This is a genomic window from Flavobacterium sp. (genome assembly GCF_036782315.1).
Lineage (GTDB): Bacteria > Bacteroidota > Bacteroidia > Flavobacteriales > Flavobacteriaceae > Flavobacterium.
This window is the reverse complement of record NZ_DAIPZK010000001.1, coordinates 173,014-230,684: the sequence shown is the minus strand read 5'-3', so window position 1 is coordinate 230,684 and position 57,671 is coordinate 173,014. Positions and strand designations below refer to the sequence as shown.

Genomic DNA, 57,671 nt, shown 5'->3' with positions numbered 1-57,671 from the left:
TAACCAATCAGGAATCGCATTGTCGGTAAATAATTTTCGTTATAAAATATATAAAACAGAAATAGTACAAATACCTATTCCATACGATGAATATCTTAAAATACGGATAGATAAAAAATCAAAATAAGCCGAAATAGAACTTAATCCGTGAATTATTAAACTATTAAAGTTCATTTTGGAAACTCCTTTATATCGTTTTCCTCTATCGAGTAGTACTTTTTCAAAGGGTATTTTAGATTGGATAATTCCGCCCGAATAATGATTCCAAATATTGTTTTGATGCACTACTTTGGAAAGTAATTTTTTAGGAATAACACTAAAGTTTCCAAAACTTATCTTTTGTCCTGTTAAGAAATAAAATAGATACTTATAAAAAAAATACCCTATTTTAAAAAACGAAGATTCTTGACGTTTTTTCCGTTGAGCAAAGATGATTTTCTTTTCTTGTTCTAGCTCTGCTTTGCTTATTAAATCCTTAATGTCTTGGGGTTTGTCTTCTCCGTCACTATCCATTACCACAACAAAATCATAATCGGATACTTCATTGTAAATGTATTGTAACCCTACAGCAATGGCTCTTTGATGTCCAATGTTGATTTTTAAATTTAAAACCTTTGTAGGAATGCTTTTGTAATCAAAATCTTCTGGAATATCTTCTGTAGAACCATCGTTTACCGCAATTACAAAAAAATTGTAAATACTCAGATTTTGTTGTAATTGTTGAATCTCTTGAATCAAAACAGCAAAGCTTTCCCAATCGTTATAAATGGGTGTTAGGCAATATATTTTTTTAGGTTGACTCATAATCTAATAAATAACTCTTCCTCTAAATAACTCTTCAACATCTACTACTGGTGGTACATTTTTTAAAATAATATTTCCTGTTGCACTAATAGTTCCTTCTATTTTTTGGATAGGATAAACCATCATATCATTTGAACCCCTGTGATATACTCTTATATTTTCAACGTGTAAATCTTTACCATAGAAACGTCCGTTGCCAAAATAAAAATTTAACAACATTTCGTTACTGTGACCGTTGATATAAAAATTGGAAACATTATTACTTTCTACTACAAATTGACCATTATCCACATTAATGTAAAAATCTCCTGTTCCTGCACCATCTCCATCGTCTCCTAATGAAAATAAACGAACTATAGGGGAATGTAAAATTCCTTCAGATTGAATTTTTTGTTCACTTTTACAATGCAATTCTAACTCTTGAATTAATGGAAAAACGGTTCCATCTGGAATTGTTATAATAACTGTAGTTTGTCCATAATCTCGGGCTATATTACATGTTGAATTATCTTTTATAACCAACATGTTGTCTTGTAATTTAACTTCAATATTATCTATAATATTATCAGATGTTGCAATTTTTACTTCATAATTTGGGCCTTCTTTTACAACTAATCCAACACCATCATATACTTTTATTTTTGTAAAGCCTTCGAAAGCAAAAGTTTGTGTAATTTGATTTCCATTTCCTTTAAAACAATCTTCAGAAATGCCGCAGCTTCCCATTAGAATTAGTGATAAAAAATATAGTGCGAACTTTTTCATATTTTAATTTTTCGGCATTACTCGAATTAATAAATTTACAATCTTATTCCTAATGTGGCTTCTATAGCTTCAGCTCTTCCTCCATGCGTTTTTAATCCAACTCCTGTAAAAATGTTGTTGTAAAGATAATATTTTGCTCCTACTCTTTGATATATATCTATTTCATAGTCAAATGGCTTATATACATAATAGCCAAGTTGCGTTTCAATTGAAAGTTTATTGATAAATAATTCATGTCCCACAAACAATCCAATTCTTTTATAATCAGTATCAGGTGCTGTGTAAGATTCATGCTCTGGAGGAAAAGCCACGGACACAAATTCTATATAATCTTTTAAATAACGAGAAAAGAAAACATCTGTTCCTAATTGTAATGCGCTTTTTCTTCCAATACGTTTATCAGCATATAACCCGATGTGATAAAATTGACGTTGTCCTAAACTAGGAACCGGACCTTCAGAAATACCCGTTCTAAAAGCAATATTATACTTAATTCGTTCTTTATAAGTTGATGATGCGGGTAAAGAATCCTTTATATATTCTTGGTTTTCACCTAAATTATAATTCAAACCAACGTTTAATGCAATCGTATTGATTCCGCTATTAGGTGCTTTGAATCTTCCGTTAGAAAAATGGGTCAACATGAAACCTGCTTGAAAACCAATTCGATTAAAAAGATTTTCTTTTTTATATTGTAACATAAAGTAGGTGTTATCCATTACTTTAGTTCCAAAAGCATTGTTTTTGTTATTGGTTTCTTTATCGTAAGGATTAGAAGTTATTCCAATTCCTTGTGAAATTCGAAACATTAAATTTCGATTGAAAAAATAAAAATTATAGTGTAATCCTAAAGCAACATTATATCCTAGATATTGATTTTTAAAGTCTAAATAATGAAATGAAATACCATAATCAGGATAATTATAAACTTGCTCCCATTCTTTTTTACCAAAAGTTTTCCAGTTGTAACTTAGCAAAAATCCATCTGGATGGCCTGAAATTAAGTGCCCAACATCTTCTGTATGCTTTACAATATTTCCTCTGAAAAGTTGTGCATCAAAATAACCTGATGATTTTTCTTGAGAAAAAGACAATGAAACTGTAAAACAGATAAAAAGTAGGGCTCTTTTCATTAATTTAAATGATTTAAACTTACTATTAAACTTGCTTTCCAATCTTTAAGTTTAATACCAAAAACCTTTTTAATCTTAGTTTTATCTAAAACACTATAAGAAGGTCTTTTGGCTGGTGTTGGATAAGATGTTGTTGGAATAGACTTCAAATCTATCTCAATTCTTTTTTGATGAAATATTGCTGCCGCAAAATCATACCAAGAGCATTGACCTTCGTTACTGAAATTGTAAATCCCAAAAGATGACGGGTGATGGATGATGGATGATTGAACAATTTTCATTAAAACCTCAGCTAAATCAACAGCATAAGTTGGTGTTCCAATTTGATCATTTACTACCGACAAACTATCTCGTTCCGAAGCCAAACGTAACATAGTTTTCATGAAGTTATTAGCAAATTGGGAATACACCCAAGATGTACGAACTATAATATGTTTCTCCCAATTTTTTTGGATAGCCAATTCACCATCCAACTTCGTTTGTCCGTAAACACTTTGTGGATTTGGAATATCAGATTCTTTATAAGGTGTTGTTGAAGTACCATCAAAAATAAAATCGGTAGAAATATGAAGTAAAATAGTGTCAAATTCTTTACACACATTTGCTAAATTTTCAGGTCCAAGGGCATTGATTAAATGGGCTTTTTCTTGTTCACTTTCGGCTTTATCTACTGCTGTATAAGCTGCTGTATTAATACAAAATTGTGGTTTATGTGTTGCAAAAACGGTTTTACAATTTTCAAGATTGGTAATATCCATTTCTTGAAAATCGGTATAAACAAACTGAATATTTGGATATTTATCCGCAATAAATTGAATCGATTGTCCTAACTGACCGTTTGCACCTGTAACTAATACTACCATACTTTTTTTGCGTTTTCAAAATTTGGCAATATTTGATCTTTTTCGGAAATTATCAATTCGTTTAATGGAAAATTCCAATTGATATTCACAGTTTCATCATTATAAATAAGTCCGCCTTCGCTTACCTTATTGTAGAAATTATCGCATTTGTAAAAGAAAGTTGCTGTTTCGGATAGCACTAAAAATCCGTGTGCAAAACCTCTTGGTACGAAAAATTGTTTTTGGTTTTCAGCCGAGAGCAACACCGCTTCATATTGTCCGTAAGTTTCAGAATGTGGACGTAAATCAACCGCTACATCCAAAACTTCACCCTGAAAAACACGAACTAACTTTGCTTGTGCATGTTCGCCACATTGGTAATGCAATCCCCTCAAAACACCTCGAGTTGAAAACGATTGGTTATCCTGAACAAAAGTCACTTTTTGTCCAATTCCTTCTTGAAAAGTCTTTTCATTAAAACTTTCCATGAAGTAACCACGATCGTCTTTTATTATTTTTGGTTCAAGGATAAAACATCCCTTTAGTTTGGTTTCTGTAAATTTCAAAACAATATCAAAAATCAAATTCAAATCTCAATTTCAAATAACTTGAAACTTGAAACATTAAACAAAATATTAAATCAAACTCATTAAATGTTTTCCGTAACCACTTTTTAATAACGGTTCTGCTAACGCTTTTAATTGATTGGCATCAATGAAACCCATTTTATAGGCCGCTTCTTCAATAGCGCCTATTTTCAACCCTTGACGTTCTTCAATAACTTCAACAAATTGACCCGCTTGCATTAACGATTGAAACGTTCCCGTATCTAACCAAGCGGTTCCTCTATCTAAAATACTGACTTGTAATTTGCCTCGATTCAAATATTCTTTATTCACATCGGTAATTTCTAGTTCGCCTCGGTGACTTGGTTTGATATTCGCTGCAATTTCTAAAACATCATTATCATAGAAATAAATTCCGGGAACAGCATAATTCGATTTTGGATGAGTTGGTTTTTCTTCAATAGACAATACTTTTCCATCTTTATCAAAATCAACTACGCCATAACGTTCTGGATCATGAACATGATAGGCGTAAATGATTCCACCATCTGGATTGTTATTCGCTTGAAGTAATTCAGCTAAACCAGTTCCGTAGAAAATATTGTCACCTAAAATTAAGGCGACTTTATCGTTACCAACGAATTCTTTTCCAATGATAAAAGCTTCCGCTAATCCGTTTGGATGTTCTTGAACAGCATATTCAAAGCGACAACCTAATTTACTTCCATCGCCTAATAATTGACGAAATAAAGGTAAATCATGCGGTGTAGAAATGATTAATATTTCACTGATTCCCGCCCACATCAAAGTTGATAATGGATAATAAATCATCGGTTTATCATAAATAGGCATTAATTGCTTACTCACCGCTAATGTTAACGGATGCAAACGTGTACCTGAACCTCCAGCTAATATAATTCCTTTCATAGGTTTTGTTTGTTTTGTTTAAAGTTTAAAGTTTCAGGTTGGGTTAACTTGAAACAAAAATAACTTTAAACCTGAAACTTTTTTAAATACCATTCCACTGTTTTCACAATTCCTGATTCGAAATTCTCATCGGCTTTCCAACCTAATTCCGTTTCAATTTTTGTAGCATCGATAGCATATCTTAAATCGTGACCTGGTCTATCTTTAACAAAAGTAATTTGTTCTTTGTAACTTCCTGATGCTTTTGGCTTCATTTCGTCTAAAATAGAACAAACTTTATCTACAATATATAAATTGTTTCGCTCGTTTCTTCCTCCAATATTATAGGTTTCACCTGCTTTTCCTTTTTTGAAAGCTAGTTCAATTCCTTTGCAATGATCTAAAACATACAACCAATCACGAACATTTTTTCCATCTCCATATATAGGAATATTTTCTCCAGCAATCGCTTTACGAATGATGGTTGGGATTAACTTTTCGTTATGTTGTTTTGGACCATAATTATTAGAACAATTGGTAGTAACTACATTCATTCCATACGTATGAAAATAACTTCTTACAATCATATCGGAACCCGCTTTAGAAGCAGAATACGGACTATTTGGAGCATACGGAGTAGTTTCTTCAAACAAACCCGTTTCGCCTAAAGTTCCATAAACCTCATCTGTAGAAACGTGGTGAAAACGTGCATTTTCAAATCCAGCATTGTATTGATTTGGAGCTGACATCCAAAGTTTTCTTGCGGTATCTAACAAATTAAATGTTCCTAAAACATTGGTTTTTATAAAGGCTTCGGGACCTGAAATGGAATTATCCACATGACTTTCAGCTGCAAAATGAATTACATCGTGAAATTGGTATTTTTGGAATAATTCTTCAATGAAACTTCTATCACAAATATCGCCTTGTACAAAGGTATATCTTGAATGATTTTCAACTTCTTTTACATTATCAAGGTTCCCTGCATAAGTAAGTAAATCTAGGTTTACCAAATGATAATTAGGATTATTTTCTAAAAAAAACGGTACAAAATTAGCTCCAATAAATCCTGCGCCGCCAGTTACTAATATGTGTTTCATTATGATTTAATTCTTACCAATTGTTTTTTGTATAACTCCATAAACCAATATCCAAAGAAATATAAGAACACGAATAAAAATGGTAAAAATATTTTCATTTTATTGCTTAAACCTTGAGTACTGATATTGTTTAAAGATATATTTTGTGTCTTTATAATATCTTCATATTCATGCTTGTTTAATTTCAAATATTGAGTTTCTTTAATTAATTCATCTTTTTTATTAATAAGATTTGTGATGCTACTGTTCTCTGAGATGGTTACATTGCTAGCATTATTATTGTTAGATAATTTTACAATTAAAACATCAATTTGTTTTATTAAAGAATCATTAAAAGAGATTTTATTATTAATATTTTCTTTATAAATAATTTGTTGTTTTTCATAGAACTTGTTTTTTTGAAAATATTCTAAAAGTGGTTCAATAATATCTTCTTGAGTTACTTTTTCAGAAGTTGAAACGGTTATGTTATGTAAATAATAATTTTTGCTAGTAATATCATCTTTAATAATTTGATCAATATTACCATCCTCAGCCATTAATTTAATCAGCTCAAAATTTTGAGCATTATCTCTCATATTAACAAAACCAAAAATTCCATTAACTGCTTTAATTTCAATATTTGAAATTTTTTTAAAATCTTTTAAACCTATACTTTTGAAAAATTCTACATCATTTTCTTTTAATCTAGAATTTATAAAAGCAACTTTTGAATACAAATACTCATTACTTCCAAAATTAGGAATCACAAAAATCTCTTGCTTATATGAGGCTTTTTTATCCACAAAAAAACCTAATATTAATCCCACAACAAACAAACTTCCTATAATTACTATTTTTTTTCTTACAAAGAATATAAAATCAAAAATTGAATTGACTATTCCGTTGAAAAAGTTCTTAATTCCGGTTCCGATTTGTCCTAAATCGATTTCTTGATCTTGAGAATTTGTACTCATGTATGCTTATTTTACGTTAAAAATTTGCTCTAATATTTTAATAGTAATTAAATACGTTGGTTTTACTCCTGTGGTTCCTAATCCGCCAGAAGCTAATGTGCTTCCTGTTTCCAATGGATTATCTGAAGCATAATAAGCATATCTAACTTTTACATTTGGATTAATGCTTTTTCTAATTTTAGAAGCAGATTGAATTGCTTTTTGATAATATGCTCCTTCCATTTCTAAACCTATAGCTTGCCAAGTTGATTCATGGAAAAACTTCAACAAATCTCTGTTTTGAAGTGATGTTCCTAAAACCGTAATCATTGGTCCAGCAAAAACAGGAATTCCATTTCCTTCAAACATTTCTTTGGTTAACTCATTTTCAAAAGGATAATTGTCAGCTGTTCCTTCATTAACATGAGCATTTGGAATCATAATATCGCCTTTTCCCCCTTCTAAAATTCCAGCTTTACCCATAATGGAAACCGATTCTACATTTAAGAAAATTTTGTTTTTCTTTTCTACTTTATAAGGTTTCAATAATTCATCAATTGTTTCAAAAGCTTGTTCACCAAAAGCGTAATCCATTACAATAATAACTGGTTTTTCTTTCGCTAATTTAGCCTCAGCAAAAATAGTTTTCTTGAAATCAATTTTGGCTGTATCAAAAATTTGAACATCTATATTAGTTCCTGATGTATCGGGTAATGAAATCATTCCTTGTGTTAACGCAAATTCTTCTACTTTCTTGCGTAAGTCTTTATTTGCCGAACTACTTAAATCTTCAAATATCTGAAATTCAGGAGTGTTTTTATATTTTTTTCCTAAAACAGGTTCTGCAAAAAGAGAATTCATTACACTATGCATATTAGCGCTAATAATATGAATAGGTCTTTCAATTAAATCATTTTTTAATAAAACGTCTTTAATTGTGGTTGCCCAAATATCCCCATAAATATGATGACCTAATCGTTCTCTTAAAATTGGACTAAACGTGATGGTTCTTTTGTTGTTGTCAATTACTTCTTCGATAGCTAATTTACCTAACCAATACACAACGTGTAAAAATCGATCTGGAGCTTCAGTTGTGGCAAAATCATCGTAAATATCTTGTACTTCTGCAAAAGTTCTTCCTAAAACGTTAGCCGCATGAGAAATCGCTTTTTCGCGGTCAATTAAGCTTAATTTTTTTGTTTGTTTTACCGCTGATTCTAATTTTTGCCAATCGCGTGAAACTAAACCTTCATCATCAATTAAAACTCTATCTTTAATTTTATGAGATTCAATAAAAATGAAAGTCAAATGCGTTAAAATATCATAAATATCTGAACGTCCTCGCGTGATTTCCACATTCATTTGTTCATCATCGATACGGTAACAATTTCTTCTTCTTTTTGGTGGAACGATAGCTTTAAAGTGTGAATTCGAATAGCCTTCGTCTGAAGTTAAATTGATGTAACGGCATTCTTCAATTCCGATTGGTAATCGTTCAATTACGTATAAAAGTCCGTTTAGTTCTACTTTTTCTTCGGCAATAGAACCGTAAATTTCAGGTCGAAGCGATAATAAAGCTTCTCTTAAAGTATCTCCTGAAACACCCATTGGTTTATAAAAACCTCTGTTAAATAAATGTCTCATGGTAATGTACAGTCGTTCAATAGCTGCTGACGACTCTTGCGCTCTAGAGCGCGAAATGTTCTTAATGTCCTTCATTAATTTTATATTTTCTAACCTACAAATGTAGTGTTTTTATTTTAGTTGGATAAAATCAGATTTATGGAAGGTTCATAAACCCTAATTTTCTCCAAATTATTACCCGACTGTTTACTCCATTTTCCGTAAGCATACGTGTAAAAGAAATCTCTTTCTACATAATTGTACAAAACATATGGCTGATACTTGGTACCTGTTTTATTGCTTTCAATAAACAGTTTTTCATACGCTACAAACATTCCTTTTTCAGGGAAAACCAAATCGAAATCTGAAATAGTAAAACGGTGTTTAATTACTCCTTTTTTCAAAGTAACAACGTAATCTTTGGTTAACAATTCTTCACCTGGAAAGCCATTTTCATCTACGCTATAGAAATGAAGCTTTATGGTAGCATTATCAATACGACTATCTGTAAAAATGGTAACTTCTTTTATAAACTTGGTTTTACTGTATGAAACTTGATAAGGGAAAAACTTAGCTTCAATTTTTGGACCATTATCAAACGATTGAAAAATTGCGTTTTTGACATCGCCTATCTCGATTTGTTTGGTATGTTTTTTATTTAAAATCACCACATCTCTTAAATCATAAACCATAGGTTTCAAAAAAACTTCCGAAATTTCACTTCCTCTCAACGTTTTTCTTTCATATCCTAAAACCGAAATCACAATGTTTTTCTCTTTTGAAGCTTGTAAAAAGAATGTACCGTCGGCTTCAGAAGTAGTTCCAATCGTTTCATTCTCTACCCAAATATTCACAAAAGGAATGGGTTCGCCAGAAATACTGTCTTTGACCACACCGCGAATTTGTGAAAACGCAAATTGTGTAACGATAAGAAAAATCCAAATCACTCTATTTTCTTTCATCTTTATTCTTTTATCTCAAAAAATTGAGCAATTTTTCTATCGTTTGAAAGTCTTGGTAATTTATTTTGTCCGCCTAATTTGCCAATCGATTTCATGTATTCTTGGAAACCGTTTTTTGGAACTTTTGTAATAACTAAAGTTCTTAGCACATTACCTGCAATCAAATCGTCATAATAAACGTTTTGTTTGCGCATAGCAGCATCGATTTTTAATGCGAAATCTTCTAAATTGGTTGGTTCATTTTCAAATTCAATAAACCATTCATGATAAGGTAAACCTTCGGTTGGTGTAATTTGTGGTGCTACGGTGAATTCATTAACTCGAACATCTGTTTCTTCCATTGCTTCTTTTAGTGCCGATTCGACTTCTTTTCCAATAACGTGTTCGCCAAAAGCCGAGATATAATGTTTGATTCTTCCCGAAACAATGACACGATACGGTTTTAAACTCGTAAACTGAATGGTATCGCCAATATTGTATGCCCATAGTCCGGCGTTGGTAGAAATAATTAAAACATAATTTACGCCTAGTTCAACTTCTCCAATCGTGTAGCGTTTTGGATGTTCAGTGAAAAATTCATCCGCCTTAATGAATTCGTAGAAAATTCCAGAGTTCAATAACAGTAACATTCCTTTTTCTTTCTGTGAATCTTGGTAAGCGAAAAAGCCTTCCGAAGCGGGAAATAATTCAATAGAATCTACTTTTCTTCCTATTAAATTTTCGAACTTCGCTCTATAAGGTTCATAATTGACGCCACCGTAAATGAACAAATTGAAGTTTTTAAAGATTTCACCAACTGGTTTGTTTGCTTTTTCCTTCAATTTCTCAAAATACATTTGCACCCAAGACGGAATCCCCGAAATTACCGTCATGTTTTCTTTGATAGTTTCTTCTACAATCGCATTGACTTTGGTTTCCCAATCTTCGATACAATTGGTTTCCCAACTTGGCATGCGGTTTTTTTGTAAATATTTCGGAACAAAATGTGCAACGATTCCGGATAATCTTCCGAGTTTGATGCCGTTTTTTTCTTCTAAAATGGGACTTCCTTGCAAGAAAATCATTTTTCCTGATACAAAAGCAGCTTTTCCAGTTTCGTGAATGTAACTTAAAATCGCATTTCGAGCCGCTTGAATGTGAAACGGCATTGATTCTTTTGTCAACGGAATATATTTGGCACCCGATGTAGTTCCAGAAGTTTTAGCAAAATATAGTGGTTTTCCCTTCCAAAGTACATTTTCTTCGCCTTTTAAGACTTTATCTACATAGTGTTTCAACCCTTCATAATCTCGAACAGGAACTTTTTGAACAAAATTGGAATGATTTTTTATCGAACTAAAATTGTGGTCTTTTCCAAATTGTGTTTGAGCCGCTTCATTGATTAATTCTTGAAACACTTTTTGTTGGGTTTCAATTGGATTATGGACCCATTTTTGAGTTTTGGCGTGAATTCTTTTGGCAAATAACTTGGCCGCAAAAGCTTTTACTGACATGTTAATTGAAATTGATAAATTGGGTTGGATCAATTGGGAAACCATCTTTCCACAATTCAAAATGTAATGTTGCTCCTGAATTTTGCACATTATTTGCATTTCCTGCAAGGGCAATAACTTCGCCTGATCTTACAATATTTCCTTGCGATTTTGTAACCGAAGCGGCATTTTTGTAAACGGATAAAATATCATCTTTATGACGAATAATTACCACATATCCTGAACTTGGCGTCCAATCGGAAAAAATGATGGTTCCAGCTGCTACCGCTTTGATTGGTGTATTATTCGTAAGCGCAATGGTAACGGCTAAATGTTTATTACCCACATTATATTTTTGTAGAATAGTTCCTTGAGCAGGCGGAAAAAGTACAAAACTAACCTTTGGTTTTGAGGTTTCAAAAACGTTGTATTTATCTTCTTTTATTACTTGTTCGCGTAATTCTTTTTCTTTTTCAGTTGGAGAAAGAGTGGATAAATCAAATTCCGAAACATCTAATGCTTTGATTGAATCTTTATTCAATTTTGCGTATTCTAAATCGCCTGTAAGCACCTTTTTTATAGAAGCAATATAAGCATTGTTAATTTTTACCGATTTTTCAAGTGAATCTGATTTTATGGCCATTTCCATAGCATCTTGTTTCAATTTTGAAGAAGCATACCCTGGAATGTACTCTCTTAAAGGTGTAAAAGCAATTATATAAGTGGTAATAAAAATAATAGATATAGCTCCAACAGTTGCCACAACAAAAACATTCATTAAATTTAATTTTAATGAAAAAGTTTCTTCAAAAGTGTCTTCGTTAAGAATAACTAACCTTCTCTTGTTGAATAATTTTCTTAATAAAAGTTGTCTTTTTAGCCTTTTATTAGCCATTTTTAAAACATATTAATTACACAAATATACTAAATACAACGGGTTTGTAAATTGTAATAGCATAATAAATAGTTAAAAATTAATCATTTGTTAATTTCTTTATATCTTTGTACTTTAAATTTATGAAATCATGAATGCATTAGCTATATTTTTAGGAGTAATTGGAGCACCACAAGTTATTTTAATAATTGCAATTGTTTTATTGCTTTTTGGAGGTAAAAAAATTCCTGAATTAATGAAAGGTTTAGGTGGTGGTGTTAAAGAGTTTAAAAACGCAATGAAAGACGACCAACCTGCAAATTCTAAAAAAGAAGAAGAAACAAAAGAAAAAGAATAATTTTTCTTTTCAATATTTAAAATCCCAAACTTTTTGTCATTCTGTCCCGAAACTTCGGGGTTATTTCAGAATTAAAAGTTTGGGGTTTTTTTTAACATCCACTAAAAGGGTGGAATTACAATATCATCGTCAACTGAATTCTCTTTCTAGATTCGTCCACTTCAACGACTTTTACTTGTACATGTTGGTGCATTTTTACCACTTCGTTTACATCCGAAACATAACCTTCTTTTAATTGCGAAATGTGAACCAAACCACTTTCTTTGATTCCTAAATCTACAAAACAACCAAAGGCAGTAATGTTATTCACAATTCCGGGTAAAATCATGCCGGTTTTTAAATCGGAAATAGAGCGAACATTTGGATCGAATTCGAAAATTTTTGCCGCTTTTCTTGGGTCTAAACCTGGTTTTTCTAACTCTTTTAAAATGTCTTTTAACGTTAAAATTCCGATTTCAGATGTGATGTAATTTTCAGGTTTTATTTGCGCGATTTTTTCTTTATTGGCGATTAATTCATTGGTTTTTATGCCCAAATCTTTTGCCATTTTTTCTACAATGGGATAGGCTTCTGGGTGAACAGCCGAATTATCTAACGGATTTTTTCCATCGCGAATTCTGATGAAAGCTGCTGCTTGTTGGTACGCTTTTTCGCCTAAACGTGGTACTTTTTTCAGTTGCTTTCTATCTTCAAAAGGTCCATTTTCCGAACGATAGGTAACAATATTTTCCGCCATTTTTTCACCAATTCCTGATACATAGCTCAACAACGATTTACTAGCAGTATTGATGTTAATCCCAACAGAATTCACGCAACTCATTACGGTGCTGTCTAAAGCAGATTGCAGTTTGGTTTGATCCACATCGTGCTGATATTGTCCAACTCCGATGGATTTTGGATCAATTTTCACCAATTCTGCCAATGGGTCACTTAATCTTCTTCCAATGGAAACCGAACCACGAACGGTTACATCGTAATTTGGAAATTCTTCACGCGCAATTTTACTCGCAGAATACACCGATGCGCCTGCTTCCGAAACCACAAAGACCTGAACAGGTTTATCAAAAGCGATTTTTTTAATAAAAAATTCCGTTTCACGAGAAGCGGTTCCGTTTCCGATAGAAATGGCTTCAATGTTATACGCATTCACCATCGAACGAATTTTTTTCATTGCCATAGCAGTATCATTCTGTGGTGCGTGAGGATAAATGGTTTCATTATTCAATAAATCACCTTTTTCATCCAAACAAACCACTTTACAACCCGTTCTATAACCTGGGTCGATGGCCAAAATTCGTTTTTCACCTAATGGTGGCGCCAACAACAACTGACGTAAATTTTCGGAAAACACATCAATCGCTTTAATATCGGCTTTTGCTTTTGCTTCTTGTAAGGTTTCGTTTGAAATAGCGGGTTCTAACAAACGTTTGTAGCTGTCTTTTATCGCTAATTCTAAATGTTCGGTTGCGTCCGAATTTTTATTTTTGATGATATTCTCTTCGATAAAATCTAGCGCTTCTTCTTTTTCAACTTCAACATTTAACTTCACAAAACCTTCCGCTTCGGCACGCAACATGGCTAACAAACGATGCGATGGCGCTTTGGAAATCGGTTCTGCCCAATCGAAATATTGGGAAAATTTTTGAGCCGCTTCGTCATCCTTTTTAGTTTTAACGACTTTCGTTGAAATTTCAGCTTTTCGTTGGAATAAGCGACGTAAATTTTTACGAATAAAAATGTTTTCATTAATCCATTCGGCAATGATATCGCGAGCACCTTGTAAGGCTTCGTCTTCGTTTTTAACATTCGCATTCAAATATTTCGATGCTAAAAACTCAATATCATCATTTTTTTGACTCATGATGATTTTTGCCAACGGTTCTAATCCGTTTTCACGAGCGACATCGGCTTTGGTTTTTTTCTTCTTTTTATAGGGTAAATAGAAGTCTTCCAACTCCTGTAAATCGAAACTGTTTTCAATTTTGGATTTCAATTCTGGTGAAAGCGCATTTTGCTCTTCAATCGATTTTAGAATGCTTTCTTTGCGCTTAATGATTTCATCAAATTGCTTGTTTAATTTCGAAATAGCTTCGATTTGAACCTCATCTAAATTTCCAGTTTGGTCTTTTCGGTAACGCGAAATAAACGGAATGGTACAATCTTCAGAAAGTAATTTTATAGTAGCTTCAATGCTTTTTGGAGCAATGTTGGTTTGGTTTTGAATGAATTGAATGTTAGTCATTGTAAATAAAAATTGAACTGCTAAAATACTATCTTTGGACAAAATTCTTAGCTTTTGGAAGTACTATTTATTTATTTAATTGTGATAAACAGCCTTTATTTTTTAACTTATGGTTACGATAAATGGCAAGCTAAAAATAATAAAAGACGCATTTCGGAATTCAATTTACTATTATTAGCTGGTATTGGTGGAACTATTGGTGGGATTTTAAGCATGTATCTTTTCAAACACAAAACCAATAAGTTTTCTTTTATTTTGAGTTTCTACGCAATTGCGATATTTCAGGTTGTTTTATTGTATTTCGGAATTCAAAAGTTTAAAAGCTAAACCTATATTTTCAATAACATCTGTTATTAACATACTTTCTTCGCTTTGTGTTTGAAGTGTAATTTCAGCTGCTAATCCGTGAAGATAAACACCTAATTTAGTCGCCTCTAAAGTAGTATAACCTTGTGCTAAAAATGAAGTAATCATACCTGTTAACGCATCACCTGAACCACCTTTTGCTAAACCTGAATTTCCAGTAGTGTTTTCAAAAGTGTGAGTTCCATCTGTAATAAAGGTTTTATATCCTTTTAAAACAATCACACCATTTAGTTCTTTGGCTTTTTGGATGGCTGTATTTCTTCTTTCAGATTCTGAATTGTGTTCACCAAATAAACGGTCAAATTCTTTTGGATGTGGTGTTATAATAAATGGAAAATTAAAATTATTCCAATCGATTTTATATTTCGAAATTAAATTCAATGCATCGGCATCAAAAACAACAGGAAGTTTATTTTCGTACAATTCATAAATGTATTGCAGACTAATTTCATCAACTCCAATTCCAGGACCAATTCCGATAGCATTAAATGGTGACAAATCATTCATCACACAAGAATTGGCATACATTGCTTCGGGAATCGAATTGAAAAGAACATTTTTATTTTCAGGATAAAAAGCTACAGTTAATAACCCAACACTAGAACGCAAGCAAGCTTTCGAAGCAATAATAGCAGCTCCCATTTTATCTGAGCTTCCCGCAATTAATAAAGCATGACCATGGGTTCCTTTGTGAGAATCACATGGTCGCTTTTTATAAATGTTTTTAATACAATTCAAATCTAATTTTATGAGTTCCATTTGAATTGATTTTAAGATTATTGGTTATTTACAAGCGATTTTTTTTACGCGATTAGCGTGTCTACCGCCTTCAAATGGGGTATTTAAAAATGTGTCTACCATTTCAACAGCTTGCTGAATAGAAGTGTAACGAGCTGGAATACTAATAATATTAGCATCATTATGTTGGCGTGCTAAAGCAGCAATTTCTTTCGTCCAACATAAAGCCGCACGAATATCTTGATGTTTGTTAGCAGTCATAGCAATTCCGTTTCCTGAACCGCAAATTACGATTCCTAAATCGGCTTTTTTACTTTCTACATCGTAAGCTACTGGGTGACCAAAATCAGGGTAATCTACACTATCAAAAGTATCTGTTCCATGATTTAAAATAGTGTGTCCGTTTTCTTCTAAATAAGCAACAATTGCTTTTTTATAATCTGGACCAGCGTGGTCGTTTCCAATTGAAATTTTCATGTTGTTGTGTTGTTAAATATATTTTACAAAAGTAATCATTTGTTGTTTTATATTAAATTAGCTTTGTTTATAAAATAATGTGAAAATGAAATTTCAAGGAAAAATATACTCTTTTGGTGAAAATAGTTTAGGTCACGGACCTTATATAGAAATTCCTGAAGCTATTTATCAAGAATTACTAAAAATTACAACTGACAAAAGAGTAAAATGCACTCTAAACAATAAAATTACTGTCAGTAGAGCAATGGCTCCAAAAGGAGACTTTCATTACATTTTATTAAATAAAGAGGTTTTAAAAGAAGCTAAATTATCACTTGGTGACTCGGTTTTAGTGGAACTACAACCCGATGAATCAAAATATGGAATGCCTATTTCAGAAGAAATGGAAGAGGTTTTATATCATGATCCTGATGGAAGTGTTTTATTCCATAAATTAACTCCTGGAGCCCAACGAACTCTTATTCATATTATTAATAAAATAAAAAGTACTAATTTAAAAATTGAACGCAGTTTTGTGATTTTAGAACATCTAAAAAAAACAAAAGGAAAAATAGATTTTGAACTTTTAAAAGAAGATTTTAAAAACCAACGAAACAATATGAAATTTTAATGTATTTCATTAAAAATCAATAGAGTATTTATTTTTTCTATCTTATTTTTATTAAATGTTAACTACTTAGTGCAAATCATTGATAATCAGGTAATCTTAATTTAACAATTATTGTTAACAACTTTAGATAGAAATTTAGAAGTTTTTTTAGGTGGTATTAAAAAAATTTGTAATCAAAAATTGAAATGAAAAAATCAACTAGAGTTATTATTTTTTGTTTGAAAATTATCAATACTTTTTTATGATTTATTAACATTAATTAACAAGTAAACTTATTTACAATTTTATACTAAAACTTAATTTCAACAGTTGTTAATAAGTAGAAATTTAAAAATAAAATAACTAAGATTTTCAATTCATTAAAGAAAAATATCATTGTTAATTAGTTTGTATAACTTAGAATAACTTTTAAAAAAAGGTTTTATTAAAAAACTTATTCCACATATTAACACGCTATAATAACTATCATAAATTAAATTTTAATTAAAAATATTTTTTGTTGTTTTTAATATATGTTGAAAACTTTCAGCTTTTAAAAATTAAACAATTTTTAAATGATCATCTTCGTTTAGTTTTTTTAAAATTTCTTTTACCGTTGCTTCATCGTTTGGATGTACTTTTAATTTGATTCCGCCATAGGCAATTGTAGCAAAAGGATCTATTCCTACAATAGTTTCGTTTTCAAAAAAATAAGCAATGCCTTCTTGTTCTAATAAGTTTTTAATAATTAAAGTTTCGTGTTGGTAGTTAAAAATAGCAACGGTTATAAAGTTTTCCATAAAATGAAATAAAAAAGGATTCACTATGAGTAAATCCTAATGTTTTTATTGAATAATAAATTTTTCTTTTTTTAGATCAACTAGTATTTTTTTTACTAGTTCTGTATTTTGTTTTTCTACTTTCAAAGTAATGTTTCCAAAACCTATACTTTGTAATGGATCAACAGAGACTACGGTTTCATCTTGAATAATGTAGGGAATTTTTTTTCGTTCCAATACACTTCTTAATTTCATTGTTTCTTTTTGGTTGTTAAAAATAGCAACTACTACAAAATCATTCATATCCTTTTCATTTTTCGTTATTATACAAATATACGAAAAGTTATTTTTTCATTAAAAGTTAGAGCTTCTTACTATTTACTTGCAACAATTTCGTAACTTTCAACGATAATTTAGAAAAGATACAATGAGTAAGAAACAAAAAAAATTAGGAAAGAAACCAAAAGATTTTACTGCACAAATATTTAAAATACTTTCAAAAGAACCTTCTAAATCATTTAATTACAAACAAATAGCAGCTATTTTAGAATTAAATGATACCAAAAGTAGAAACGAAATTATTCGTGATTTAAAAATTTTAAAAGCACAAGATAAAATTCACGAAACAGAAATAGGAAAATATCAAATTATTTCTAAAGCTGAATATTATGAAGGTGTTGTTGATATGACGTCACGTAAAACAGGATATTTTGTTTGTGATGAATTAGAAGATGATGTTTTTATTCCGTTTATTAACTTAAATCATGCTTTAGATGGTGATAAGGTAAAAGCGTATATCTATAACAGAAGAAGTTCGCGCAGACCCGAAGCAGAAGTTTTAGAAATTTTAGAACGCGATAAAACAGAATTTGTTGGAGTAATTGATATTCAAAAGAACTTTGCTTTTGTAACTACTGCTAATGCTAAAATGTATACCGATATTTTTATTCCAAAAAATAAAATTGGTGATGCTGAACATGGTGATGTTGTTTTAGTTAAAATGGAAGATTGGCCTAAAAAAGCGGATTCTCCTTTTGGTTCTGTAATAAAAGTTTTAGGAAAACCAGGCGAACATAATACCGAAATTCACGCTATTTTAGCAGAATACGGTTTACCTTATGATTTTCCAATTGAAGTAGAAGCTTATGCAAATAAAATGGATACTTCAATTACAGAAGAAGAAATTAAAAAACGTCGCGATATGCGTGATGTTTTAACCTTTACAATTGATCCAAAAGATGCTAAAGATTTTGATGATGCGTTATCATTTCAAGTTTTAGAAAATGGAAATTACGAAATTGGAGTTCATATTGCTGATGTTTCACATTATGTGCAAGAAGGTACTATTTTAGATGAAGAGGCTTATAATAGAGCAACTTCGGTTTATTTAGTAGATAGAGTAGTTCCAATGCTTCCAGAAGTGTTATCTAATTTTGCTTGTTCGCTTCGACCTCATGAAGAAAAATATACGTTTTCAGCAGTTTTTCAATTAAATAATAAAGCAGAAGTTGTGGATGCATGGTTTGGACGTACAGTAATCTATTCTGACCAACGTTTTGCATATGAAGAAGCACAAGAAATTATAGAAACAAAATCGGATATTATTCCAGCTCATATTTCATTAACTGGTCAAGAATATCATGTTCCAAAACCAATTGTGGAAGCAACTCTTAAAATGGATGAATTAGCTAAAATTCTTCGAAGAAAAAGAATGGCAGCCGGAGCTATTTCGTTTGATAAAGTAGAAGTAAAATTTAATTTGAATGAGAATGCAGAACCTGTTGGTGTGTATTTCAAACAAAGTAAAGATGCGAATCATTTGATTGAAGAATTCATGTTATTAGCAAACAGAAAAGTAGCAGAATTCATTGGAAAACAAAAGAAAACCTTTGTATATCGTATTCATGATGAACCAAATGAAGATAAATTAATAGGATTACAATCGGTCATTTCTAAGTTTGGATATTCAATAAATTTCAAATCGAAAAAAGAAATTTCGAATTCTTTAAACAAATTATTAAATGAAGTTCAAGGTAAAAAAGAGCAAAATTTAGTAGATACGTTAGCTATTCGAAGTATGAGTAAAGCAGCGTATTCAACAGAAAATATTGGTCACTACGGATTAGCGTTTGATTATTACAGTCATTTTACATCACCTATTCGTCGTTATCCTGATGTTATGGCACATCGTTTGTTACAGCATTATTTAGATGGTGGAAAAAGTGTAGATGCTGATTTGTATGAAGAAAAGTGCCAGCATTCATCTAATATGGAAAGTTTAGCGGCTAATGCTGAAAGAGATTCTGTGAAATACATGCAAGTAAAATACATGCAAGATCACAAAGATCAAGAGTTTTTAGGTGTAGTTTCTGGTGTTACCGAATGGGGAATTTATGTAGAAATCATTGAAAATAAATGCGAAGGAATGGTTAGAATTCGTGAAATAAAAGATGATTATTACACGTTTGATGACAAACAATATGCTTTGGTAGGTGAAGTTTCAAAAAACATCATACAATTAGGCGATGAAGTTTACGTTAAAGTAAAAAATGCTGATTTAGTGAAAAAACAATTAGATTTTCATTATTTGAGAAAGAATGAATAGTTTATAATAATTTGTTATCCTGCAAGGTTTTTAAACCCTTGTAGGTATTTATAAAATATGAAAGTAGTTGAATATATAAATAGGAATATTTCAGTTTTTAGTGTTATTTATTTATTACTTTTTGTAATCACAATACATTTAGTTTGGCGAGAATTTAATTTTAATAAAATTTCTTTATATGAAATTTTAGAATTTAAGATTCAATTTTTAATTGTGATACTTATTTTACTTTTCCTTGATTATATTTTTAAAAAATTAATTAAAAATCGATTGATTATAAACCTTTTAGAAATAATTATTTTAATATCAATTTATACTTTTTATTACAATAAATAAATTAAAAATACCATGAAAAATAAATTTTTAACCTTTATAACCTGTTCCATCTTTTCCTTTGGAATAGCTCAAACTGAAAAACAAGTTGGTGATTTTACCAAAGTAACCGCTTTTGATAAAATTGATGTCAACTTGGTGGCTTCAACTGAAAATAAAGTCGTTTTAAGTGGTGCCAACTCTCAAGAAGTGGAATTGGTAAACAAAAATGGTGAATTAAAAATCAGAATGCCTTTAACTAAAATGTTAAGTGGTGATGATGTATCTGCAACCGTTTATTATAAAAAATTAGATGCTGTAGAAGCAAATGAAGGTAGTAGAATTGCATCCAAAGATGAAATTTCTGCAATTAATTTTAATATTATTTGTAAAGAAGGTTCTGAAATTAAACTAACTAATTTACAAGCCGATAGATTACAAGTTCGAGTTTCACAAGGAAGTGTTGTAACTACGAAAGGATCAGTTAAAAACCAAGATATTTTATCCAATTCTGGTGGAAAATATGATGGTCAAGATTGTAAAACCCAACAGACGGTTGTTACTGTAAATGCTGGTGGAATAGCTCAAGTATATGCAACAGATTTTGTAGATGCTAAAACAAGAGCTGGCGGTGAGATCAAAATTTATGGTAAACCAAAACAAATCAACGAAAAGAAAATAGCTGGTGGAACTATTGAGCAAGCTAAATAATAGTAATCAGTGTTCAGTTTTAAGTTGGCAGATTTTTTTCGTAAATTCGTTTTTTATTAAATGCACTGAACACTAATAAATGAATACTGAACACTTGATTTTACAAGATATACTTACCGCAATTCCTTGGGGCCTTTTGTTAGCTTTTTCAATTGGTCCTGGTTTTTTTGTATTATTAGAAACCAGTATTACTAAAGGTTTTAGAGCAGCATTTACTTTTGATTTAGGAATTGTATTTGGTGATATTATTTTCATCCTTATCGCATATTTAAGTACAAATCAACTTTTAGAACAACTTAAAGATAATCCAACTTTGTTTGTTATTGGAGGAATTATCATGTTGGCTTACGGATTGATCTCGTTTATTATGCTGAAACGAAATTTTCAAAAAAAACAAGAAATAGAACAAGACGATGATAACATTCCTAAAAAGAACTATTTCGCTTTATTTTTCAAAGGTTTTTTATTGAATTTCATCAACATTGGAGTATTAGGTTTTTGGATGATGATTATCATTACTTACGGACCACAAATGGAAATGAATACTTCTCGAATTTCTATCTTTTTTGCTGCTATTTTATTCTTTTATTTAGCTTTTGATGTAGCAAAAATTCTATTAGCAAAACAACTAAAACATAGATTAACACCAATTAACATTTACAAAATCAAACGTGTAATTAGTGTAGTAATTTTAATTTTCGGATTGTTTTTTATCCTTCAAGGTTTCTTCCCAAAAGAAAAAGAAATGATCACCAATAAGTTGTTGCCTGATACTGCAGTTTCTGAATAATATTTTCAATGTTTATTATCTTTCACTCGTTTTAGTAAATAATTATTTTTTTCTAATATTTAAAATAAAAAACCTCCTAGTTCCTTAGAAGGTTTTAAAAGAATATTCCGAAGCTTCAGAACGGAATATCTTTAATAATTTTCTTTAAAAAATTAAACAAAAAAAGAGCTACTATTTCTAGTAACTCTTTTGAGGCATTGCCTGGATTCGATATATCTTTTAATTATTTTTTCTAAAAATTATCCATAAAAAAAACCTCCAAGTTTCCTTGAAGGTTTTAGAGGCATCGCCCGGATTCGAACCGGGGTAGACGGTTTTGCAGACCGCTGCCTAGCCGCTCGGCCACGACGCCATTGTTTGAACGGACTGCAAATTTACATTTTATTTCCTCTTTTCCAAAAATATTAAGCATTTATTAAGTACAAATATTTACTTTTAAAGTTTAATTTTGCCCAAAACAAATAGTTGATTAATTATGAAGAATTTACGTTACTTAAAACCCATATTTAGTTTTTTCTTAATCGGTTTATGTATTACTACTATTAGTAGAATTCTTTTATTTTTTGTTTTTAAAGAACGCGTTGTAGCCAATCCAGAATATGGTCAATTATTCTTAATTGGTCTCCGTTTCGATTTAATTCTGTTGAGTTATATTGCTTTTTTACCAGCGGCTTTGCTTTCTTTACTTCCAGATTCGGTTTTAAAATACTTTAAAAAATTCTTCAATTTTTACTTTATTTTCTTTTTGTTCTTGTTTCTGTTAATGGAATTATCAACATTAGATTTTATTAATCAATATGATACACGTCCAAATCGCTTGTTTTTAGATTATTTAATTTATCCAAAAGAAGTGGTGGGAACTTTAATAAAAAGTTATTTACCTTCTTTAATTGTCACTACTATTCTACTTGGTATTGCTTTATTTTTTGCTTTCAAACATGGTAAAAAGATATTTTATCCGTTGGATAGTGCTTATAAAACCAAACTGTTTTTATTTCCTATAGTTGCTTTCTTTTTGTTTTTTGGTGCTAGAGGTAGTTTAACTTCTAAACGTCCAATAAATGCTAGTAATGCTATATTTTGTTCAGATCAAATGACAAATTCATTAGGATTAAATTCCCTTTATACTGTTGCTTTTGCTGCTTATTCAATTAAGAATGAAGGCGATGTTAAAAAATACGGTAAAATGGACGAATTAGAAGCTTATGCTCGTGTAAAAAAATATATGGATGTAACCGAATTTATTCCAGGTGAAGTTCCTTTTTTACATCTTCAAAAACCAGATGAACCACAACCAAAATACAATGTTGTAATCTTTTTACAAGAAAGTTTAGGAGCCGAATATGTAGGATGTTTAAATGGTTTACCTTTAACTCCTCAACTAGATAAATTGTCAAAAGAGGGTTTATTATTTACCAATTTATATTGTACTGGAACTCGAAGTGTAAGAGGAATTGAACAAGTAACAGCTGGTTTTTTACCTAATCCTTCTGAAAGTATTGTAAAATTAAGTGGTTCTCAACAAGGTTTTTTTACGTTAGCCGATGCTTTTGGGCGTCAAAATTACGACACTAGTTTTATTTATGGCGGAATGGCTAATTTTGATAATATGGCTTCTTTTTTCAACGGAAACGGATTTAAAAACATCATAGATGAAACTGATTTTGATAAAGATGGAAAGAAATATGCCTTGAAAGGAACATGGGGTTACAGCGATGAAGATTTAGCTGTTAAAGCAAATGAATATTACAAAAGCTTAGGGAACAAACCTTTCTTTTCTTTGATGTTTTCAACTTCTAATCACGAACCATTTGAATTTCCTGATGGTAGAATTGATTTATTTGAACAGCCAAAAAATACGGTTAATAATGCTATGAAATATGCTGATTTTTCTATTGGTAAATTCTTCGAATTAGCGAAAAAAGAAGCTTATTACAAAAACACAATTTTTGTTGTTATTGCCGATCACAACACTAGAACGTATGGCAAAAATTTAGTTCCAGTAAATAAATTTCATATTCCTGCTTTAATTATTGCACCTAATGTTGAAAAAGGAATTACCTATGATGATTTAGCAAGCCAAATGGATATTCCATCAACAGTTTTGGCTTTATCAGGAATCACTACTAAAACACCAATGCCTGGAAGAAACTTGATAAAATTACCAAAAGGAACAAAAGGAAGAACTATAATGTTGTTCCATGAAACTTATGCTTTCAGAGTTGAAGATGATATTGTTATCTTGAATCCAAATGCCAAACCGTTACAGTTTAAAGTTAAAAGTGATTCCGAATTAATTCCAGTGGCTTTAAACGAAGAATTAGCTAAAGATGCACTTGCGCATATTGTAGCATCGAGCAATTTGTACAAGAAAAGAGTTTATAAAATTGATTAAAAAAAGCTTTATTGTCATACTGAACTCGTTTCAGCATCTAAAAAAGAATCGGATGTTAATTCCGATTCTTTTTTTAATTTCTAAACTCTTCCATTTCAATAGTAACTGCTTCTACATCACCACCAATTGGAGGATTCAATTTTGAAACCGCTAATTTTATTCTTGAAATTGATGGAATTTCAGCAAAAATGCGAACAATTATGCGTTTGGCAACATGCTCTAATAACTTAGAACGAATAGCCATTTCTTCCACCACAATTTTGTTTAAATGTACATAATCCACAGTATCTGATAAATCATCAGTTTGAGCCGATTTTCTTAAATCTGTTTTTACTTCTAAATCTACGCGATAATCTGAACCAATTTTACCTTCCTCTATCAAACATCCATGATAAGAAAAAGTTCGAATATTATTTAATTTTATAGTTCCCATAAATTTTAACTTTCAGGTTTTATGTTCAAAGTTACTACCTTTTTATCTGTTTTTTTCATCAACTTTAAACTTTAAACTTTAAACATTTTCTATCTTTGCATAAAAGATAGAAAAAACAATGTCAACAGAAGAAAAATCATTGAATTTTATAGAACAAATCATTGAAGAAGATTTAAAAAATGGTTTGTCAGCAGATAAATTACGTTTTCGTTTTCCACCAGAACCAAATGGATATTTGCATGTAGGTCATGCTAGTGCAATTTGTTTAAATTTTGGTTTAGGAATAGATTACAACGCTCCAGTTAACCTTCGTTTTGATGATACCAATCCCTCAAAAGAGGAGCAAGAATATGTTGATGCTATCAAGCGTGATGTAGAATGGTTAGGCTTCAAATGGGATAAAGAATGTTATGCTTCTGACTATTTCCAGCAATTGTATGATTGGGCGGTAGTTTTAATCCAAAAAGGGAAAGCTTATGTGGATAATCAGTCGTCTGAAGAGATGGCAAAACAAAAAGGAACACCAACACAACCTGGAACTAATAGTCCAAATAGAAATCGTTCTGTAGAAGATAATTTAGATTTATTTGAAAGAATGAAAAACGGTGAATTTCCAAATGGAAGTTACGTTTTACGTGCTAAAATAGATATGGCATCTCCTAATATGTTAATGCGTGATCCAATTATGTATCGTATCATGCATGCACATCACCACAGAACAGGTAATGATTGGTGCATATATCCAATGTATGATTGGGCGCATGGTGAAAGCGATTATTTAGAGCAAATTTCACATTCGTTATGTACATTAGAGTTTTTACCACATCGTGAGTTATATGACTGGTTTTTAGATAATATTTACGACAGTTCAAAAGTGCGTCCAAAGCAAAGAGAATTTGCGCGTAGAAATTTATCTCATACGGTTGTTTCTAAACGTAAATTATTGCAATTAGTTGAAGAAAAGCATGTTACAGGTTGGGATGATCCAAGAATGTCAACGATTTCTGGAATGAGAAGACGTGGTTATACACCAGCTTCTATCCGAAATTTTGCTAAAACTATTGGAATTGCAAAACGTGATAATTTGATTGATGTTTCGCTTTTAGAATTCTGTGTTCGTGAAGATTTAAATAAAATTGCACCACGTGTAATGGCGGTTTTAGATCCTGTGAAATTAGTAATTACGAATTATCCTGAAGGTAATGAAGAATGGTTAGACGCAGAAAATAATCCTGAAGAAGAAGTAATGACGTACAGAAAAGTGCCATTTTCAAAAGAATTATATATCGAAAGAGAAGATTTTCAAGAAGAAGCACATAAGAAATTTTTCCGTTTGACATTAGGAACAGAAGTACGCTTGAAAAATGCGTATATTATTAAAGGAGAATCAGTTGTAAAAGATGAAAACGGAAATATTACCGAAATTCACGCTACTTACGATGTTGATTCTAAATCAGGAAGTGGAACAGAAGCAAGTCAAAGAAAAGTAAAAGGAACCATTCATTGGGTTTCGATTCCTCATGCAAAAGAAGCTGAAGTTCGAATTTATGACAGATTATTCACTAACGAAAGTCCAGATAAAGATAAAGAAGTTGATTTTAAAGAATATATCAATCCAAATTCATTAAAAGTAATTACAGGTTATGTAGAACCAAGTTTAGTTACTTCAAAAGAATTAGATCATTTTCAATTTCAACGTTTAGGCTATTTTTGTGTAGATAGAGATTCAGCACCAGAAAAATTAGTTTTCAATAAAACAGTTGGACTTAGAGATACTTGGGCAAAAATTTCAGAACAATAAAAATTTTAGAATTTTTGTCAAATCGAGCGAAGTCGAGATTTTTTAAATAATTTAAACCTGCAAAATTTCTTTGCAGGTTTTTTTATTACTAATTATTAAAAATAAAATTATATGATGTTAATTTGCTTCTACATCTATATTTTCTATTATTATTAAAAACTATTAAAATAAAATTTTCAATAAATAAAAACTTAAAAAAATGACTTTAATAAATTAATTTTAACGCAATAATTTTTTTCGCTAAAGTGTTTTTACATCCTTACTATTGAAAATGTCAGAAATAGCTTTATTTTAGTTTTTATTCAAAAATCACTTATTTCAATCCTGACAGGTTTCAAAAACCTGTCAGGATTTTATTTTTAACAATTATGCATAAAAAAACCACCAATTTAAAATTGATGGTTTTGAAATTAGTTCTGATAATTTTATTATGCTTCTTCTGAATCTTCAATTCCGAAATTTTCATTAGAAGTATTTTTCTTATTTACTTTTTTTGTTTTTTGAGCATTTTTCATCGCTTCGCCTACTTGGTTACTTGCCGTAAAACTTGCTACCATGTTGTTCAACATGTCACTTCCAGCTTGAGGTGAATTAGGTAATAAAATTAAATTACTATTCGCATCAGCACCAATTGCTTGTAAGGTATCATAATGTTGTGTCACAACGATTAAAGCCGAAGCTTCTTGAGAATTAATTCCCACTTTGTTTAATACATCAACCGATTCTACTAAACCACGAGCAATTTCTCTTCTTTGGTCGGCAATACCTTGACCTTGAAGTCTTTTACTTTCTGCTTCTGCTTTTGCTTTTGCTACAATTCTGATTCTTCCAGCTTCTGCTTCATATTCTGCAGCTGTTTTTTCACGGTCAGCCGCGTTAATTCGGTTCATCGCATTTTTAACTTGAATATCTGGATCAATATCTGTAATTAACGTATTGATAATGTCATATCCATAAGTTGTCATTGCTTCGTTTAACTCACGTTTTACTGCAATTGCAATGTCATCTTTTCTTTCGAAAACGTCGTCTAATTTTAATTTTGGAACTTCAGCACGCACTACGTCAAATACATAAGACGTGATTTGGTCGTGAGGATATTCTAATTTATAAAAGGCTTCGTATGCTTTTTCTTGTAATACTTTAAACTGTACCGAAACTTTCATTTTAACGAATACGTTATCTTTAGTTTTGGTTTCGATGATAACATCTAATTGTTGAATTCTCAGATTAACGCGTCCTGCAATTCTATCCACAATTGGAATTTTAAGCTGTAAACCCGAATTTCTTAAGCTTTGAAATTTTCCAAAACGTTCCACAACCACTACAGTTTGTTGTTTTACAGTAAAAAAAGAAGATAAAAGGACAATTAATCCAATGAAAATAAGAGGGAACATGATAAAATCCATAATTTATAGTTTTAGTTATAATGATTATACGCTTTTTAAAGTAAAAAGTTACAAAAACCAATTTTTAAGTTTACTTTTGGCGCATAAATTTTTATAGATGAAGAAATTAGCTTTTATCCTCCTTATGATTTCAACAGTTACAGTAGCGCAACGCGGTTATAAAGACAGTAACCGAATTGGTATTGGTGCTGGTTTAACACAATTAAATATTTATACTAATAATTTTACCGTAACTCCAGAAAATGGATGGATTGGTGGATTAAGTGTTAGAGGAAACTATTACAACAACTGGCAAATGAGTTATGGTATGTTTTTTACAGATAGTAATTTTTCAATTCCAACATTAAAAGGGTTGCAACAAACGCAAACGAATTTCAAATTGTCGGCAGTTCAAATTTATATTGTGCCGAGTTATGTTTTTATTGAAGATCATTTGAACTTAGAGTTTGGTCCAGTATTACAAGTTAATGGTAAATTAGGAGTTGATAAGGATGACGAAAATAATTCGTTGTTAGACCAGCCTGGTTTAATTGCCAAAGACATTGTTGATGTTTCAAAAATAAATGCCAATTTCTATATTGGAATTAATGGTGGTTTTAAAAATGTACGAGCAAGAATTGGCTATCAATATGGTTTAACCAACTTCTTCGGAAACTTAAAAAATAACGATAACGTTAAGTTACTGGGCGAAAAAATGAAAGGAAATATTGGTTTGATTAGTGGCCAGATTACGATATATCTTTAATAAAAAAGCCCTGAATTATCAGGGCTTTTCTTTTATAAACTAGCAATCGCTTTTTCTATTCTTTTCACCGTCTCGGCTTTTCCTATCATTTCGATGATGTCAAATAAATGTGGGCCTTTAAGCGCTCCTACTAAACTCAATCGTAACGGTTGCATTACTTTCCCCATTCCAATTTCGTTTGCTGTCATCCATTCTTTTAATAAGGTTTCGATATTAGCTGAAGTAAAATCTTCAATCTTTTGTAATTCCGAAATCACTTGTTGCATTAAACCTGGTGTTTCCTCTTTCCAGTTTTTAGCCGCTTTTTCGTCGTATGATGTTGGAGCTTCAAAGAAATAATCCGCTAAATCCCAAAATTCTGTTACGAAATTCGCTCTTTCTTTAATTAAAGAAACCACTTTTGTCAAATCGAGCGAAGTCGAGATTCCTTTTTTATTTAAAATAGCTTTAAAGCTTTCTGCTAAACTTGCATCACTTTGCTTTTGTAAATACTGATGATTAAACCATTTGTTTTTCTCTGGGTCAAACTTCGCTCCTGCTTTGTGGATTCGGTTTAAATCAAATTTTTGTACCAATTCTTCTAATGAAAAAATCTCTTGTTCGGTTCCATCGTTCCAGCCTAATAACGCTAAAAAGTTGATAACTGCTTCAGGGAAAAATCCGTTTTCTCTATATCCTGATGAAACGCCTTCTTCCGTTTTCCATTCTAAAGGAAATACTGGGAATCCCATTTTATCACCATCACGTTTTGATAATTTTCCGTTTCCAATTGGTTTTAAAATCAAAGGTAAATGAGCAAATTCTGGTGCTTTCCATCCAAAGGCTTTATATAATAAAACGTGTAAAGGCAAACTTGGTAACCATTCTTCACCACGAATCACATGCGAAGTTTCCATCAAATGGTCATCCACAATATTCGCTAAATGGTATGTTGGCATTCCATCTGATTTGAATAAAACTTTATCGTCTAATAAGTTGGTATCAAATTTAATGTCACCACGAATGATGTCTTTTAATTCTAAAATTTCATTCACAGGTGTTTTAAAACGAATAACATAATGTTCTCCATTCGCAATTCGCTCTTCCACTTTTTCACGTGAAACCGTCAATGAATTATCCAAATGCTCTCTTACCGAATGATTATAAATAAACGTTTTTCCATTCGCTTCAGCTTCTTTTCGCATCGCATCTAAACTTTCAGCCGAATCAAAAGCATAATACGCCCAACCCGAATTAATCAATTGGTCTGCATATTGTTGGTACATTGCTTTGCGTTCACTTTGACGATAAGGTCCAAATTTTTCATTTTTTCCAACGGTTTCATCTGGCGCAATTCCTAACCATTCTAAAGCTTCAAAAATATAAGCTTCTGCTCCTGGAACAAAACGCGTTTGATCGGTATCTTCAATTCGTAAATAGAAAGTACCACCATGTTTTTTGGCAAATAAATAATTGAATAAAGCGGTACGAACACCACCAATATGCAAAGGTCCTGTTGGACTTGGTGCAAATCTTACTCTTACTGACATTTCATTAAATTTTGCGCAAAGATACGATTACAAATTAGAAGTAAGAATTTAGATTTTAGAAAATCATTAGGTTATTAACAATCCAAAGTTACAAATGTTAAGTTTCACTAAAAACCTATTGACAATTCTAGGAAGATGTTGTATTTTTATCGGTTATAAACAGTATATCAACAATCTTGGAAGCAAAAAGCATTATTTTCGATAAGCTCGAAGGGTTTATCAAGAAGTTTTACACTAATGAACTGATAAAAGGAGTCATTCTTTTCATCGGATTAGGCTTGTTGTATTTCATTTTTACCTTATTGATTGAATACTTTTTATGGTTATCAACATCTGGAAGAACTATTTTGTTTTGGTTGTTTGTAGTTGTTGAATCTTTTTTATTGATTCGATTCATTGCTTTTCCGTTGTTTAAATTATTCAAATTACAACAAGGAATCAATTACGAACAAGCTTCAGAAATCATCGGTAATCACTTTTCGGAAGTGCAAGACAAGTTGTTGAATTTTTTACAATTGGCTAATCAAAGTCAAACTTCGGAATTATTAGCGGCTTCAATCGAACAAAAAGCTGCTTCGTTACAACCGATTCCGTTTTCAAATGCTGTGAATTTTGCCAAGAATAAGAAGTTTTTGCCTTATGCTATTATTCCAATTCTATTATTGATTTTGTTCTTCGTTACCGGAAATTCTGAAATTATTTCGAATAGTTTTGTTCGTGTGGTGAATTATGAAACAAAATTCGCACCGCCGGCTCCATTTGAATTTGTGGTTTTAAATAAATCATTAACCGCTCAACAAAATTCCGATTTTGTTTTGCAAGTTAAAACACAAGGAAAAGTGATGCCTGAAAATATTGCGATTCAAATTGGCAATGAAGAATATTTTTTGCAAAATACCAAACCAGGAGTTTTTGAATATACGTTTACTAAATTATCGAAAGATGTTACTTTTTCGCTTTTAGCAAATGGTTTGAATTCGAAAGAGTATCAGATTAATGTTGTGGATGTTCCTACGATTGCCAATTTTGAAATGGTATTGCAATATCCTTCTTATTTAGGTAAAAAATCAGAAGTAATTCAAGGAACGGGAAATGCTGTTGTTCCCGAAGGAACGGTTGTAAATTGGAGAATTAACGCTTTAGCAACCGATAAAGTTAGTTTCAAATCGAATAATCAAGTAAGTGTTTTCGCTAATAAAGATAATAACTTTTCACTTTTAAGAAGAATTACCGATAATTTGAATTATGAAGTAATTACATCGAATAGAAATATTAGTGAGTTTGAAAAACTTTCGTATCAAATAGCAATTATTAAAGATCAATACCCAACCATTTCAGTTCAAATTGCCCCTGATTCATTAAAGTTAAAATCGATAATGATGATTGGGCAAGTATCAGATGATCATGGTTTATCTAAACTTCAAGTTGTTTTTTATCCTAAAGGTAATCCAAGTGCTGTTAGAAAAGCAAATTTAGCTATTAAGAATCAAGCTGTGGATCAGTTTATATATTCATTTCCCAACGGATTATCAATTGATCAAGGTGTTAATTATGAATATTATTTTGAAGTGTTTGATAATGACGTAGTTAACAATTATAAAAGTACTAAATCTTCTGTTTTTCTTCATTTTGAATTAACAGAGGAACAAAAGGTTGACAAACAATTACAAGAACAAAACGAAAACATCAATAGCTTAGAGAAATCGCTTCAAAATCAAGAAAAGCAATTGTCCGAATTGGATAAGTTGCAAAAGATGAATAAAGAGAAATCCTCTTTAGATTTCAAAGACCAAAAGAAAATTGAAGATTTCATTAATCGTCAAAAACAACAAGACGAAATGATGAAAGAATTCACAAAAAAGTTAACCGACAATCTAGAGGAATTCAATCCTAAAGCACAAGATAAAGACAAAGAAGAGTTATTGCGTCGTTTAGAAGAAGCCGAAAAACAAGCAGCAAAAAATGAAAAACTTTTGAAAGAATTAGAAGAACTTTCTAAGAAACTTGAGAAAGATCAATTGTTTGATAAAGCCGATAAGTTAAAACAAAATGCTAAAAACCAGCAACAAAATTTGGAACAATTAGTCGAGTTAACCAAACGATTTTACGTTGAAAAGAAAGCCGAACAAATTGCTGATAAATTAGATAAGCTTGCAGAAAAAGAAAACAAATTAGCAGACGACGCTAAAGAGAACAACAAAGAAAATCAGGATGCTATTAATAAAGAATTTGAAAACATTCAAAAGGAACTCCAAGAGCTTCACAAAGAAAACAAAGATTTAAAAGCACCAATGGATATTCCTAATGATAAAAATGAACAAGAAGATGTTAAGGAAGATATGAAAAAAGCATCTGATGATTTACAAAAGCAAAACCAACAAAAAGCAAAACCTAAACAAAAAGCTGCAGCGTCTAAAATGAAACAAATGAGTCAAAAAATGACTCAATCGATGATGTCTGGTGAGATAGAGCAAATGCAAGAAGATGCTAAATTGTTACGTCAGATTCTAGATAATTTATTAGCATTTTCTTTTGAGGAAGAAGGCTTGATTAAAACAACGAATGCTTCTCAAACACGTTCATTACAATTAAATAAAGTTTTAAAAAAGCAACAAGATTTAAAATTACAGTTCAAGCATGTAGACGATAGTTTGTTTGCTGTTGCTTTACGTAATCCAAAAATCACTGAAACAATTTTAAATGAAGTTGGTGAAATTCATTATAATTTAGATAAGACTTTAGAAACTTTAGCGGATAACAATATTCAAAAAGGAGCTTCACATCAGCAGTATGTTTTAACTTCTGCCAATCGTTTAGCGGATTATCTAAGCAATGTGCAAAGCGAAATGAATATGGAAATGCAGGGTCAAGGTTCTGGAAAAGGAAAGCCTAAACCTGGAGGTGGTAAAGGAGGCGCACAACTCCCTGATATTATCAAACAGCAAGAAGGATTGAGTGAAAAAATGAAAGATGGCATGAAACCTGGAGATAAGCCTGGAGATAAGCCTGGAGAAAAACAGGGTCAAGGTAAACAAAAAGGACAATCTGGAGAGAATGGCGAAGAAGGTGAAAACGGACAAGAAGGAAATGCTGGTAAAGTTTTAGAGATTTTAAAAGAACAACGTCAATTAAGAGAAGCACTTCAAAAAGCTTTAGAAAAAGAAGGAATGACCGGCCAAGGGCAGAATGCTCTTAACCAAATGAAAGACATCGAAAAACAATTAATTAATAAAGGTTTTAAAAACGAAACATTGCAAAAAATGTTAAATTTAAAACACGAACTTTTAAAGTTAGAAAATGCAATTCAACAACAGGGAGAAGATACGAAACGTCAATCAAAAACAAATGACAAAACGTATAACGGGTCTACTACTCCACTTTCTAAAGAATTAAAAGATTATCTCAATAGTGTTGAAATATTAAACAGACAAAGCTTACCTTTGCAACCCAATTTTAACCAGAAGGTTCAAAACTATTTTAAAAGCAATGATTAGTTTTAATTACGAAACAGATTTCGAACTAGAAAACGAAGCACAATATGAAGACTGGATTTCCCGCATTATTGAATCCGAAGGATTTGAAGAAGGTGAAATCAATTATATTTTTTGTGATGATCAATATTTACACAAAATTAATGTTGAGTACTTAGACCATGATACTTTAACCGATATTATAAGTTTTGATTACACAGTAGGAAATTTAATACAAGGTGACATTTTCGTTTCTGTTGAAAGAGTTAAGGATAATGCTAATGATTACAATGTTTCTTTTGAGGACGAATTAAAACGTGTTTTATCTCACGGTGTTTTACATTATTGTGGATACAAAGATAAATCTCCTGAAGACGAAGCTTTGATGCGTTCTAAAGAAGAGGAAAAAATGCAAATGTTTCACGTGGAACATTAAGCTTATAAACTAGAGTTTTTTAAATGTTTCACGTGGAACATAATATTTATAAAAGATGTTTTTAAATCAATATGATGTAATTGTTGTGGGTGCTGGTCATGCCGGTTGTGAAGCTGCTGCTGCTGCTGCCAACATGGGATGTGCTACACTTTTGGTGACAATGAATCTTCAAAACATTGCACAGATGTCGTGTAATCCTGCCATGGGTGGAATTGCAAAAGGACAAATCGTTCGTGAGATTGATGCCTTGGGTGGATACTCGGGTATTGTTTCAGACAAGACAGCCATCCAATTCAAGATGTTGAATAAATCAAAAGGACCAGCAATGTGGTCGCCAAGAGTGCAATCAGACAGAATGCGTTTTTCGGATGAATGGAGATCGATGTTGGAGAATACTCCTAATTTGGATTTTTACCAAGAAATGGTTGGTGGGATTTTAGCGGAGAACGGGAAAATTGTTGGTGTAAGAACCTCTCTCGGAATTGAAATCAAGTCAAAGACTGTCGTGCTGACAAATGGAACTTTTTTGAACGGATTAATTCATATTGGAGATAAGCAATTTGGTGGTGGTCGTGCAGGAGAAAGTGCTTCTTTTGGAATTACTGAAGATTTAGTGAATTTAGGTTTTGAATCAGGAAGAATGAAAACAGGAACGCCACCTCGTGTAGATGGTCGTTCGTTAGACTTTTCTAAAATGGTTGAACAACCGGGCGATGAACACCCAGAAAAGTTTTCCTATTCGAATGTTACCACTCCTTTAAAAACACAACGTTCTTGTTGGATGTCGTATACTTCTTTAGAGGTGCATGATATTTTACGCGAAGGTTTTGACAGGAGTCCCATGTTCAATGGCCGAATAAAAAGTATTGGTCCAAGATATTGTCCTTCTATAGAAGATAAGATTAATCGTTTTGCAGATAAAGAGCGTCATCAACTTTTTGTGGAACCAGAAGGTTGGACAACTTGTGAATATTACATCAATGGATTTTCAACATCTTTACCAGAAGATATTCAGTTTAAAGCTTTGCGTTCAGTTGCTGGATTTGAAAATGTAAAATTTTTTAGACCTGGTTATGCTATTGAGTATGATTACTTCCCTCCTACACAATTGCAACATACTTTAGAAACTAAATTAATTGATGGTTTATATTTTGCGGGTCAAATTAACGGAACAACAGGATATGAAGAAGCAGCATCACAAGGTTTGATGGCAGGAATTAATGCTGCTTTAAAAGTACAAGGTAAAGAGCCATTTATTTTAAAGCGCGATGAAGCCTACATTGGGGTTTTAATCGATGATTTAATTACTAAAGGTACAGAAGAACCTTATCGTATGTTTACTTCTCGTGCTGAATATAGAACTTTATTACGTCAGGATAATGCGGATTTCAGATTAACTCCTAAAGGTTATGAAATTGGTCTTGCAAAAGAAGATCGTTTGCGTCGTATGGAAGAGAAGTTTTCTAAATCAGATGCTATGGTGAATTTTTTCAGAGAAACAAGTTTGAAGCCTGAAGAAGCAAATCCAGTTTTAATTGAGAAAGGTTCTGCTCCTATGAGTCAGCCGGATAAAATGTTTAAAGTTTTCTCTCGTCCTCAATTAGATTTAGAAGATTTTAAAAAATTTAAAAAAGTAGCGGATTATATAGTGAATCATAATTTGGATGAAGAAATTGTAGAACAAGCAGAAATTCAAGTGAAATATTCTGGTTATATTGAAAAGGAAAAAAATCATGCAGATAAATTAACACGTTTAGAAGATGTGGTAATTCCAGAAAATTTTAATTTTGATAAGATTAAATCAATTTCAATTGAGGCTAAACAAAAATTAAATAAAATCCGACCACGAACTATTGCACAAGCTTCTCGTATTAGCGGAGTTTCACCAAGTGATATTTCGGTGTTGTTAATATACATGGGAAGATAGTCTCAGTTTTCAGTCTCAGTTTCCAGTTTTTATTTAACTACGACTGAACACTGCGACTGCCAACTGAATATGTTTCACGTGAAACAACTTTGTTAACCCTACTAAAATAAGCCTTTAGCATAAAAATAAAAAAATGAATTTTTTAGAAGATAAGAGTTATATTACCGTTAAAGATTTTTCAGTTTCTGGAGAATCTTTTTCCTTGTTGTTAAATGAGGAATATCAAATTTTAAAAACACATCCCCAACCTACTTTGGATAAATTAGGTTCGTATTACGAATTTGAAGATTACATTTCCCACACTGATGGAAAACGTACACTGTTTGAAAAAATGTACCATTTCATTAAAAGAAAAGCAATTCGAGATAAAGTGAAATTAATAAATTCTTATCAACCTTTAAAAGGAAGAATTTTAGACATTGGTGCAGGAACAGGAGATTTTCTTTTGGAATGTAAAAATCAAAATTGGGATATCTTAGGAATTGAACCAAATGATAAAGCAAAAGGAATTGCTTTAGGTAAAGGAATTAAATTTGGAGATACTATTGAAAAACTAGAAAGTAATTCTTTTGATGTAATTACTATGTGGCACGTTTTAGAACATGTTCCTGATGTTGAACATCAAGTAGCCGAATTAAAACGGTTATTGAAACCTTCTGGAACAATTATTATTGCCGTTCCAAATTTCAAATCTTATGATGCAAAATATTACAAAGAGTTTTGGGCCGCTTATGATGTTCCAAGACATTTGTGGCATTTTTCAAAAACAGCAATTGAAAAATTATTCGACAAACAAAATATGAATTTAGAAGATATTAAACCCATGTGGTTTGATAGTTTTTATGTTTCGCTTTTATCTGAAAAATATAAATCAGGGAAAATGAATTTTATTTCTGGATTTTTTATTGGTTTTATCTCAAATATATCCGGATTCTTTAAAAATGAGTTTTCATCGCATATTTATGTTTTAAAAAACAAATAAAAATCAATTTAAAGCCGTTTTAAGTGTTTTTTTACTTGTTTTGATATCTTTTGTCGTGTTTTTTATAAAACTCTTTCTAATACGATTTATGAAAGCGTTTTTTAATAGTTTTCTATTATTGATTTTAAAAACATCTATAAAAAATAACTATAATTAAAAAATAAATAAAAAAGCAACAAATTTGCTACTTTATAACTTATTATTACTTTTACGAAAAATAAATAATTACCAATATAGAACCATGAAAAAATTAGTATTGATTTTAGGTGTTGCATTAAGTGTTTTAGCATGTAACAAAACAGAAACAAATTCGAAAGATTTTAAAACTGCATATATAGATACTGCTGAATTAATCGAGAAATACGAAAAATTCAAAGATGAAGATGATAAATTCAAAGTAAAATCAGAAGAACTTGGCCGTCCTTTAGAAGCAAAAGTAAGAGCTTTTCAAGCTGAAGCACAAAATTTCCAAAGAAACGCACAAGCAAAAGGTCCACAATGGGCGCAACAAATGGGCGCAGCTTTACAACAAAGAGAGCAAGAGTTAGGCGCTGAACAAAATGCTTTAATTCAACAATTACAAAAAGAAGGAGCTATTTTAAAAGATACTTTAATTAGTGAAGTAAAAAAATTCATTAAAGATTACGGAAAGAAAAAAGGATATGATTATATCTATGGAACAGGGGATGCTGCAACTGTTCTTTATGCTAAAGATGGATATGATATCACCAAAGAAGTTTTAAAAGAACTTAATGACAAATACAACGCTACAAAAAAAGATGATAAAGTAGCAACAGAAGAAAAGAAAAAATAACATAAAGTCCCGATCATTCGGGACTTTTTTATATCTAATCGTTTCTATATATTTGTTTTTTAAAAATTTACGCCACATGGAAAAAGTATCAGCCGCAGCCAATTTTACTCTTCGATTTATTAATCAAACCAATAAATCCATCTTTCTTACGGGAAAAGCAGGAACCGGAAAAACTACTCTTTTAAAAGAAATTATTGCTACAACACACAAAAACACAGTTGTTGTTGCACCAACAGGAATTGCTGCTTTAAATGCAAATGGAGTAACAATTCACTCGATGTTTCAATTACCTTTTGCCGCCTTTATTCCTGATAATAAACAACTTCCACATTTTTCAGACACTTTAAAATTCGAAAATCGCGATTCTTTAGGTCGTCATTTTAAGATGAATAACGTAAAACGTTCCGTAATTCGAAATATGGAATTGTTAGTTATCGATGAAGTTTCCATGCTACGTGCCGATGTTTTAGATGCGATGGATTTTATGATGCGAAAAGTACGTAGAAACGAACGCCCTTTCGGAGGAGTTCAAGTTTTATTTATAGGAGATTTATTACAATTACCACCTGTCGTTAAAAATGAAGAATGGGAAATGCTCAAGAATTATTATCGTGGTATGTTCTTTTTTCATTCGCACGTAATACAACAATTTCCGCCTTTGTATATCGAATTAGATAAGATTTTTCGTCAAACCGATGCTGAATTTATTGATGTTCTGAACCATTTACGACATAATAAAATCACTCCAGAAGATGTGCAACTTCTCAATCAATTTGTACAACCTAATTTTGATTTAAAGAAAAACAAAGGTTTTATCATTTTAACGACTCATAATGCTAAAGCTGATACCATAAATGCGCAGTCTTTAAAAGATTTAGAAGGAAAACAATTCACTTATTTACCAGAAATTACTGGAGATTTTCCTGAAAAAATTTATCCGTTAGAAGAACAGTTGCAGCTAAAAGTCGGAGCACAAGTCATGTTTATTAAAAACGATTTGAATTTCGAAAAGCAATTCTTTAACGGAAAAATGGGCATTATCAGTTCTTTAACCGAAAAGGAAATTTTTGTTCACTTTCCAGAAGAAAACAAAACGATTGAAGTCGAACGGTACGAATGGCAAAATATTCGCTACAAAGTCAACGAAAACACTAAAGAAATAGAAGAAGAAATCATCGGAACGTTTGTCCACTACCCTATCAAATTGGCTTGGGCAATTACCGTGCATAAAAGTCAAGGTTTAACTTTTGATAAAGCAGCGCTCGATGTATCGCAAGTTTTTGCTCCTGGACAAGCCTATGTTGCTTTATCGCGTTTGCGTTCGTTAAAAGGGCTTATTTTGCTTTCTCCGTTGCGAATGAATGGCATTTCGAGTGATGAAGAAGTGTTGAATTATGCCGAAAACAAAGCTTCTGAAGAAATTTTACAACATTCGTTAGCCAAAGAAACCATGATTTTTTGGTTGAATACGTTACTTAATTCATTTGATTTCAAAGAATTAGGTCAAGAATGGCGCAATCATTTGTTCAGTTATAATTCGAATCCCGAAACTTCGGGACCAAAATCACCTAAAAACAAGCATAACGATTGGGCAAAAAACCAACACGATAAAATCGCCGAAATTTTAGAACCTTCAGGGAAATTTATGTCGCAATTGCATAAAATTTTTTCCGACGAAAATTTGGATGTCAATTTCGTGAAAGAGCGATGTGATGCAGCTTATCAATACTTTTTCAAAACCTTAGATGCTATTGCAGAAGAATTGTTATTGAAAATCGAAGAAGTAAAACGCATTAAAAAAGTAAAAGCGTTTTATGACGAATTATGTGTTTTAGAAGAACTTCAAATCAAAGCGATTTTGCAACTTAAAAAAGCAAAATTACTGACCAATATCATTGTCGAAGGAAAAGAAATTTCGAAGCAAAATTTAATTTCGGAAGACATGAGTACCTACAAAATTAATAAGTTAGTAGTTGTGGCTGAACGTTTTAGAACTTTGCATGCTGCTTTAGTAGAAGACGACGAAGACGTTTCCTATTACACCGATACCAAAAAGAAAAAAACAAAAGAACCAAAGAAATCTACTTATGAAGACACTTTGGAACTGTGGAAACAAAACTTATCCATTTACGAAATTGCAAAACAACGAAAGTTAACGCCACAAACGATTTACAACCATTTTGCCAAGTTAATCCAAATGGAAATCGTCCAACTTTCTGACATTTTACCAGAAGATAAAATATCCGATTTAAGAGCAGCTTTCAAAGATTTTAAAGGCGAAAGCTTAGGCGAATTAAAAGAAAGTCACGGCGATAAATTCTCTTGGGATGAGCTTCGATTGTATAAAGCGAGTTTGGGTTAATTTTTAGCACAAGTTTTATCCACAAAGTTGTCATGCTGTCAAGCATCCCACACAAAGTTTAAACCCAATCATTTGTTCAGTTTATCATGCTGTTAAGCATCACACAAATAACACTTTAAAAGCCAAAATCATGATCGAATTCACAGAAGGAATCTACAACTTTTACGTTTACATTCTAACAAACAAAGCCAAAACCGTTCTTTACACTGGTGTTACAAATAATCTAAAAAGAAGATTACAAGAACACAACGAAAAAATAAACCCAAACAGTTTTACAGCAAAATATAACCTTAATTATTTAATTTATTACGAAAAATATGGCTGGATTCAACAAGCAATTGCTAGAGAAAAGGAAATTAAACTTTTAAGAAGAGATTTGAAATTGGAGTTAATAAAAGAATTCAACCCCAACATGGAATTCTTGAATAATCATTTTTCATAAGAACCACAAAGAGATGCTTGACAGCATGACAAACGTTGTGAGAATGTTTTACCGTTTAATTTAACCACAAAGTTGTCATGCTGCTAAGCATCCCACACAAAGTTTAAACCCAATTATTTCACGACCAGTTTGTCACGCTGTTAAGCGTCTCCTTAACAAATAAAATTTCTTTGATGTGAAAACTAATTCAACCAAAAAACCACTAAAACCGCTGGAATAAAGTAAATTACAATCGTTCTTGCACCATCATAATCTTTTGCTAAACGTTGTCCGAACAAAAGGAAAAGTAACGTAATACAAGATAAAATAGCACCATAAAATCCTAAACCTCTAATTACCACATCTTGCACCAAGTGTTGGATAATTCCCGAAACACATAAAATTCCCGAAACTACTTCTAAAACCAAAACAATTCCTAAAGCCATTGGAACTTGTTTTGCTAAAATGGTATTTGCAAAATGACCGGTTAACCATTCTACATTGCCTTTCCAATCTTTAATTTTATCATATCCAGATTGTAAAAAAGTGATGGCTAAAAAAGCTAAGACTAAAAGAGGAGCAACTTGTATCATAATTATGCGTTTTTATGGATTAATCGTGTTAGTTTTATGGATAAATCGGTTAGGATGATTTTGCTATTTCCGTTTCTTTCAATGTGGTAAATAGCATCTTCTAATTCTTTGTAAATATCTGAAATATTGGCACCATTTACAAATGGAGCAAATTTTTCCAATTCAAATTTTGGCACTTTTGTTTCTAAGAAAACCAAGTCATTTGCTTGATAATTAAGCAATAAAGCTTGTCTGAAAAAGTGAATGCAATAGTGTAAAAATTGTTTTTGCGTTTCTCTTCCGGTAGAAGCAATGTTTTCGCTCCAAGCAATTAAATCATTAATAGCGGCGGCATTTCCTTTGGCACGAAAAGCACTTCTCACCCATTCCACAAACCATTCGTCAAACGGAAATTCATCGTCTTCTTTTCGTAAAATATGCAACGCTTTGTTATAATTACCTTCACTTTGATGTGCGATTTTTTTAGCAACTGTTGGCTCACAATTTTCACGTAAAACTAAAGCTTCTGCAATTACACTTTCGCTCAAACCAATAAAATCAATCACTTGACAACGCGACAAAATGGTTTGTAACATATCGCTAGTGCTTTCAGTTATTAAAATGAAAACGGTTTTAGCTGGCGGTTCTTCTAATAATTTCAATAATTTATTGGCTGAAGAACCATTCATTTTATCCGCCATCCAAATAATCATTACTTTATAACCGCCCTCATAGGCTTTTAAAGATAATTTTTTGTTGATTTCAGTTGCTTCATCTACTCCAATTAAACCTTGTTTATTTTGAATTCCGAGGTTTTTCAACCAATCAAACAAACTTCCGTATGGATTTTCAGTTAAAAATTGACGCCATTCGACCATGAAATTATCACTAATCGCATGACTTTTAACGCTATCGGTTGTAGCTACAGGAAAAACAAAGTGCAAATCAGGATGCGAAAAATGTTCAAATTTTAGGTTACAAGAGGTGTTTTCACCTACATTTTCTCCTCCAACATTCCCACACAAAATATATTGCGCATAGGCAATCGCCATCGGAAGCGTTCCACAACCTTCTGGTCCTACAAACAACTGAGCGTGCGGAATTCTTCCGGCTTCGGCACTCTTAGTTAAGTGATTTTTAATATGTTCTTGTCCTAAAATATCTTTGAAAAGCATGGAACAAACCTAATCAAAAATTACCAAAATTGGTAGAAAACAAATCAAAAAGTTGGTTTTCTAAGTTTTTAAAAAAATGCAAAATATGATATTTGTTATAAAGATTTAAAATACAATAATTTATATTTGCATTCGCTCAAATTAAAATTCGATACAAATGAAAACACTTTACGACTTCAATTTCAATAACAAAAAAGCAATTATTCGAGTAGATTTTAACGTGCCTTTAGATGAAAATTTTAAGGTAACCGATGCTACAAGAATCGAGGCAGCAAAGCCAACAATTGACAAAATATTGAAAGATGGCGGAAGTGTAATTTTAATGAGTCACTTAGGAAGACCAAAAGGAGTTGAAGCCAAATATTCGTTACAACACATCGTTTCAAAAACGGAACAAATTTTAGGTCAAAAAGTGCATTTTGCTTCGGATTGTATTGGAGAAATTGTTGAAAATGCAGCAAAAAATCTTAAACCAGGCGAAATTTTATTATTAGAAAACTTACGTTTTTATGCCGAAGAAGAAAAAGGAGATGTGGATTTCTCAAAAAAATTAGCTTCTTTAGGTGATATTTATGTGAACGATGCTTTTGGAACTGCGCATAGAGCACACGCTTCAACTACGATTATTGCGCAATTTTTTCAAGAGGCAAAATGCTTTGGTTATTTGTTAGCTAAAGAAATTGAGAGTATCGAAAAAGTATTGAAAAATTCAGAAAAACCAGTGGTTGCGATTTTAGGAGGAAGTAAAGTTTCTTCAAAAATCACGGTGATTGAAAATATTTTAGACAAAGTAAACCACATGATTATTGGTGGTGGAATGACGTTTACGTTCATAAAAGCTTTGGGTGGAAAAATTGGAAATTCTATTTGCGAAGATGATAAATTAGATTTAGCTATTGAAATTTTGAAAAAAGCTAAAGAAAAAGGTGTTCAAATTCACTTACCAGTTGATGTTGTGGCTGCTGATGCGTTTTCAAACGATGCCAATACGCAAGTGGTAGATGTGAAAAACATTCCAGACGGTTGGCAAGGATTGGATGCAGGACCAAAATCATTAGAAATTATCAAACGAATTATATTAGATTCAAAAACAATTCTTTGGAACGGACCATTAGGTGTTTTTGAAATGGAAAGTTTTGCTAACGGAACCATTTCGTTAGGAGAATTTATTGCAGAATCAACTGCAAATGGTGCTTTTTCACTTGTAGGTGGCGGCGATAGCGTTGCGGCTGTAAAACAATTTGGATTAGAACCAAAGATGAGTTACGTTTCTACCGGTGGTGGAGCGATGTTAGAAATGCTGGAAGGTAGAACCTTGCCTGGAATTGCAGCTATTTTAAATTAAGAATACAATAAAAACGTTGATTATTAAGTTATTAATGATTAACACGCCCCAAAAAAACAAGAAACAGAATGAAAAAAACAATCATAATAACAACTCTTTTTTTATCGCTTTTTAGCGTAGCTCAAGAAACAGTAGAAAAAGACAATTTACTACCGTTGCCTAAAATGTCCTATTTGGATTCATTGAAGACAACATTTGTAAATCATAGCACAAGCAATTGTATTGATGAACGATGGTTATCAGAATTAGCAAATTTTGAGTTGTCAAATGATATGTATACTGACATCACTACTTTTGATATTGACACAGAAGTAAGTTATAATCTTTCAACCGATTTATTAAAGAAACGTTTAGCAAAAATGGATGCTAAATCGCCTTTTAATATCGAATATCATCCAGCCTTAGAAAATACGATTAAGGCCTTTTTGAAAAATCGCCCAAAGGCATTTGAGCGCTTAATGGCAATTTCGGAATATTACTTCCCAATGTTTGAAGAACATTTAGCAAAATACAACATTCCGTTAGAATTGAAATATTTAGCGATTGTTGAATCGGCTTTGAATCCAAGAGCGAAATCTCGTGTTGGAGCTTCAGGTTTGTGGCAATTTATGTATCCAACAGGTAAACAGTATAATTTAGAGGTAACTTCTTATGTTGATGAACGTTACGATCCGCTAAAAGCAACGGAAGCGGCTTGTCAATATTTATCAAGTTTGTACGGAATTTTTGGTGATTGGAGCATGGTTTTAGCGGCTTATAATTGCGGACCAGGAAATGTTTCAAAAGCAATTCGTCGTTCGGGCGGAAGTCAAAATTATTGGAATATTCGTAAAAATTTACCTCAAGAAACTGCGAATTATGTTCCAGCTTTTTTAGCTACTTTTTATATTTACGAATACAAAAAAGAACATGGCATCCAGCCTAAAAAAGCGCCATTAACGTATTTTGAAACGGATACAATTATGGTGAAAAAGCAAATGTCGTTCAAACACATTTCGGAATTACTTGATATTCCAGTTGAACAATTGGAGTTTTTAAATCCGATTTATAAATTGAAAGTTATTCCTTTTGAAGGAGATAAACCACATTATTTGCGTTTACCTAAGAATAAAATGGGATTATTTGTTTCTAATGAAGAAAAAATTTATGCTTATTTGAATTATTTAGAAACGTATAAAGAAAAAACAAAAACAGAATTTATTGCCTCAACATCAAAGGATTCTGTAGGCTCAAATGTTGATTCTTCTTATGTTAGTAAACCAAAGTTTGAGAAGAAAACACAATTTCATACCATTAAAAGTGGTGATAATTTAGGTAAAATTGCAGATAAGTATGATGTTTCCGTATCAGATTTAAAGAAATGGAACAATTTAAAAAGCAATAATATTCAACTAGGAAAAAAATTAAAAATTTATTCTGAAAAAAAATTAATTGTTAAAACTGAACCTAAACCTAGTAAAAACAATACTTACGAAGTAAAAACAGGAGATTCGTTATTCTCAATTTCAAAACAATTTCCAGGGGTTTCCGTAGAGGATATAAAAAAATGGAACGATATTAGTGGTGATAATATACAGCCTGGAATGAAATTAAAAATTAACGGATAAAATTTATTCAACACCATGAAAAAATTAGCATTTTTAACCTTTGTTGCCCTATCGTTTTTATCTTGTAAAGAAAATTCTAAAGAAGAAGCAAAAGCCATTTTATCAGAATCTAACGGAAAAATCAATAATGTTTCCATTATTATTGATGACAATTTATGGAACGGAGAAATTGGCGATAGTATTCGTAAAAAATTTGCTGCACCCGTAGATGGTTTACCACAAGAAGAACCATTATTCAATTTAAACCAATATCCAACAAGAGTTTTTGAAGGATTTGTGAGAAAAAGCAGAAATGTAATTGTGATTCAAAAAGGTAGCGAATCAGGCTTTGTAAATACAGTTGATAAATATGCGAAACCTCAAAATATTTCTGTTATTTCGGGTTCTGATACAGAAGATATTCTTAAAGTTTTAGAAGAAAAATCACCTGAAATTATTAAATCGATCAAAGCTTCTGAGATTATTGAGAATCAAGCCCGAATGAAAAAATCTTTAGTGTCAGATGCTCAGGTTCAAAAAATGTTTGGAGTAAGCCTACAAATAGGATTTGGATACAAGTACGATATGGTAAAGGATAAATTCATTTGGTTGAGAAAAGAATTTAATTCAGGATACAATAGTATTTTAATTTACGAAGTGCCAATTAATACGATTGAAAAAGACACCAACATTATCGCTAATATTACTGCAATGCGTGATGAAATTGGAAAAGCAAATATTCACGGTACGCTACCAAACACTTGGATGATTACTGAAGCGGCTTATGCTCCTTATCTTTTCGAAGTGAATGTAGCAAACAAAAAAACGTATTTAACTAAAGGAACTTGGGAATTGAAAAACGATTACATGGCTGGACCTTTTGTTAATTACGCTATTAAAGATGCTAAAAATAATCGTTATCTAATTTTAGAAGGGTTCACTTATAATCCGTCAAAATCAAAACGTGATTTAGTTTTCGAATTGGAAGCGATTATTCAATCCGTTAAGTTTTTAAAATAATTTTTAGGTATGGGTTAAAGGTAATTGGTAATAGGTTTTAAAACAATCTTTTTCCAACACCCATCACCCATCACCCATCACCAAATCATGATAAAATTCAAAATAAAGCGATTTAACGAACTTTCTACGCCCGAACTATATTCTTTACTACAACTTCGCTCAGAAGTGTTTGTGGTGGAGCAAAATTGCGTTTATCAAGACATTGATGGCAAAGACGAGAAAGCACTTCACGTTTTAGGTTACTACGATGGCGATTTAGCGGCTTATTCTCGTTTGTTCAACAAAGGTTATTATTTTGAAGAATCTTCAATTGGAAGAGTTGTGGTAAGCCCAAAGTATCGTGATAAAAAATTTGGCCACGATTTAATGCGTGTTTCTATTGAAGCAATTAAAGAAAATTTCAACGAAACCGCTATAACCATTTCTGCTCAAGAATATTTGAAAAAATTCTATGAATCTCACGGTTTTATCCAAACGAGCGAAATGTACTTAGAAGATGATATTCCGCATATCCAGATGAAGCGTTCTTAGTTTTTAGTCGCAGTAGATAGCTTAAGAGTTTACCGAGTAAATATTAGTGTTAATTCCTGCTATTCGAGTTTTAATTTATTCGAAAAAGACAAATTGATTTTTGAAATTGTATTTACTCTTGAAAATTAATTTTACTTCTTCGGTTGCTCTACAGGAACATCATTTTTAGTAATTAAAAGTTCAACTCGTCGGTCTAAAGTACTTCCTTTTTTCAACGATTGTGTGTTGCCATATCCTTTATAGGTCATACGAGTTTTACTAATACGTTTCATTAAAAAGTAATTATATACTCTTTTGGCACGATTGATGGATAATTCGCGTTTTTTAGTATCGCGATCTATAGCTTCTTTTTGGAAAGTTGGAGTACAACAAACATGACCTTGAATTTCAAAATGAATGTTTTTGTATTTGTGCAGTTCTAAGGCAATTCGATCTAACTCTTTCTTGGCTTGATAGGTAAGTTGACTACTTCCTCTTTCAAACAAAACGTGATCAAGGTAGATTCTGTCTCCTACAATTCGGTCTTTTTTAATTGTGCTATAAACGCCAGGAATTTTAAAATCTTCAATTACAACAGGTTTAAAATTAACTACAACGTCAACTCTTCGATTTTTAGAACGTGCTTCCGGAATATTGGTTTGCATATCTTCATCGAGCATAATTCTTCCTTTTCCTTCAAGTGTGATGATAATTTTACTTTTGATGCCTTTTTCAATTAGCTTATTTTTTACTGTATTAGCTCTATTAGTTGATAAAGTATAATTATAAGCATCCTTTCCTCGATCATCGCAGTAACCAAATATTTGAATCGATTCTATTCGTGTAGTGTCTATTTTGCTAACAAAGGCAACTACTGCTTTGGCTTGTTCTTCTTTTAAATTAAATTTATTAAACTCAAAAAAGATAGAATGTACTTCCTCTTCTTCTTGAGCAAACGAAACGATGGAAAACAGTAAAAATAGTAGGGATAATAAACGTGTCATCTTATTTTTTTAATATCGATTTGTATTGAGATTGATTATTTAATAAAGTAATGGCTTTCTCAATTTCTAAATTTTCTTTGGTGTAAAATTGATATAAGCCTTCACGGTATTGGTAACGCGTGATTAGTTCTTCTTGAATTAATTTTTTGATTTGATTTTTGTTTTTATCTAATTCTAATTCTTGATTTTTTTCTATTGCCAACTCTAACTGTTTGTATTCAACAGCAATTTGAGCATCCATTTTTTCTTTTTTAGCCGTTTCTAATACGTTATTAAGCGCTTTGTTGGTTTCGGTGTCCAAAGTGATTTTCTCTTGTTTTAAAAATGTTTTAAACGCAGCGTAATCAGCATCAGAAATAGTTGGAATTCCTGTTAGAGATGGGTTTTTATAATACCATTGCGTAGCAAAGTTGAAAATTGCATCGTTTTTAACAACAGCATCAGTAATAGTTGCCGTTTTGGTTTCTTCGATTTCAACATCAGGGAGAACACCACCACCATCAAAAACAGTTCTTCCTGCTTTTGTTTTGAAAGCATTGAACTCGTTTTGTGACTTCTTAATTGCTTTTCCGTTTTCGTCTTTTTTAGAATAATCTAAAGCTTGAATACATCGTCCAGAAGGTGTATAATATCTCGAAATTGTTACTTTAACTTGCGTTCCGTAAGACAAATCTAATGGGCGTTGCACCAGTCCTTTTCCAAAGCTTCTCGTTCCTAAAATCACGCCTCTATCTAAATCTTGAATCGCACCCGCTACAATTTCTGAAGCCGAAGCACTTTTTCCATCCACAATAACTGCAATCGGAATTTCTAAATCAATAGGTTCATTTTTAGTGCGATATTCTAAGTTGTGTTTTGGATTTTTCGATTTGGTAGTTACAATCAATTCGTTTTTAGGAACAAAAAGATTGCAAATGTTTACTGCTTCGTGCAATAAACCACCTGGATTTCCTCTTAAATCTAAAATGATTTTGGTAGCTCCTTGTTTTTTCAATTCTAACAATGCTGCTTTGGTTTCAGAACTCGCTTTTTCAGTGAATTTCGTTAAAACAATATAACCCGTGTTGTCTTTTAAAAGCGAGAAAAATGGAACGGCTTTAATTTCAACATCGTCTAAAATAATCGTTGCATTTTGCGTTTTACCTTGACGAACGTATTGAATTTCTATTTTAGTATTTTTAGCACCACGGAATAATTGCGAAGCATCTTCTTTGTATTCTTTTAAGTTGATATCTCCAATTTGCGTTACCTCATCACCTGCTTTTAAACCCGCTTTATCTGCAGGAAAACCTTTATAGATTTCTTTTAAAAACACTTTTCCATCCTTGCGTTGTACCATTGCACCAATTCCGGTGTATTCGCCTGTGTTGTTAATTTTGAATTTTAAAACGTCTTGTTCGTTAAAGAAAACCGTGTAAGGATCCAATTCTTTCAACATGTTTTTTATGGCGTTATCCATCATTTCACCTGGATTGGTTTCATCCACGTAATTTTGATTAACGGTTTTGAAAAGTCCAGTAAAGATTTCAATTTGTTTGGCAATTTCAAAAAAGTCGTTCTTGAAACTAACGCCCACAAATAAGAAACCCGCAGCCAGAACAGGAATGATTATTTTTCTTCTGAAATATTTTTTCATGTTGAAGTCTTGAATTTTACCAGTTTACGAAAGTAAAGAATCTTGAGCAAAAATTAAACCAAATGTACAATTTACTTCTGTCTTTCGTTGAATTTTTGAAAAAGTTGTATGGTTTTCTCTTCAATTTCTTGATAAGAAAGTCGCTCCTTTGATTGATAAAAAAACATAAACGCATGTGGTTTTTCTAAATTATCAATTAAAAGATGTTTGTTTAAACGATAAGTTTCACGTAAAACGCGTTTGAAATAATTACGGTCAACCGCTTTTTTAAAGTATTTTTTTGATACAGAAACTCCCATTTTAATTAATTCTGCATCAGACTCAGAATTTTCTACATAAACCAAACGCAACGGATATTTTGAAACCGATTTCCCTTCTGTAAACAACAAGTCAATTGTAGTTTTACTTTTTAATTTTTCGTTTTTGGGATAAGTAAATTTCATGAAGCAAAGTTAGAAAACTTTAAATTAAGAAGTGAGTTTTAGTTTTAATTCTTCTTGATGCAACACAAATTTGTAAAAAGTAAAATTTGAAATGCCAAATAAAATGATGGTTAATTTTCTCAAAACTTCATCTGGAAAATAATATTTGTTAATCAAAAATGCTCCAATTTGAATCACAAATAAAATAGCACTTATAAATAACCAATACAATCTTGTTTTATCCTGAAAAAGAAAGTTAAAGGTAGCCATTCCGCCAATAAAAGAAGTTAAAAAGCCATTTAAAACCCAAGGATAAAAATCCATTTTAATATCTTTTTCCATTAAAAGTAAGAAATACAAATAAACAAAAAAGAAAGGTATAGAAGCTAGCATAATTGCTGCCCAGTTTTTATTTTCAATGCTTTTATAAACAATAATGAAAATTAATAAACGATAAAGTAATGAAATAATAGCCCCTAAAAAATTACAAAAAGAGGTGTTTTCTTTAAAAAACAAATAAGCAAAAAAGAAAAGAATTAAGGCGCTAAAATATAAGGTGCTTTTTGTTTTTGAACTTAAATAATACAATAAAATTAAAAGTGGAATTCTAATGCCGCCTATAATGGAATCAAGAATGGGATATGATTGTAAGCTAAAAAAAGAAAAAACCACAATAACTACAAAATATAGTATTGTTAAAGATGTAATTAACTTGGTTTGTACAAAAAAGGACACGTTATTTTTTTATCTAAATTACTAATTATCAATTAAATATTTTAATTTTTTATTTTAAATAAATTAAATCAGTTCTTGGTTTGATTTTAAGCAACAAAAGTAAATATAAAAAAAGCTTCCTCAACTTGAAGAAGCTTTTCAAAGTGCAAAATTCTGTTGTTATTCAGATAAAACCGCATTGCTTATAACTAAACTTTCCTGAACATGAGTAGGAACCAGTTGATAAGAACTAAATTCCAATTTGAATTTTGCTTTTCCCTGCGTTAATGAACGAAGTGTAGAACCATAATCTTTAAGTTCGGCTAATGGCACTTCTGAAATAATTTTTTGATAATGTCCATCGGTATCCATACCTTGAATGATGGCTCTTCGGGTTTGTAAATCGCCCATAACGTCGCCGGTGTAAGTATCTTCACAAAGTACTTCAAGCTGATAATAAGGTTCTAAAAGTTGAGGTCTAGCTTCGTTAAACGCATCTTTAAATGCATGAGAAGCGGCCAATTGGAACGAAATATCATTACTATCTACCGCATGCATTTTACCATCGTAAATACAAACGCGAATATTTTGACAATAAGAACCCGTTAACGGACCTTCAGTCATGGATTGCATGATTCCTTTTTTGATGGCTGTTGCGTATCGATTATCGATTGCTCCACCTACAATACACCAATAAAATGCGAATTTTCCGCCCCAAGGTAATTCTTCAATTTCTTTGTTGCGAACGTTTACTCCATAAGGTTCTGGCATATCATCGTAATAAGGCTCAATAGTTAAATGAACTTCTCCAAATTGTCCAGCGCCACCACTTTGTTTTTTATGACGATATTCCGCTTTTGCCGCTTTTGTTATGGTTTCGCGATAGGGTACTTTTGGCTCTTCAAAGATGATTTCGATATTATTTTCACTTTCGATGCGATGTTTGATTAAATCTAAATGCAATTGCCCTTGACCATAAACAATGGTTTGTTTTAATTCAGAAGATTGCTCTACTTTGAAAGTCAAATCTTCTTCTTCAATTTGATGTAAAGCTTTAATCATTTTTTCCATATCGGCTAGATTGGCTGTTGCGATCGCTTTTCTGATGCGACTTTCTGGAAACTGCATTTTTCTTACTTTTCTTTCTACACCTTTAGCATTTAATGTGTTGTTAGAATGTCCGTATTTCAATCGAACGGTAACTCCTAAATCGCCAGCAGTTAATTTATCAACGGCAGTTCTTTGTTTTCCTTCTGCTACGAATAATTGCGTTAAGCGTTCGGTTTCTCCGTTATCAGCATTTACCAATTCATCACCAGCATTCAATTCACCCGAAAGGACCTTGAAATAGGAAACCATTCCCACTTGTGGTTCTGAAAGTGTTTTGTAAATAAAAATAGTAGTTTTGTCTGAAGCATCGCATTTTAATTCGCCTCCATTTTCTAGTTTTTTCGCTGGTCTATCGGCTGGAGACGGTGCAATATCATCAATGAATCCCATAATTCTACCGCTTCCCATATCTTTTAATCCCGAAGCACAAAAAACAGGAAATATTTGTTGATGTGCCAATGCTATTGTTAATCCTTTTGCTAATTCTTCTTCATCTAAATTGCCTTTTTCGAAGTATTTTTCCATTAAACCTTCTTCGTTTTCAGCGGCAGCTTCTACTAAGGCATTATGAAGCGCATTTGCTTTTTCTAATTCCGATGCAGGAATCGGTATTTTTTCTGGTTTTCCACCATTTTCTGGGAAAACATACATTGTCATCCGAAGTACATCGATAATACTATTGAATTTTTCTCCCGAATTGTATGGATATTGAATTGGTATCACTTTGTTTCCGAAGCGATTTACAGCTTGTTCTAAAGTATTTTCGAAATCTGCTTTTGGATGATCCATTTGATTGATAACAAAAAAAGCAGGTGTTTGATAGTTTTGAACATATTCCCAAACGATTTCAGTCCCCACTTCTACACCAGAAGCCGCATTTAAAAGAATTACAGCTGTATCGGCCACTTTAAGGGAAGAAACTACTTCGCCTATAAAATCGTCAAAACCAGGATTGTCAATGATGTTGATTTTGTTGTTATGCCATTTAACGTGCATTAAGTGGCTGTATAAGGTGTTTTCTCTTTCGTGTTCTAAATCAGTAAAATCGGAAATCGTATTGTGATTTTCTACCGAACCACGGCGTGGAATAACGCCACTTTCAAATAACATGGTCTCGATAAAAGTGGTCTTTCCTGATCCCGAATGCCCAAGAAATACCACGTTTCTAATGTCTTTAGTTGCAATGCTCATGACTTTATGTTTTTTAATGAATAACTAATTTTTATTGCATTTTTAGCACATTAAAATTACGAAAGTCAAAAGAGGCAAATTATGACATTTGTCATCTTATCAATTGATAATAAACACAAAAAAAGCGACTCGAAAGTCGCTTTACATTTTATTTTTTTGGAAAGATATTATCTTCTTTATTCACATCTGCCATCATATTTTCTGGATCGATGGTAATGGATTTGATTTTATCTTTAGGTTTTGCAATTTCAAAAGTGAAAGTAGGGTAAGCCCAATCCCAACCTTTTAATGTATTTCCTTTAATTCCAGCATACGGATTTGGTTTTTCCCAACGCATTAAGGTATTTGGAATATAGAAAAATTCTTTAGTTCCATCAGTATATTCTACCATAATGTCTAAAGGCATTGGCATTCTTCCTTTTCTTTCGAAAACTACTTTAGTATTAGCAGCATTAGCTTCAGAAACTTCTTTGATAGCGTAATCTATGGTATTGGTTGTTAATGTCCAATCTAACAAATACCAATCTAAATTAGCCCCTGAAACTTTTTCCGCTACACGTTTGATATCGTTTGGTGTTGGATGCGTAAATTTATATTCGTTGTAGAATCGTTTAATAGTTTTGTTGAGGTTTTCTTGCCCAATGATATAACCCAATTGTGCTAAAAACACTTCACCTTTGCTATAAGCAGAAATACCATATGCCATATTTAAATCGTAACGATCAGCATGTGTTGAAAGCGGTTGTTCTTTTCCAGATTTTGCTAAATAAATGTAGTTTTTATAAGCGTCTTCAAAAGGGTTTTCTGGTTTTTTTGGAGGTAATATTTTGTTCATCGCTAAATTTGAAATGTACGATGTAAAACCTTCATCCATCCATTCGTGTTTAGTTTCATTAGTAGCTAAAACAAATTGGAACCAAGAATGCGCCATTTCGTGAGCCGTTACACCAACTAAGCTTCCAAATGCTCTATTTCCCGTGATTAAGGTACACATACCATATTCCATTCCGCCGTCGCCACCTTGAATTACCGAGTATTGTTTGTATGGATAAGCCCCAACATTTTCATTGAAGAAAGCTAATAATTCAGCTGTTTTAGGCTGCATTTTTTTCCAATTTTCTAAGTTTTCTTTCTTGTTTTTGTATAAGAAATGTAATTCCACATTATTTGGACCTAGAATCATATCGTGAATAAACTCATTGTCGGCTCCCCAAGCAAAATCATGCACATTCGGCGCATAAAAATGCCAAGTTAAGTTTTTGGTTTTCTTTGGATGAACCACTTGAACGCCAGCATCTTGATAGCCGTGTCCAATTTCGTTTTTGTTTTGTAAATACCCAGTTCCACCAATAGTGTAGTTTTTATCAATCGTGATTTTCACATCAAAATTACCCCAAACACCATGAAATTCTCTTGCGATGTATGGATTAGCATGCCAACCTTCGAAATCATATTCGCATAATTTAGGATACCATTGTGTCATAGACAAAGCCACGCCTTCTTCTGACAATCTTCCAGAACGACGAATTTGTAATGGTACTTGCCCATCAAAATCTAATGAAAGGGTTGTTTTTTGTTTTGGTAAAATAGGTTTTGCTAATGTTACTTCTAAAATAGTTCCTACTACTTTAATTTTTGCTTCAGTACCATCTTGTTTGAAATTAGCGATGTTTAAATATCCAATTTCATTTGGTTTTAAAGTGCTTATTCTGCTTTCTTTTACATCTTTTCCTTCTTTTTTAAAGGTTTTCACCATTCGTTTATCTGGATCAGAAATAGCTTGAAGTCTGGCATCCATTTCACTTCCTGGTTGAAATGCATTGTTATACAAATGATAAAAAACTTTATGTAATGTATCAGGTGAATTGTTAGTATAAACAATCTCCTGTTTTCCTTTGTATTGGAATTTTTTCACATCCATATTCACCTCCATTTTATAGTCAACATGTTGTTGCCAGTAGCCTGGATTTGGATTGTTTTGTGCTAGAACGAAAACCGGAAATAAGCTTAATAAAAGTATTTTTTTCATAGTTGCGTTTTAAAAGAAAACCTACAAAGCCTTTAAAAGCCTTGTAGGAATTATAATGATTAATAGAATTTACAAATTATTTTTTTGCCATTTTTGCTGCTAAAAGTAAAGCATTATATGCATTCACAATTCTGCCTGATTTTGAAGCATCCGCAAAATTAGCTTTGTGTTTGTCTTCTCCAATTACCACTTGATTTTTTAAAGGCGTTCCACTTTCCATAATGATTTGTTTTACTTGAACAGCAGTCAAGCTTGGATAATATGAACGAATTAAGGTTGCCACACCAGCAACATTTGGAGAAGCCATTGAAGTCCCTTGTAAATATTCATACGTATTTAATGGAGTAGTAGCATAAATTTTATCTCCAGGAGCATAAATATCTACATTGTTTTTTCCATAGTTTGAAAAACTTGCCACCATTTTTGTTCCATATGTAGGAGCAAGAGCACCAATGATTAATACATTTTTCGCATATTCAGGGCTTCCATCATAAGTATCGTTTGGATATTTGTTTTTAACGTCTAAATCATACGATTCGTTACCAGCAGCGATAACTACTAAAACATCTTTAGATTCAGCATATTTGATGGCATCCATAACCCATTCTTTTTGTTGTGAATAGTATTTTCCGAAAGAACCATTGATCACTTTGGCACCATTATCCACGGCATAGCGAATCGCTAAAGCGATATCTTTATCATATTCATCACCATTAGGAACTGCTCTTAAGGTCATAATTTGAGCATTATTCGTAACGCCATCGCCACCTAATTTATTTCCTCTAACTTGCGCTACAATTCCTGCAACGTGTGATCCGTGTTTCGCTTCTTTTGGTTCTGGACCTACAACATTGTTGTTTCCGTATTTGGTATCTTTTAAATCTTCTGGATTATCTCCTACGATTTTTCTTCCATCAAAATTTACATTTAATTTGTAATTAACTTGTCCGTAGATATAATCTTTGTACTCTTCAATTTGTTTGTCAAAATCAGCTTTGCTTGTATTGCTTAAAACTTGAGTAAATACCGCTTTAGCTTGTGTTAACGAAGTTTCTGATGCCGGAATAGCTTTTACTTCTTCTAAGGTAAAATCGTTCTTTTTGAAATAACCCACTAATGTTTTTTCAGCATTTACAATAAAATCTAATTGTTGTTTTTGGGGTTGAATCCCTTTCAATTCTTCTTCTAATTCCGCTTTTGCTTTATCATATTCTGGAGTTCCAGGCCCTTTTTTAACGATTCGAGTCATTTCTAATTGTTCATGAACCGCATCTCCTAAGAAATTCCATCCATGAATATCATCAATATAACCGTTTTTATCATCGTCAATTCCGTTTCCTGGGATTTCTTTTGGATTCGTCCAAATTACAGCTTTTAAATCTTCGTGATTGATATCAACACCAGAATCTACGATTCCAACAATTACTTTTTGACCTTTTTTGCCTTTTAACAACTCAGCATAAGCTTTATCAACACTCATTCCTGGAACAGTATCTTTTACTAGATCTAAATGACTCCATCTTTTTAAGTCATTTTCTGCAATAGGAGTTGTTTTTAAAGGTAAATTATCAATATTTTCAACAGGTGTTGAAACCATTTTTTGCGGTCCACAACTTGCTAGTGCAAAAGCAAAAGCTAAACTTAGATAAAGTGGTCTAAAAATTCTCTTCATTTTTCAATTAATTAATTTCAGTTATTGGACTGAAGTGATTTGTATTTGTTACAATTGAATTGTTTATTTAACATTATTTTAGAATGTCTTCGCATTTGAAAACATCTTTTAAACGAACACCTTTTTCAGTTCGTTCAACCGTTATAATTTCATTGTGAGCATCGTGCTCTAACCATAAATAATAATTATTATCAGCGGCTGCATTCATGAATTTTGCTTTTTCGTCTAACGTTAATAAAGGACGAGTGTCATAACCCATTACATATGGAATTGGAATATGACCAGCCGTTGCTAATAAATCCGCACAAAAAACGATGGTTTTTCCTTTGTAGTTAATGTGTGGTAACATTTGCTTTTCCGTATGACCATCAGCATAGAAAATATCGAAACCTAACTCGCTTGAAAAACCAAAATCACTATCTGGGCGATTAATAAAATGCAACTGACCGCTTTCTTGCATTGGAAATAAATTTTCATGTAAAAAAGAGGCTTTTTCTCGTGCGTTTGGTTCCGTTGCCCATTTCCAGTGATTTTCATTGGTCCAAAATTTGGCGTTTTTGAAAGCTACTTCGTAACCCGTTTTGTCTTTGTTCCAATTCACACTTCCGCCACAATGGTCGAAATGCAAGTGTGTCATAAAAACATCGGTAATGTCATCACGATGAAAACCAGCATTTTTTAATGATTTATCTAACGAATGGTCGCCCCAAAGTGAATAATAACCAAAGAATTTATCTGATTGTTTGTTGCCCATTCCAGTATCAATCAAAGTTAATCGGTTTCCATCTTCAATTAACAAACATCTTGCTGCAATGTCAATTAAGTTATTCTCGTCAGCAGGATTAGTTTTATTCCAAATGGTTTTGGGCACAACACCAAACATAGCACCGCCATCTAATTTAAAATTTCCTGCTTCAATTGGGTATAATTTCATACTTCGAACATTTTTCTGCCAAATTACAAAAAATACTATAAACAGAAGCTATGAATCGATAAGTTATAAAAATGTTAGCAA

The 57,671-nt window shown here is 31.8% G+C and carries 50 protein-coding genes and 1 tRNA gene; 20 read left to right on the top strand and 31 right to left on the bottom strand.

The annotated features are described in order from the left end of the window. Positions 1-39: 39 nt before the first annotated feature. From V7P59_RS00980 to V7P59_RS00925, 12 genes are all read right to left on the bottom strand, one after another. Positions 40-804: a glycosyltransferase gene (locus V7P59_RS00980; RefSeq protein WP_333807783.1), complete on the bottom strand. Its 765-nt coding sequence runs from the start codon at positions 802-804 to the stop codon at positions 40-42. 3 nt (positions 805-807) lie between these two features. Continuing rightward, positions 808-1,569, bottom strand: a complete 762-nt coding sequence (locus V7P59_RS00975; protein ID WP_333807782.1) for a GIN domain-containing protein — start codon at positions 1,567-1,569, stop codon at positions 808-810. Between the two features lie 35 nt (positions 1,570-1,604). Then, a complete protein-coding gene (locus tag V7P59_RS00970; RefSeq protein ID WP_333807781.1) occupies positions 1,605-2,702 on the bottom strand; it encodes an acyloxyacyl hydrolase in 1,098 nt (365 codons plus the stop codon). Beyond that, positions 2,702-3,565 carry a dTDP-4-dehydrorhamnose reductase gene (gene rfbD, locus V7P59_RS00965; protein WP_333807779.1) on the bottom strand — a complete coding sequence of 288 codons (864 nt, stop codon included), beginning with the start codon at positions 3,563-3,565 and terminating at the stop codon, positions 2,702-2,704. The genes V7P59_RS00970 and rfbD overlap by 1 nt, the downstream gene beginning before the upstream one ends. After that, complete coding sequence (rfbC, locus tag V7P59_RS00960; protein WP_333808100.1) at positions 3,559-4,110, bottom strand: dTDP-4-dehydrorhamnose 3,5-epimerase; 552 nt, start codon at positions 4,108-4,110, stop codon at positions 3,559-3,561. The genes rfbD and rfbC overlap by 7 nt, the downstream gene beginning before the upstream one ends. Before the next feature lie 69 nt (positions 4,111-4,179). Then, the gene (rfbA, locus tag V7P59_RS00955) at positions 4,180-5,037 is read right to left on the bottom strand and encodes a glucose-1-phosphate thymidylyltransferase RfbA (protein ID WP_333807778.1); all 858 of its coding nucleotides are present in this window, start codon (positions 5,035-5,037) and stop codon (positions 4,180-4,182) included. Between the two features lie 65 nt (positions 5,038-5,102). Then, the gene (gene rfbB / locus V7P59_RS00950) at positions 5,103-6,116 is read right to left on the bottom strand and encodes a dTDP-glucose 4,6-dehydratase (protein ID WP_333807776.1); all 1,014 of its coding nucleotides are present in this window, start codon (positions 6,114-6,116) and stop codon (positions 5,103-5,105) included. Further along, on the bottom strand, positions 6,116-7,072 hold the full coding sequence (locus V7P59_RS00945; protein ID WP_333807774.1) for a hypothetical protein: 957 nt from the start codon (positions 7,070-7,072) through the stop codon (positions 6,116-6,118). Before V7P59_RS00945 ends, rfbB begins: the two co-directional genes overlap by 1 nt. A gap of 6 nt (positions 7,073-7,078) precedes the next feature. After that, positions 7,079-8,770, bottom strand: coding sequence for a DUF6909 family protein (locus V7P59_RS00940; protein WP_333807772.1), 1,692 nt, complete (start codon positions 8,768-8,770; stop codon positions 7,079-7,081). A 41-nt stretch (positions 8,771-8,811) separates the two neighbouring features. Further along, entirely contained in the window at positions 8,812-9,636 is an 825-nt protein-coding gene (locus V7P59_RS00935; protein ID WP_333807770.1) for a carboxypeptidase-like regulatory domain-containing protein, read from the bottom strand. 2 nt (positions 9,637-9,638) lie between these two features. After that, entirely contained in the window at positions 9,639-11,129 is a 1,491-nt protein-coding gene (locus V7P59_RS00930; protein ID WP_333807768.1) for a GH3 auxin-responsive promoter family protein, read from the bottom strand. A 1-nt stretch (position 11,130) separates the two neighbouring features. After that, positions 11,131-12,003: a murein hydrolase activator EnvC family protein gene (locus V7P59_RS00925; RefSeq protein WP_333807766.1), complete on the bottom strand. Its 873-nt coding sequence runs from the start codon at positions 12,001-12,003 to the stop codon at positions 11,131-11,133. A 130-nt stretch (positions 12,004-12,133) separates the two neighbouring features. Here V7P59_RS00925 and tatA point away from each other — a divergent pair, with 130 nt between their 5' ends. Further along, positions 12,134-12,340, top strand: a complete 207-nt coding sequence (gene tatA / locus V7P59_RS00920) for a twin-arginine translocase TatA/TatE family subunit (RefSeq protein ID WP_333807764.1) — start codon at positions 12,134-12,136, stop codon at positions 12,338-12,340. 115 nt (positions 12,341-12,455) lie between these two features. On the opposite strand, the gene V7P59_RS00915 is transcribed toward tatA, so the two are convergent. Continuing rightward, positions 12,456-14,582, bottom strand: a complete 2,127-nt coding sequence (locus V7P59_RS00915; protein ID WP_333807762.1) for a Tex family protein — start codon at positions 14,580-14,582, stop codon at positions 12,456-12,458. 54 nt (positions 14,583-14,636) lie between these two features. On the opposite strand from V7P59_RS00915, the gene V7P59_RS00910 reads away from it, so the two are divergent. Further along, positions 14,637-14,909, top strand: a complete 273-nt coding sequence (locus tag V7P59_RS00910; RefSeq protein WP_333807760.1) for a DUF1294 domain-containing protein — start codon at positions 14,637-14,639, stop codon at positions 14,907-14,909. On the opposite strand, the gene V7P59_RS00905 is transcribed toward V7P59_RS00910, so the two are convergent. Both V7P59_RS00905 and rpiB read right to left on the bottom strand, forming a co-directional pair. Then, on the bottom strand, positions 14,874-15,707 hold the full coding sequence (locus V7P59_RS00905; RefSeq protein ID WP_333807758.1) for an NAD(P)H-hydrate dehydratase: 834 nt from the start codon (positions 15,705-15,707) through the stop codon (positions 14,874-14,876). The genes V7P59_RS00910 and V7P59_RS00905 overlap by 36 nt on opposite strands. Before the next feature lie 24 nt (positions 15,708-15,731). Next, a complete protein-coding gene (gene rpiB, locus V7P59_RS00900) occupies positions 15,732-16,163 on the bottom strand; it encodes a ribose 5-phosphate isomerase B (protein WP_333807756.1) in 432 nt (143 codons plus the stop codon). Positions 16,164-16,248: 85 nt separating this feature from the next. Here rpiB and V7P59_RS00895 point away from each other — a divergent pair, with 85 nt between their 5' ends. After that, complete coding sequence (locus tag V7P59_RS00895; protein ID WP_333807754.1) at positions 16,249-16,773, top strand: DUF1905 domain-containing protein; 525 nt, start codon at positions 16,249-16,251, stop codon at positions 16,771-16,773. Positions 16,774-17,312: 539 nt separating this feature from the next. Here V7P59_RS00895 and V7P59_RS00890 read toward each other — a convergent pair. Further along, on the bottom strand, positions 17,313-17,552 hold the full coding sequence (locus tag V7P59_RS00890; RefSeq protein WP_333807752.1) for a DUF2007 domain-containing protein: 240 nt from the start codon (positions 17,550-17,552) through the stop codon (positions 17,313-17,315). A gap of 45 nt (positions 17,553-17,597) precedes the next feature. Continuing rightward, the gene (locus V7P59_RS00885) at positions 17,598-17,834 is read right to left on the bottom strand and encodes a hypothetical protein (protein WP_333807750.1); all 237 of its coding nucleotides are present in this window, start codon (positions 17,832-17,834) and stop codon (positions 17,598-17,600) included. Positions 17,835-17,958: 124 nt separating this feature from the next. Between V7P59_RS00885 and rnr the strand changes: the two genes are divergently transcribed. The 3 genes from rnr (at position 17,959) to V7P59_RS00870 (ending at position 21,949) form a co-directional block, all read left to right on the top strand. After that, positions 17,959-20,136 carry a ribonuclease R gene (gene rnr / locus V7P59_RS00880; RefSeq protein ID WP_333807748.1) on the top strand — a complete coding sequence of 726 codons (2,178 nt, stop codon included), beginning with the start codon at positions 17,959-17,961 and terminating at the stop codon, positions 20,134-20,136. Positions 20,137-20,484: 348 nt separating this feature from the next. After that, positions 20,485-21,159 (top strand): head GIN domain-containing protein, encoded by a 675-nt coding sequence (locus V7P59_RS00875; protein WP_333807746.1) that lies wholly within the window; start codon positions 20,485-20,487, stop codon positions 21,157-21,159. Positions 21,160-21,256: 97 nt separating this feature from the next. Next, complete coding sequence (locus tag V7P59_RS00870) at positions 21,257-21,949, top strand: LysE family translocator (protein WP_333808098.1); 693 nt, start codon at positions 21,257-21,259, stop codon at positions 21,947-21,949. Positions 21,950-22,230: 281 nt separating this feature from the next. Here the strand turns inward: V7P59_RS00870 and V7P59_RS00865 are convergent. Then, positions 22,231-22,301 (bottom strand) — tRNA-Cys (locus V7P59_RS00865). A gap of 123 nt (positions 22,302-22,424) precedes the next feature. Here V7P59_RS00865 and V7P59_RS00860 point away from each other — a divergent pair. Continuing rightward, positions 22,425-24,344 (top strand): LTA synthase family protein, encoded by a 1,920-nt coding sequence (locus tag V7P59_RS00860; protein WP_333807743.1) that lies wholly within the window; start codon positions 22,425-22,427, stop codon positions 24,342-24,344. A 73-nt stretch (positions 24,345-24,417) separates the two neighbouring features. On the opposite strand, the gene folB is transcribed toward V7P59_RS00860, so the two are convergent. Continuing rightward, entirely contained in the window at positions 24,418-24,777 is a 360-nt protein-coding gene (gene folB / locus V7P59_RS00855) for a dihydroneopterin aldolase (protein WP_333807741.1), read from the bottom strand. 118 nt (positions 24,778-24,895) lie between these two features. Between folB and V7P59_RS00850 the strand changes: the two genes are divergently transcribed. After that, positions 24,896-26,578 (top strand): glutamine--tRNA ligase/YqeY domain fusion protein, encoded by a 1,683-nt coding sequence (locus tag V7P59_RS00850; RefSeq protein WP_333807740.1) that lies wholly within the window; start codon positions 24,896-24,898, stop codon positions 26,576-26,578. Between the two features lie 428 nt (positions 26,579-27,006). On the opposite strand, the gene V7P59_RS00845 is transcribed toward V7P59_RS00850, so the two are convergent. Continuing rightward, positions 27,007-27,984: an SPFH domain-containing protein gene (locus V7P59_RS00845; protein WP_333807738.1), complete on the bottom strand. Its 978-nt coding sequence runs from the start codon at positions 27,982-27,984 to the stop codon at positions 27,007-27,009. Positions 27,985-28,081: 97 nt separating this feature from the next. On the opposite strand from V7P59_RS00845, the gene V7P59_RS00840 reads away from it, so the two are divergent. Beyond that, the gene (locus V7P59_RS00840) at positions 28,082-28,729 is read left to right on the top strand and encodes a PorT family protein (protein ID WP_333807736.1); all 648 of its coding nucleotides are present in this window, start codon (positions 28,082-28,084) and stop codon (positions 28,727-28,729) included. Positions 28,730-28,761: 32 nt separating this feature from the next. Here the strand turns inward: V7P59_RS00840 and gltX are convergent, their stop codons facing one another. Then, complete coding sequence (gltX, locus tag V7P59_RS00835) at positions 28,762-30,258, bottom strand: glutamate--tRNA ligase (protein ID WP_333807735.1); 1,497 nt, start codon at positions 30,256-30,258, stop codon at positions 28,762-28,764. 176 nt (positions 30,259-30,434) lie between these two features. On the opposite strand from gltX, the gene V7P59_RS00830 reads away from it, so the two are divergent. The 7 genes from V7P59_RS00830 to V7P59_RS00800 all read left to right on the top strand — a co-directional run bounded on the left by V7P59_RS00830 (position 30,435) and on the right by V7P59_RS00800 (position 40,691). Further along, positions 30,435-33,752: a hypothetical protein gene (locus V7P59_RS00830; RefSeq protein ID WP_333807733.1), complete on the top strand. Its 3,318-nt coding sequence runs from the start codon at positions 30,435-30,437 to the stop codon at positions 33,750-33,752. Continuing rightward, positions 33,745-34,164, top strand: a complete 420-nt coding sequence (gene ybeY, locus V7P59_RS00825; protein WP_333807731.1) for an rRNA maturation RNase YbeY — start codon at positions 33,745-33,747, stop codon at positions 34,162-34,164. The genes V7P59_RS00830 and ybeY overlap by 8 nt, the downstream gene beginning before the upstream one ends. A gap of 55 nt (positions 34,165-34,219) precedes the next feature. Continuing rightward, entirely contained in the window at positions 34,220-36,091 is a 1,872-nt protein-coding gene (mnmG, locus tag V7P59_RS00820) for a tRNA uridine-5-carboxymethylaminomethyl(34) synthesis enzyme MnmG (protein ID WP_333807729.1), read from the top strand. A gap of 133 nt (positions 36,092-36,224) precedes the next feature. After that, on the top strand, positions 36,225-37,073 hold the full coding sequence (locus V7P59_RS00815) for a class I SAM-dependent methyltransferase (RefSeq protein WP_333807727.1): 849 nt from the start codon (positions 36,225-36,227) through the stop codon (positions 37,071-37,073). A gap of 241 nt (positions 37,074-37,314) precedes the next feature. Beyond that, positions 37,315-37,887 (top strand): OmpH family outer membrane protein, encoded by a 573-nt coding sequence (locus tag V7P59_RS00810; RefSeq protein WP_333807726.1) that lies wholly within the window; start codon positions 37,315-37,317, stop codon positions 37,885-37,887. Positions 37,888-37,963: 76 nt separating this feature from the next. Beyond that, entirely contained in the window at positions 37,964-40,249 is a 2,286-nt protein-coding gene (locus V7P59_RS00805; protein WP_333807724.1) for a helix-turn-helix domain-containing protein, read from the top strand. Between the two features lie 130 nt (positions 40,250-40,379). Then, the gene (locus V7P59_RS00800; protein ID WP_333807722.1) at positions 40,380-40,691 is read left to right on the top strand and encodes a GIY-YIG nuclease family protein; all 312 of its coding nucleotides are present in this window, start codon (positions 40,380-40,382) and stop codon (positions 40,689-40,691) included. Between the two features lie 182 nt (positions 40,692-40,873). Here the strand turns inward: V7P59_RS00800 and V7P59_RS00795 are convergent, their stop codons facing one another. Both V7P59_RS00795 and V7P59_RS00790 read right to left on the bottom strand, forming a co-directional pair. Beyond that, positions 40,874-41,263, bottom strand: coding sequence for a DoxX family membrane protein (locus V7P59_RS00795; RefSeq protein WP_231842651.1), 390 nt, complete (start codon positions 41,261-41,263; stop codon positions 40,874-40,876). Between the two features lie 2 nt (positions 41,264-41,265). Continuing rightward, entirely contained in the window at positions 41,266-42,417 is a 1,152-nt protein-coding gene (locus tag V7P59_RS00790) for a DNA polymerase III subunit (protein ID WP_333807718.1), read from the bottom strand. 157 nt (positions 42,418-42,574) lie between these two features. Between V7P59_RS00790 and V7P59_RS00785 the strand changes: the two genes are divergently transcribed. From V7P59_RS00785 to V7P59_RS00770, 4 genes are all read left to right on the top strand, one after another. Continuing rightward, on the top strand, positions 42,575-43,762 hold the full coding sequence (locus tag V7P59_RS00785) for a phosphoglycerate kinase (protein WP_333807716.1): 1,188 nt from the start codon (positions 42,575-42,577) through the stop codon (positions 43,760-43,762). Between the two features lie 68 nt (positions 43,763-43,830). Then, the gene (locus V7P59_RS00780) at positions 43,831-45,369 is read left to right on the top strand and encodes a lytic transglycosylase domain-containing protein (protein WP_333807714.1); all 1,539 of its coding nucleotides are present in this window, start codon (positions 43,831-43,833) and stop codon (positions 45,367-45,369) included. A 15-nt stretch (positions 45,370-45,384) separates the two neighbouring features. After that, the gene (locus tag V7P59_RS00775) at positions 45,385-46,368 is read left to right on the top strand and encodes a DUF4837 family protein (protein WP_333807712.1); all 984 of its coding nucleotides are present in this window, start codon (positions 45,385-45,387) and stop codon (positions 46,366-46,368) included. A gap of 87 nt (positions 46,369-46,455) precedes the next feature. After that, positions 46,456-46,899 carry a GNAT family N-acetyltransferase gene (locus tag V7P59_RS00770; RefSeq protein ID WP_333807710.1) on the top strand — a complete coding sequence of 148 codons (444 nt, stop codon included), beginning with the start codon at positions 46,456-46,458 and terminating at the stop codon, positions 46,897-46,899. Positions 46,900-47,030: 131 nt separating this feature from the next. Here V7P59_RS00770 and V7P59_RS00765 read toward each other — a convergent pair whose 3' ends face one another. The 8 genes from V7P59_RS00765 to V7P59_RS00730 form a co-directional block, all read right to left on the bottom strand. Beyond that, entirely contained in the window at positions 47,031-47,882 is an 852-nt protein-coding gene (locus V7P59_RS00765; RefSeq protein ID WP_333807708.1) for an OmpA family protein, read from the bottom strand. Between the two features lies 1 nt (position 47,883). Further along, positions 47,884-49,518 carry a S41 family peptidase gene (locus V7P59_RS00760; protein WP_333807706.1) on the bottom strand — a complete coding sequence of 545 codons (1,635 nt, stop codon included), beginning with the start codon at positions 49,516-49,518 and terminating at the stop codon, positions 47,884-47,886. Between the two features lie 71 nt (positions 49,519-49,589). Next, on the bottom strand, positions 49,590-49,961 hold the full coding sequence (rnpA, locus tag V7P59_RS00755; protein WP_333807704.1) for a ribonuclease P protein component: 372 nt from the start codon (positions 49,959-49,961) through the stop codon (positions 49,590-49,592). Positions 49,962-49,985: 24 nt separating this feature from the next. Continuing rightward, positions 49,986-50,333 carry a hypothetical protein gene (locus V7P59_RS00750; RefSeq protein ID WP_333807702.1) on the bottom strand — a complete coding sequence of 116 codons (348 nt, stop codon included), beginning with the start codon at positions 50,331-50,333 and terminating at the stop codon, positions 49,986-49,988. 501 nt (positions 50,334-50,834) lie between these two features. Continuing rightward, positions 50,835-52,955, bottom strand: a complete 2,121-nt coding sequence (locus V7P59_RS00745) for an elongation factor G (RefSeq protein ID WP_333807700.1) — start codon at positions 52,953-52,955, stop codon at positions 50,835-50,837. 148 nt (positions 52,956-53,103) lie between these two features. Next, positions 53,104-54,984 (bottom strand): M1 family metallopeptidase, encoded by a 1,881-nt coding sequence (locus tag V7P59_RS00740; protein ID WP_333807698.1) that lies wholly within the window; start codon positions 54,982-54,984, stop codon positions 53,104-53,106. A gap of 76 nt (positions 54,985-55,060) precedes the next feature. Further along, positions 55,061-56,656, bottom strand: a complete 1,596-nt coding sequence (locus tag V7P59_RS00735; RefSeq protein WP_333807696.1) for a S8 family peptidase — start codon at positions 56,654-56,656, stop codon at positions 55,061-55,063. Between the two features lie 73 nt (positions 56,657-56,729). After that, entirely contained in the window at positions 56,730-57,590 is an 861-nt protein-coding gene (locus V7P59_RS00730) for an MBL fold metallo-hydrolase (RefSeq protein ID WP_333807694.1), read from the bottom strand. Positions 57,591-57,671 lie beyond the last annotated feature (81 nt).

What these genes read in the sequence shown, in the direction of transcription:
- V7P59_RS00980 (WP_333807783.1), bottom strand. Translation starts at nt 804, where the DNA reads ATGAGTCAACCTAAAAAAATATATTGCCTAACACCCATTTATAACGAT.
- V7P59_RS00975 (WP_333807782.1), bottom strand. Translation starts at nt 1,569, where the DNA reads ATGAAAAAGTTCGCACTATATTTTTTATCACTAATTCTAATGGGAAGC.
- V7P59_RS00970 (WP_333807781.1), bottom strand. Translation starts at nt 2,702, where the DNA reads ATGAAAAGAGCCCTACTTTTTATCTGTTTTACAGTTTCATTGTCTTTT.
- rfbD (WP_333807779.1), bottom strand. Translation starts at nt 3,565, where the DNA reads ATGGTAGTATTAGTTACAGGTGCAAACGGTCAGTTAGGACAATCGATT.
- rfbA (WP_333807778.1), bottom strand. Translation starts at nt 5,037, where the DNA reads ATGAAAGGAATTATATTAGCTGGAGGTTCAGGTACACGTTTGCATCCG.
- rfbB (WP_333807776.1), bottom strand. Translation starts at nt 6,116, where the DNA reads ATGAAACACATATTAGTAACTGGCGGCGCAGGATTTATTGGAGCTAAT.
- V7P59_RS00945 (WP_333807774.1), bottom strand. Translation starts at nt 7,072, where the DNA reads ATGAGTACAAATTCTCAAGATCAAGAAATCGATTTAGGACAAATCGGA.
- V7P59_RS00940 (WP_333807772.1), bottom strand. Translation starts at nt 8,770, where the DNA reads ATGAAGGACATTAAGAACATTTCGCGCTCTAGAGCGCAAGAGTCGTCA.
- V7P59_RS00935 (WP_333807770.1), bottom strand. Translation starts at nt 9,636, where the DNA reads ATGAAAGAAAATAGAGTGATTTGGATTTTTCTTATCGTTACACAATTT.
- V7P59_RS00930 (WP_333807768.1), bottom strand. Translation starts at nt 11,129, where the DNA reads ATGTCAGTAAAAGCTTTTGCGGCCAAGTTATTTGCCAAAAGAATTCAC.
- V7P59_RS00925 (WP_333807766.1), bottom strand. Translation starts at nt 12,003, where the DNA reads ATGGCTAATAAAAGGCTAAAAAGACAACTTTTATTAAGAAAATTATTC.
- tatA (WP_333807764.1), top strand. Translation starts at nt 12,134, where the DNA reads ATGAATGCATTAGCTATATTTTTAGGAGTAATTGGAGCACCACAAGTT.
- V7P59_RS00915 (WP_333807762.1), bottom strand. Translation starts at nt 14,582, where the DNA reads ATGACTAACATTCAATTCATTCAAAACCAAACCAACATTGCTCCAAAA.
- V7P59_RS00905 (WP_333807758.1), bottom strand. Translation starts at nt 15,707, where the DNA reads ATGGAACTCATAAAATTAGATTTGAATTGTATTAAAAACATTTATAAA.
- rpiB (WP_333807756.1), bottom strand. Translation starts at nt 16,163, where the DNA reads ATGAAAATTTCAATTGGAAACGACCACGCTGGTCCAGATTATAAAAAA.
- V7P59_RS00895 (WP_333807754.1), top strand. Translation starts at nt 16,249, where the DNA reads ATGAAATTTCAAGGAAAAATATACTCTTTTGGTGAAAATAGTTTAGGT.
- V7P59_RS00890 (WP_333807752.1), bottom strand. Translation starts at nt 17,552, where the DNA reads ATGGAAAACTTTATAACCGTTGCTATTTTTAACTACCAACACGAAACT.
- V7P59_RS00885 (WP_333807750.1), bottom strand. Translation starts at nt 17,834, where the DNA reads ATGAATGATTTTGTAGTAGTTGCTATTTTTAACAACCAAAAAGAAACA.
- rnr (WP_333807748.1), top strand. Translation starts at nt 17,959, where the DNA reads ATGAGTAAGAAACAAAAAAAATTAGGAAAGAAACCAAAAGATTTTACT.
- V7P59_RS00875 (WP_333807746.1), top strand. Translation starts at nt 20,485, where the DNA reads ATGAAAAATAAATTTTTAACCTTTATAACCTGTTCCATCTTTTCCTTT.
- V7P59_RS00860 (WP_333807743.1), top strand. Translation starts at nt 22,425, where the DNA reads ATGAAGAATTTACGTTACTTAAAACCCATATTTAGTTTTTTCTTAATC.
- folB (WP_333807741.1), bottom strand. Translation starts at nt 24,777, where the DNA reads ATGGGAACTATAAAATTAAATAATATTCGAACTTTTTCTTATCATGGA.
- V7P59_RS00850 (WP_333807740.1), top strand. Translation starts at nt 24,896, where the DNA reads ATGTCAACAGAAGAAAAATCATTGAATTTTATAGAACAAATCATTGAA.
- V7P59_RS00845 (WP_333807738.1), bottom strand. Translation starts at nt 27,984, where the DNA reads ATGGATTTTATCATGTTCCCTCTTATTTTCATTGGATTAATTGTCCTT.
- V7P59_RS00840 (WP_333807736.1), top strand. Translation starts at nt 28,082, where the DNA reads ATGAAGAAATTAGCTTTTATCCTCCTTATGATTTCAACAGTTACAGTA.
- gltX (WP_333807735.1), bottom strand. Translation starts at nt 30,258, where the DNA reads ATGTCAGTAAGAGTAAGATTTGCACCAAGTCCAACAGGACCTTTGCAT.
- ybeY (WP_333807731.1), top strand. Translation starts at nt 33,745, where the DNA reads ATGATTAGTTTTAATTACGAAACAGATTTCGAACTAGAAAACGAAGCA.
- mnmG (WP_333807729.1), top strand. Translation starts at nt 34,220, where the DNA reads ATGTTTTTAAATCAATATGATGTAATTGTTGTGGGTGCTGGTCATGCC.
- V7P59_RS00815 (WP_333807727.1), top strand. Translation starts at nt 36,225, where the DNA reads ATGAATTTTTTAGAAGATAAGAGTTATATTACCGTTAAAGATTTTTCA.
- V7P59_RS00810 (WP_333807726.1), top strand. Translation starts at nt 37,315, where the DNA reads ATGAAAAAATTAGTATTGATTTTAGGTGTTGCATTAAGTGTTTTAGCA.
- V7P59_RS00805 (WP_333807724.1), top strand. Translation starts at nt 37,964, where the DNA reads ATGGAAAAAGTATCAGCCGCAGCCAATTTTACTCTTCGATTTATTAAT.
- V7P59_RS00800 (WP_333807722.1), top strand. Translation starts at nt 40,380, where the DNA reads ATGATCGAATTCACAGAAGGAATCTACAACTTTTACGTTTACATTCTA.
- V7P59_RS00795 (WP_231842651.1), bottom strand. Translation starts at nt 41,263, where the DNA reads ATGATACAAGTTGCTCCTCTTTTAGTCTTAGCTTTTTTAGCCATCACT.
- V7P59_RS00790 (WP_333807718.1), bottom strand. Translation starts at nt 42,417, where the DNA reads ATGCTTTTCAAAGATATTTTAGGACAAGAACATATTAAAAATCACTTA.
- V7P59_RS00785 (WP_333807716.1), top strand. Translation starts at nt 42,575, where the DNA reads ATGAAAACACTTTACGACTTCAATTTCAATAACAAAAAAGCAATTATT.
- V7P59_RS00780 (WP_333807714.1), top strand. Translation starts at nt 43,831, where the DNA reads ATGAAAAAAACAATCATAATAACAACTCTTTTTTTATCGCTTTTTAGC.
- V7P59_RS00775 (WP_333807712.1), top strand. Translation starts at nt 45,385, where the DNA reads ATGAAAAAATTAGCATTTTTAACCTTTGTTGCCCTATCGTTTTTATCT.
- V7P59_RS00770 (WP_333807710.1), top strand. Translation starts at nt 46,456, where the DNA reads ATGATAAAATTCAAAATAAAGCGATTTAACGAACTTTCTACGCCCGAA.
- V7P59_RS00765 (WP_333807708.1), bottom strand. Translation starts at nt 47,882, where the DNA reads ATGACACGTTTATTATCCCTACTATTTTTACTGTTTTCCATCGTTTCG.
- V7P59_RS00760 (WP_333807706.1), bottom strand. Translation starts at nt 49,518, where the DNA reads ATGAAAAAATATTTCAGAAGAAAAATAATCATTCCTGTTCTGGCTGCG.
- rnpA (WP_333807704.1), bottom strand. Translation starts at nt 49,961, where the DNA reads ATGAAATTTACTTATCCCAAAAACGAAAAATTAAAAAGTAAAACTACA.
- V7P59_RS00750 (WP_333807702.1), bottom strand. Translation starts at nt 50,333, where the DNA reads ATGCTAGCTTCTATACCTTTCTTTTTTGTTTATTTGTATTTCTTACTT.
- V7P59_RS00745 (WP_333807700.1), bottom strand. Translation starts at nt 52,955, where the DNA reads ATGAGCATTGCAACTAAAGACATTAGAAACGTGGTATTTCTTGGGCAT.
- V7P59_RS00740 (WP_333807698.1), bottom strand. Translation starts at nt 54,984, where the DNA reads ATGAAAAAAATACTTTTATTAAGCTTATTTCCGGTTTTCGTTCTAGCA.
- V7P59_RS00735 (WP_333807696.1), bottom strand. Translation starts at nt 56,656, where the DNA reads ATGAAGAGAATTTTTAGACCACTTTATCTAAGTTTAGCTTTTGCTTTT.
- V7P59_RS00730 (WP_333807694.1), bottom strand. Translation starts at nt 57,590, where the DNA reads ATGAAATTATACCCAATTGAAGCAGGAAATTTTAAATTAGATGGCGGT.